44 protein-coding genes are annotated in these 50651 nt (G+C 45.3%); 12 read left to right on the top strand and 32 right to left on the bottom strand.

What is annotated here, in order from left to right; all coding sequences use genetic code 11:
- The 7 genes from IID12_00695 to IID12_00665 form a co-directional block, all read left to right on the top strand.
- Positions 1 to 251: SpoIIE family protein phosphatase (locus IID12_00695; GenBank protein MCH8287609.1), on the top strand; the 251-nt coding region annotated here is incomplete at its 5' end.
- A gap of 107 nt (positions 252 to 358) precedes the next feature.
- Positions 359 to 1738, top strand: coding sequence for a sigma-54-dependent Fis family transcriptional regulator (locus IID12_00690; GenBank protein ID MCH8287608.1), 1380 nt, complete (start codon positions 359 to 361; stop codon positions 1736 to 1738).
- Between the two features lie 303 nt (positions 1739 to 2041).
- On the top strand, positions 2042 to 2644 hold the full coding sequence (locus tag IID12_00685; protein MCH8287607.1) for a hypothetical protein: 603 nt from the start codon (positions 2042 to 2044) through the stop codon (positions 2642 to 2644).
- A 63-nt stretch (positions 2645 to 2707) separates the two neighbouring features.
- Entirely contained in the window at positions 2708 to 3976 is a 1269-nt protein-coding gene (locus IID12_00680) for a tetratricopeptide repeat protein (GenBank protein ID MCH8287606.1), read from the top strand.
- Positions 3977 to 4124: 148 nt separating this feature from the next.
- Positions 4125 to 5609: a response regulator gene (locus IID12_00675; protein ID MCH8287605.1), complete on the top strand. Its 1485-nt coding sequence runs from the start codon at positions 4125 to 4127 to the stop codon at positions 5607 to 5609.
- A gap of 144 nt (positions 5610 to 5753) precedes the next feature.
- Positions 5754 to 6362: a hypothetical protein gene (locus tag IID12_00670; protein MCH8287604.1), complete on the top strand. Its 609-nt coding sequence runs from the start codon at positions 5754 to 5756 to the stop codon at positions 6360 to 6362.
- 93 nt (positions 6363 to 6455) lie between these two features.
- Positions 6456 to 7685, top strand: coding sequence for a metallophosphoesterase (locus IID12_00665; protein ID MCH8287603.1), 1230 nt, complete (start codon positions 6456 to 6458; stop codon positions 7683 to 7685).
- Positions 7686 to 7699: 14 nt separating this feature from the next.
- Here the strand turns inward: IID12_00665 and IID12_00660 are convergent, their stop codons facing one another.
- The 10 genes from IID12_00660 to IID12_00615 all read right to left on the bottom strand — a co-directional run bounded on the left by IID12_00660 (position 7700) and on the right by IID12_00615 (position 21054).
- The gene (locus IID12_00660; protein ID MCH8287602.1) at positions 7700 to 8182 is read right to left on the bottom strand and encodes a response regulator; all 483 of its coding nucleotides are present in this window, start codon (positions 8180 to 8182) and stop codon (positions 7700 to 7702) included.
- Positions 8183 to 8302: 120 nt separating this feature from the next.
- Positions 8303 to 8746, bottom strand: a complete 444-nt coding sequence (locus IID12_00655) for a cyclic nucleotide-binding domain-containing protein (protein ID MCH8287601.1) — start codon at positions 8744 to 8746, stop codon at positions 8303 to 8305.
- A 15-nt stretch (positions 8747 to 8761) separates the two neighbouring features.
- Entirely contained in the window at positions 8762 to 11584 is a 2823-nt protein-coding gene (locus tag IID12_00650) for a hypothetical protein (protein MCH8287600.1), read from the bottom strand.
- A 132-nt stretch (positions 11585 to 11716) separates the two neighbouring features.
- On the bottom strand, positions 11717 to 13039 hold the full coding sequence (locus IID12_00645) for an MFS transporter (GenBank protein ID MCH8287599.1): 1323 nt from the start codon (positions 13037 to 13039) through the stop codon (positions 11717 to 11719).
- Between the two features lie 367 nt (positions 13040 to 13406).
- Complete coding sequence (gene moeB / locus IID12_00640) at positions 13407 to 14834, bottom strand: molybdopterin-synthase adenylyltransferase MoeB (GenBank protein ID MCH8287598.1); 1428 nt, start codon at positions 14832 to 14834, stop codon at positions 13407 to 13409.
- Positions 14835 to 14839: 5 nt separating this feature from the next.
- Complete coding sequence (locus IID12_00635) at positions 14840 to 15271, bottom strand: M67 family metallopeptidase (protein MCH8287597.1); 432 nt, start codon at positions 15269 to 15271, stop codon at positions 14840 to 14842.
- Between the two features lie 30 nt (positions 15272 to 15301).
- Entirely contained in the window at positions 15302 to 16234 is a 933-nt protein-coding gene (locus IID12_00630) for a cysteine synthase family protein (protein ID MCH8287596.1), read from the bottom strand.
- Between the two features lie 63 nt (positions 16235 to 16297).
- Positions 16298 to 18970, bottom strand: coding sequence for a pyruvate dehydrogenase (acetyl-transferring), homodimeric type (gene aceE, locus IID12_00625; protein MCH8287595.1), 2673 nt, complete (start codon positions 18968 to 18970; stop codon positions 16298 to 16300).
- Between the two features lie 155 nt (positions 18971 to 19125).
- Complete coding sequence (locus IID12_00620; GenBank protein MCH8287594.1) at positions 19126 to 19599, bottom strand: superoxide dismutase family protein; 474 nt, start codon at positions 19597 to 19599, stop codon at positions 19126 to 19128.
- A gap of 411 nt (positions 19600 to 20010) precedes the next feature.
- Entirely contained in the window at positions 20011 to 21054 is a 1044-nt protein-coding gene (locus tag IID12_00615) for an LD-carboxypeptidase (protein MCH8287593.1), read from the bottom strand.
- Between the two features lie 168 nt (positions 21055 to 21222).
- Here IID12_00615 and IID12_00610 point away from each other — a divergent pair, with 168 nt between their 5' ends.
- Positions 21223 to 21924 carry an SDR family oxidoreductase gene (locus IID12_00610; protein MCH8287592.1) on the top strand — a complete coding sequence of 234 codons (702 nt, stop codon included), beginning with the start codon at positions 21223 to 21225 and terminating at the stop codon, positions 21922 to 21924.
- A 1-nt stretch (position 21925) separates the two neighbouring features.
- Here the strand turns inward: IID12_00610 and IID12_00605 are convergent, their stop codons facing one another.
- Both IID12_00605 and IID12_00600 read right to left on the bottom strand, forming a co-directional pair.
- On the bottom strand, positions 21926 to 22423 hold the full coding sequence (locus IID12_00605; protein MCH8287591.1) for a hypothetical protein: 498 nt from the start codon (positions 22421 to 22423) through the stop codon (positions 21926 to 21928).
- 120 nt (positions 22424 to 22543) lie between these two features.
- Positions 22544 to 22681, bottom strand: a complete 138-nt coding sequence (locus IID12_00600) for a hypothetical protein (protein ID MCH8287590.1) — start codon at positions 22679 to 22681, stop codon at positions 22544 to 22546.
- Positions 22682 to 22923: 242 nt separating this feature from the next.
- Here IID12_00600 and IID12_00595 point away from each other — a divergent pair, with 242 nt between their 5' ends.
- Complete coding sequence (locus tag IID12_00595; GenBank protein MCH8287589.1) at positions 22924 to 23139, top strand: hypothetical protein; 216 nt, start codon at positions 22924 to 22926, stop codon at positions 23137 to 23139.
- A 31-nt stretch (positions 23140 to 23170) separates the two neighbouring features.
- Here IID12_00595 and IID12_00590 read toward each other — a convergent pair whose 3' ends face one another.
- From IID12_00590 to rho, 20 genes are all read right to left on the bottom strand, one after another.
- Complete coding sequence (locus tag IID12_00590) at positions 23171 to 23893, bottom strand: 1-acyl-sn-glycerol-3-phosphate acyltransferase (protein ID MCH8287588.1); 723 nt, start codon at positions 23891 to 23893, stop codon at positions 23171 to 23173.
- Positions 23894 to 23903: 10 nt separating this feature from the next.
- The gene (locus IID12_00585; GenBank protein MCH8287587.1) at positions 23904 to 25148 is read right to left on the bottom strand and encodes a ribonuclease H-like domain-containing protein; all 1245 of its coding nucleotides are present in this window, start codon (positions 25146 to 25148) and stop codon (positions 23904 to 23906) included.
- Positions 25139 to 25585, bottom strand: a complete 447-nt coding sequence (locus IID12_00580) for a DUF2752 domain-containing protein (protein MCH8287586.1) — start codon at positions 25583 to 25585, stop codon at positions 25139 to 25141. Before IID12_00580 ends, IID12_00585 begins: the two co-directional genes overlap by 10 nt.
- Positions 25582 to 26274, bottom strand: coding sequence for a YIP1 family protein (locus IID12_00575; protein ID MCH8287585.1), 693 nt, complete (start codon positions 26272 to 26274; stop codon positions 25582 to 25584). Before IID12_00575 ends, IID12_00580 begins: the two co-directional genes overlap by 4 nt.
- 30 nt (positions 26275 to 26304) lie before the next feature.
- Entirely contained in the window at positions 26305 to 28677 is a 2373-nt protein-coding gene (locus tag IID12_00570; GenBank protein MCH8287584.1) for a DEAD/DEAH box helicase, read from the bottom strand.
- Positions 28674 to 29576: a glycosyltransferase family 2 protein gene (locus tag IID12_00565; GenBank protein MCH8287583.1), complete on the bottom strand. Its 903-nt coding sequence runs from the start codon at positions 29574 to 29576 to the stop codon at positions 28674 to 28676. Before IID12_00565 ends, IID12_00570 begins: the two co-directional genes overlap by 4 nt.
- Complete coding sequence (locus tag IID12_00560) at positions 29573 to 30568, bottom strand: aminopeptidase P family protein (protein MCH8287582.1); 996 nt, start codon at positions 30566 to 30568, stop codon at positions 29573 to 29575. Before IID12_00560 ends, IID12_00565 begins: the two co-directional genes overlap by 4 nt.
- An 80-nt stretch (positions 30569 to 30648) precedes the next feature.
- The gene (locus IID12_00555) at positions 30649 to 33549 is read right to left on the bottom strand and encodes a tetratricopeptide repeat protein (protein MCH8287581.1); all 2901 of its coding nucleotides are present in this window, start codon (positions 33547 to 33549) and stop codon (positions 30649 to 30651) included.
- A gap of 31 nt (positions 33550 to 33580) precedes the next feature.
- Positions 33581 to 35128, bottom strand: coding sequence for an acyl-CoA carboxylase subunit beta (locus IID12_00550; GenBank protein ID MCH8287580.1), 1548 nt, complete (start codon positions 35126 to 35128; stop codon positions 33581 to 33583).
- A 10-nt stretch (positions 35129 to 35138) separates the two neighbouring features.
- Entirely contained in the window at positions 35139 to 35546 is a 408-nt protein-coding gene (locus IID12_00545) for a cobalamin B12-binding domain-containing protein (protein ID MCH8287579.1), read from the bottom strand.
- 8 nt (positions 35547 to 35554) lie between these two features.
- Positions 35555 to 36010 carry a D-tyrosyl-tRNA(Tyr) deacylase gene (locus tag IID12_00540; GenBank protein MCH8287578.1) on the bottom strand — a complete coding sequence of 152 codons (456 nt, stop codon included), beginning with the start codon at positions 36008 to 36010 and terminating at the stop codon, positions 35555 to 35557.
- A 6-nt stretch (positions 36011 to 36016) separates the two neighbouring features.
- Entirely contained in the window at positions 36017 to 39454 is a 3438-nt protein-coding gene (locus tag IID12_00535) for a DNA polymerase III subunit alpha (protein MCH8287577.1), read from the bottom strand.
- A complete protein-coding gene (locus IID12_00530; GenBank protein MCH8287576.1) occupies positions 39451 to 40311 on the bottom strand; it encodes a geranylgeranylglycerol-phosphate geranylgeranyltransferase in 861 nt (286 codons plus the stop codon). The genes IID12_00535 and IID12_00530 overlap by 4 nt, the downstream gene beginning before the upstream one ends.
- Positions 40307 to 41161 (bottom strand): peptide chain release factor N(5)-glutamine methyltransferase, encoded by an 855-nt coding sequence (gene prmC, locus IID12_00525; GenBank protein MCH8287575.1) that lies wholly within the window; start codon positions 41159 to 41161, stop codon positions 40307 to 40309. The genes IID12_00530 and prmC overlap by 5 nt, the downstream gene beginning before the upstream one ends.
- 26 nt (positions 41162 to 41187) lie before the next feature.
- Positions 41188 to 42267, bottom strand: coding sequence for a peptide chain release factor 1 (gene prfA, locus IID12_00520; GenBank protein MCH8287574.1), 1080 nt, complete (start codon positions 42265 to 42267; stop codon positions 41188 to 41190).
- Positions 42264 to 43220, bottom strand: a complete 957-nt coding sequence (locus IID12_00515) for a DUF1385 domain-containing protein (protein MCH8287573.1) — start codon at positions 43218 to 43220, stop codon at positions 42264 to 42266. Before IID12_00515 ends, prfA begins: the two co-directional genes overlap by 4 nt.
- Before the next feature lie 64 nt (positions 43221 to 43284).
- A complete protein-coding gene (gene rpmE / locus IID12_00510) occupies positions 43285 to 43500 on the bottom strand; it encodes a 50S ribosomal protein L31 (GenBank protein ID MCH8287572.1) in 216 nt (71 codons plus the stop codon).
- A 15-nt stretch (positions 43501 to 43515) separates the two neighbouring features.
- A complete protein-coding gene (locus tag IID12_00505) occupies positions 43516 to 44706 on the bottom strand; it encodes a pyridoxal phosphate-dependent aminotransferase (protein ID MCH8287571.1) in 1191 nt (396 codons plus the stop codon).
- Between the two features lie 72 nt (positions 44707 to 44778).
- Positions 44779 to 45435 (bottom strand): hypothetical protein, encoded by a 657-nt coding sequence (locus tag IID12_00500; GenBank protein MCH8287570.1) that lies wholly within the window; start codon positions 45433 to 45435, stop codon positions 44779 to 44781.
- A gap of 89 nt (positions 45436 to 45524) precedes the next feature.
- Positions 45525 to 46784: a transcription termination factor Rho gene (gene rho / locus IID12_00495; GenBank protein MCH8287569.1), complete on the bottom strand. Its 1260-nt coding sequence runs from the start codon at positions 46782 to 46784 to the stop codon at positions 45525 to 45527.
- Positions 46785 to 47341: 557 nt separating this feature from the next.
- Here rho and IID12_00490 point away from each other — a divergent pair.
- From IID12_00490 to IID12_00480, 3 genes are read left to right on the top strand one after another with little or no spacing between them, the layout of a single operon-like run.
- On the top strand, positions 47342 to 47971 hold the full coding sequence (locus IID12_00490) for a histidine phosphatase family protein (GenBank protein MCH8287568.1): 630 nt from the start codon (positions 47342 to 47344) through the stop codon (positions 47969 to 47971).
- The gene (locus tag IID12_00485; protein ID MCH8287567.1) at positions 47943 to 48839 is read left to right on the top strand and encodes a hypothetical protein; all 897 of its coding nucleotides are present in this window, start codon (positions 47943 to 47945) and stop codon (positions 48837 to 48839) included. The genes IID12_00490 and IID12_00485 overlap by 29 nt, the downstream gene beginning before the upstream one ends.
- Positions 48840 to 48881: 42 nt before the next feature.
- Positions 48882 to 49769 carry a universal stress protein gene (locus IID12_00480; GenBank protein MCH8287566.1) on the top strand — a complete coding sequence of 296 codons (888 nt, stop codon included), beginning with the start codon at positions 48882 to 48884 and terminating at the stop codon, positions 49767 to 49769.
- Positions 49770 to 50651 lie beyond the last annotated feature (882 nt).

Raw genomic sequence — 50651 nt, 5'->3', positions numbered from 1 at the left:
AATATAGTGAAGAAACAGTTGATCTCGATGCGGGTGATCTTCTTGTCTTGTACTCCGACGGAGTAACAGAAACTTTTGACAGTAAGGAGAACGAGTTTGCTGAAAAAAATCTTACCGAGCTTCTCTTGAATAATCTCGAACATGAGAGCAAGGAAATTATTGAGAACATACTCGATTCTTTAAAAGAGTTTTCAGGTGATGAGCATTTCGATGATGACGTTACTCTCCTTATCGTAAAACGCACTACCTGACCTCATACAAAGCAAAACAACCAATAAACCGATATCTTGCTGTTGCATTTGAACCACATAACAATTATACTTATCAACCAAACAGAATAAAAACCGGATAATAAAAAATGGCTTCGATATTTGTAGTCGACGACGATAGCGTCATACGTGCGAATCTTCAGGAATTCCTTCAAATGGAAGGACATGAGGTTGAAACCTTCTCGAGCGGTGAGGATGCTCTTTCCCGGATAAGCAACGAAGTTCCCGACCTAATGCTGATCGATCTCCGGTTGCCCGGTATCGACGGGCTTAATCTACTTGAAAAAGTCAAAAACGAGTCACAATCCATACAGGTAGTGATTATTACAGGTCATGCCGATATTTCCTCAGCCGTCAAAGCTATAAAACTCGGAGCTCGTGACTATATAAAAAAACCGTTTGACATGGAAGAAATTTCTATCATTGTGCATAAGGCGGAATCCGCCGGAAAAATGGATGAACATCTGGCTTATCTGCATAAAGAGGAACAGACAAGACTTGGCTTTGGAGAGATTATCGGTACCAGCGAGGCGATAAAAAACGTTTTCAGATTTGTCCGTCAGGTTGCGGACTCCCCTAAAACGACCGTCCTCATACGGGGAGAAACGGGAACCGGAAAGGAACTTGTAGCGCGGGCTATCCATAACAACAGTGATCGCTCTAAAAATCCCTTTATAGAAGTAAACTGCTCCGCTTTTCAGGAAACACTGTTGGAGGCGGAACTCTTCGGACATGAGGCAGGAGCATATACCGACGCTAAGGAACGGAAAAAGGGGCTTGTAGAATTATCTCACGAGGGATCGTTCTTCCTCGATGAAATCGGAGATATGAATTTAGGCTTACAGTCTAAAGTTCTCAAAGTAATAGAGGAACAGGTATTTCGAAGAGTGGGGGGAACCAAACAAATATCTGTCGACACTCGCATCATAAGCGCAACATCCCGTGACCTTGAAAAGCTGGTCTCTGAAGATAGATTCCGCCAGGATCTGTATTACAGACTTAACGTTGCAATGGTCGAGCTCCCTCCTCTTCGAGATAGAGATGAGGATATTATTCTGCTCGCAGAGCATTTCGTCGGCGTTTACAATGCTGAGTTCAAAAGAAATATCCGGGGGTTGCTGCCTGAAGTGAAAAGTCTGATGATGAGATATTCCTGGCCCGGGAACGTCAGAGAGCTAAAGAACGTTATCGAAAGAGCAGTTTTATTTGAAAAAGGAGAGTATATCTCGACTGAAAGCATTAGAATAATATATGCAGCGGTAAATCCCGAAGCAGCCAAAACTGTTACACAGCTTACGGCTCAGCAAACCGAGATATCCGAAGAAGGAATATCGCTTGACGAGATTGAAAAATCCTTTATACAAAAAGCTCTCGAATCTGCAAAAGGAAATCAGACTCGAGCAGCGCAAATGCTGGGTATTTCACGGGAAAAAATAAAATACCGGATGAAAAAACATAACCTGAAGTAAGCATCCGGGCTATATCAACCGGTTGAAATAAACCTAATATAATTCATTTAAACCTAATTTTGCGTACGACATCTGCGCTTATCTCTCTGATTTAATTTAAATAAAATCTTATTTTTTTAGTGCTTTTGGCTTAAAATAAAGCTATATTACGTGTGGGGACCCATCTTTAGATAGTTATTACTTTAGAAAATGTGATATCTGGCACATGTTGTGCCTTTGATGTTCATAACTTGTTTGCGCCGTATTTCTAATTTAAGGTTTTAGAAGGATGTTGGACTAACACTAAACAAATAGGGTGATACCATGAAAAGGAAGAAACTGATTCCTATAATCAGTCTTATGGTTATAGGAGCGTTATTCCTCCTGGGTTGCAGTGGCGAAATGCTCACAGCACCCGGAGAGGAACACAGTAACCAGATTGCAGTTGCTGAACAACAGGGCGTACCATTTGACCAGTTAAATCTGGTCTCCTGGAAACCTGAATTAGTAAGTCAACTTCAGGTGCTGAACAAAAAAGCTCAAAGACCTTACGAGCGAAAAAAGATTCGAGCAAACCGTGGCGGCACTGTAGGAGGTGGCAAAACGTATGGGAATAAAGTTGACATACCGCGTAGAGCTTTAAGCGAGGATACTTGGATATCGGTCGAAGTTCTGTGCGTTGACTCTAAGGGAGAGTGCATCCCGGTAGTAGAATTCTTACCGAATATGAACTTTCTGCTTAACGTCACGTTGACACTCTCTTACGACGTACTTGAATTCTCCGGCGATCCGAATTTACTCAAAGTATATTGGTATGACAGTTCAACCGGACTTTGGGTGGAGGCACAGGATCCGGTCCTAAACGAAGCAGACATGACCGTATCAGTTCAAGTTGACCATTTCACGCAGTATGGATGGTCCTTATGATATTGCAGGGATTATTCAAAATGAATTGGTTAATCAATAAAAACATTAATTTGAGGGACTGACATGGAAACTAAAATTGGAAAAACCCTTCAGGCATTCCTCGAGAAAATCTCTGGATTGGCAAATAATCGTTGTGGAAGATCTTTTGCCAACAAGATGAGATCGCTCAGGACTGAAAGGGAAAGACTGCTGAAGAACAACTGGCGAAAGCTGCCGCCTGAAGCCTTGATTTCCGCGGAGAAACAAGAGATCTTCAGAGTGATAGATTTCGATACGATTGTTCTGAACGCTGTTGAATACTTGACGGAAGAAGAATATGTCGAGTTCTTATTCGAAGTGGCGGAGATTTCCATCGGTTTTAGCGAAATGGAGAAGGCACAACGGCTTCTGCATATGGTTGTAACTAAACTGAAGAAATTTGCGACAGAGCTTCTTCTGGCTAAGTCACATCAGCGACTTGGAGACATCTCTTTTTATAGGAACAACTGGGTAACTACGCTCAGGCATTATAAAAAGGGTCTCGACCTATTCACCGAATCGGGTGATAAAAACGGAATGGCAAATGTAAAGAGCTCTATGGGTTCAACCCTGGTTAGACAAGGTGAAATAGTCAAGGGTGAGAAGCTTTTGCGCGAGGCAAAGAGTATAGCCAGTAGAACCAAAGCAGACGATTTGTCGACTGCTATCAAAGCTAAAATCAACTATAATCTCGGGAATGTTTACAGCATGCAAGGGATCTGGGATAAGGCAATGAATTGTTATAAAGAGTCCTTATCGTTGATAGGTAGAAAACGAGACGATGCTGAAAGAGCTTACCTGTACCTTAATATAGCGATCATATATAAGGCACGCGGTGAGTATGAGAAGGCTCTGGAACAGTTCCAGAAAAGCATTAAGTTCTCCATTAGTGCGGAAGACCCTTATAAGAAAGGGTTGTCTTATCTTGGAGAGGCTGAGCTTTACTGCAAAACAGGCGATTGGGCTGCCAGTACTGCATTGGCGACAACCGCTTTCAGAATATTCTCAGAGCTGGGAGACCGTCTCAGCGTTGCCGAAGTTTATAAGGTATTCGGCATAATAAATCGCGAGAATAGGAGATATGACACCGCACTTTCGTATCTCAAGAATAGCAAACGGATAAACGAAGAATACGATAATCCGCTGAACCTCGGTGAAACGATGGTTGAAATTGCCAAGCTTTACGGAGTGAAAGGCGGAGAAACCGATAAGGCAAGGGAAAGCGCAGAATCCGCTATCGCATGTTTCAAAAAGATCAACGCGGATGTGAAAGTGACTGAAGCAAAGGAGATGTTAGCAGCCTATACTGCTTAACGTGGTTGTAAAGGGGCTTCATTTACTTATTTGTAGCGCTTAAAAATATCTTTCGGGCTGAAGAACCGGAATAATCTTCAGCCCGAAAGTTTATCTAACAGAAAATATTGAGCTGAATTTATCGCTCGTTGGAGTTACTTTAGGAGACATGGGAGTGGAGGAATACCTAAAGACTATTTTCGACAATATCACAGAGTTTATTGCTTTGTGTGATAAGGATTTTAATATCATATATTCGAATAAACCTGCGGATATTGTTCTGGGACAGGGTAAAAGTTTAGTCGGCTCACACTGCTACAGCAGTTTTCGCGGCAAGGACGAAAAGTGTGCTGACTGCCCGCTCTTGCCTTCGCTCGAAAGCGATACGATAATCCCTATCGAAACTTTTGATGACCGGTTCGAAGAATACTTTGAGGAGAGAGCGTATCCCATCGTAAATGAAAACGGCGATCTCGATGGATTTGTCCTTATGAGCAAGAATTTGACGAAATCGAGAGAAATAGAAGAGAAGTACGCTCAGGCAAAAAAATTGGCAGCGTTGGGACAAATTAGTTCAGGAGTAGCACATGACTTTAACAACGTCCTTACGGGAGTGCTGGGCAGGGTTCAATTGATTAAAAGGCAGACAGAGGATGCCGGAATTCTTAAAAACCTCGATATGATCGAAACCGCCGCACACGACGGCGCCGCCACCGTCAAAAGGATGCAGGACTTTGCCCGTTTACGGACTGATGAGCAGTTCGTTTCCATAGACATAAAAGAGATAATCGAAGAAGTCTTGGCTCTGACGAGACCGAAATGGAGAGAGAACGCAGAAATGCAGGGTGTCATCATCGAACCTGTAGTCGAAATGGATTATGGATTGCACGCACTCGGAGACCCTTCGGACCTTAAAGGTGCCTTTACGAATTTGATCTTCAATGCCGTGGACGCAATGCCTGAAGGAGGCGTACTCACCATCAGCGCTCACGAGGATGGGGATAAAATCGTAATTACTTTTAAGGACACCGGTATCGGTATGACGGATGATACCATAGAAAGAATTTATGACCCGTTCTTTTCAACCAAAGGGGTCAAGGGAACCGGTCTCGGCATGAGTGAAGTGTACGGCGTTATCAAACGGCACAAAGGAAACCTGGAAACAACGAGTAAAATAGGTAAAGGCTCAACCATTGCAATCACATTACGCGCTGCGGCGGCAACAGAGAAAGGAGACGAAATAGATAAATACGAGCATGAAGAGAAAAGCAGAATACTTATCATAGATGATGAAGAATATATTCTTGATATGCTGAAGGAGCTGCTTGAGGATCAAGGTCATGTTGTAACAACCAGCTCTTCAACGGTAAACGGGCTTGAACTCTTTAATAAATCAAACTTTGACGTTGTCATAACAGACCTCGGTATGCCCGAGATGAGCGGTTGGGAGGTAGCCGAACGAATAAAAAAAATGAACAGCGCAGTCTCCGTAGTTCTCCTGACAGGGTGGGCATTGAACTTAGATGCGGAAAAAATTCGGGAAAACGGAGTTGACTTCACACTCCAAAAACCGTTTTCCGAAGATGATCTGTACAAATTGATCACGGACGCCAAGAAGCTGAAAATTGAAAGGTCCTCAGAAACCTCTCTCTGAAACATCTCACGTCTGAATTCAAGCGACTGATTTCCATTTTAAAACCAGCGGATTGTTTCTGATTTTTCGTAAATCCTCTTGCGTTCACAGTAGACAATATCTTTCTTTTTAATCTGTCATAGGTTAATTTAACAGTATCTGATTATGAGCCTGTTTATAAATCCATACGACAAAGACCTGCCCCAGAAAGTTCTTCAACTTAAACCGATGAGAGGCTATTGCTTCATCATAGACATCGCGGGCTCAACCGAGCTAAAGGATATCGATCTGTCCAAATGGATTGTTTTTATCTACAACACATTCGCGAACATTATGGGAAATCTCTTCATGAAATTCAATCCTATCAAGAGTCTGGGCGATGCGCTTATGTTCTTTATCCCGGAAGGAAAAATGGAAGATGAAACTCCCATTACGCTGTTCCATGCTCTTTGGAATATAATATCGAGCGACGAGCCCAACCTCAAAGAGGTTAAGATAGGCGCCACGTTTTGCTCGGAAGCATATGACATAACTTTCGTACCCGATTCCATAGATATATACGGCAAAGACATTGACCTTACAGCCCGCCTCGCTTCCTTAGCGGAGAGTCAGGAAATTATGATGAATTTTGCGTTTGTCGAAAAGGTCAAAGAAGAGTATGAGAAGTCGGGGAAATCTTTATCCTACGCCGAGGTAGAGCAAATTAAAGGACCCTGGCCTACTAAAATTAGCGGATTTAAAGAATACCAGAATATTTATAAAGTTACGAAATAAGCCATAGAATAGTCTTAGCAAGTAACTGCTCCTTTAATTAAATTATCCCGCAAATATTCATGCTGTACAGTTTATGTCCCGAGAGAGTTAAATATGAAACGTGCTCAATTAAAATTCAGCTTCGCTTTAACTCTAACGGCTGCGATTATTTTGCTGAGCTCCTGTTCCCATGAGGGTTTGGTCACTGAAAAGATTGACCCGTCCTTATATGAATTAAGAAAATTTTCATCCGATTCCACTCTCGGGAGTAACACCAAATTTATAGTTTACGGAGATAATCGCCCCGGTTGGCGCTTATACGAAAAAGTCATAGAAGAAAGCAACTGGAAGACCTGGAGCCTTCCCGTTCATCTGCCCGCGTTATTAGTCAACGGATTTTGGGGTACGATAAATTATATCCGTTACATACCTGATTACGGCAATCCCGAGCGTAGATTAGTATTAAGAGAAATTTACAATGAGGCAATAACACAGAATATTGATTTTGTGGCACATACCGGGGACATCGTCCAGAACGGAAAACATCCGCTCCATTGGGACAGATTCCTCCGTGAGACAAAAATCGAAATTCCGTTATTAAATACACTTCCCTTCTATCCGGTTCCCGGAAATCACGACCAGGCTAACAATAAAACTTACGGCGCTCATAATTATGATGCGGTATTCCCCGGCGCTCGTTTTTACGTAAAACAGTTACCTAATGCTGTGCTTATCTTTCTCGATACGAGTATTTTACACGACAAGGACAATAATTTGGGTTCCCATGCTGTGAGGGACTCGCTTTTCAGAGAGTATTATGTATCATCGGAGAAGAATTCAAAAAAATCCTGGCTCGAGAGACAACTGACCGATGCAGCCGGAAAGTTCAAGATAATAGTAATGCATCATCCACCCTTCAGCTTCGGTCACCACTCGGATGCCTGGGATATGGACGGAACGGACTCTGAAACATACAGATGGCGGGAAGAACTCTTAACCTTGCTCAAAAATGAAGAAGTTGAATTGATTTTTGCGGGGCATGAACATTATTATGAACACAGCTTACTGAGTTATGTCCACAACGGTAACGATAAACAAATGAATATCGTCATAACCGGGGGTGGAGGCACGCCTCTCAGAGAACTGACAAGTCTGGAAGAGGTAGAAAATATCGCATCCAGATTTCGGTCACAGGGTCACTCCGTCGAGGTGATATCGCGATTCGAATCGTATAATTACTGTATCGTTGAATTGAGAGACGATAAAATTTTTATTCAGGTAAAAAAGGTACATACTGACGAAAAGCGGGGAGCTGAAATAATAGACGAAATCGTTATTAAGTAGTGTGCGGCGCTACCTTAAATAAAAGCCTTCACGATTTCATTTTGTAAGCCGTCCAACTCAGAGTTCGCTTGCTCCACTTCACTGATCTTTTTGCGCAGCTCCTTTATCAGGCGCTGTTTTTCGAGTCCGTTTCTCAAGACTATGAGCATATTATCATTGTCCCAAGGTTTTTCCAAGTACTGGAATAATCCTACTTCATTTATGGCTTTGATAGCGTTTTCCTTATCGGCATATCCTGTGAGAATTATCCGGGGGATCTCAGGTTTTAATTTTCTTACTTCCGAAAGGAAGGAAATTCCGTCCATCTCCGGCATAAGGAAGTCCGACATCACCAAATCAACGTCGCTATTTTCCAAATGCTTCAAGGCTTCCTCGGCAGAGGTGAACGTGGTAACTTCATACTCGGTTTCCAGAGATAAAAACGAACTTAGGCTTGTAAGAACTAATTCCTCATCGTCCACAATAACTATCTTTGGAGTCCACTCCGAATTATTCAATCGCTCTTTTCCTTATCAATATATTCCTGTGATTCACATTTGATGACCGAGCAAACGATAAGATATAGATAACGCAGGTCAACCACAACCAATTATCTGAAAGGTTCCGAATTAACCTATTTAGTTAGAATTTTCCGGTTTTCCGCTGACTTTGCTTACGATACTCTGAAGTTGTTTCGCCATTGCTTTTAATATGCCTTCAGTAATGCGGACGTTATCGGCGAGTATGTCGATCATATCTTCTTTCTGAATTTTCAGAAGATCGCTCTTCTCGAGCGCCGTCGCCGACACCAGCCTCGGTTCGTCGTTAAATAGCGACCATGCGCCGAAAGCGTCATTTAAAGATGCGATGAGGACAATAGATTCTCCACGGTGAAGCTTGACTTTTCCGCCAATCAGAAGATACATGGAGTCTGAAAAATCGCCTTCTTTATAAATCACCCCGTCCGCTTCGACTCCAACTTCTTCTGTAATATTTGCTATCTGGCTTAAACCCTCTGTGGAGACATGCTCGAAAATTTCTACGTCTTGCAGGAATATTACTTTTTCTATTATTGACAGCATCTCTCTAATTCCTCTTTAATTCATCAGAGCATGTTCCGCGGTCTCACGCACGATCGCATCGGGATCATTGACGAAACTCTCAAATTTCTCGGTATACTTGCCGCCGTTCAACGCATTAGCAAGATAGATCGAACATGCCTTAAGCCAATTACTATCATCCTCCATCAATTCATAAATGCATTGTTCTTCGTTTTCGAACGATATTTCGAATAAGATCATGGCTTTTTCTGCGAGAGAATCAGGAGTGTCAGTCTCAATTATGGGGATAATGGTGGATTTCAATTTACGGCTAAGTGAATTATCAAGAAATTCTATGGCGTCTGCTTTTATATTTTTATTTCTGCTCGCGATTCCGAGGTAGGCGTTATACATATCCGACGACAGGTACAAAAGCCCGAGCAGTCTGAATATCCTTTCTAATATATTATTAAATTTATCTTCTATGGAGATTATAAGAAGCCGCCTCGCTTTCATGAGAGCCTCTTCATCTCGGTTTTCAGTCATCGAGTTCAAAGCCTTTTTTTCTACCGAGAGTATTGATGATAACTTGTAGTAATAGTTGACTTCAAGAGCAATCGTTTTTTGGATGATCGAGTTATCGATCCTCATTGCGGGAAATTTCGTTTTGAGCTTGTTAAGAGATTTTATCATCTCGAATCTCAACCCGAGTTCACTCGTCGGTAATTGTTCCAACAAGGCGTTGGTTTGGGAATCCGAATATATTCGCGCTAAAACGTCGGGGATTGCCTTCCTGATCAAATAATCTACTTTTTCATCCTTCAATTTTTCCGACAACAACCCGATAGCATCCTCACCTATTCGCGTTATCGCGTCCCGAACGTGAACTTTTAGATCGCTGTTGTTAAGATTTTCTATTAAGAATTCCAAAAAATCTATCGATGCGGTCTTTCCCATGTTGATCACCGCCGATTTTTTTACGTCGATGGAATCATCTTCAAAGAGATCGATCAGCTTATTATATAATTTTGCAGATAATGACGTTCCAATAAAGTTTGCTGCGTTGATCTTCAGCAATGTTACCTTATCCGGCTCTAACAGTTTCATAGACTCTTTCGCAAACACCGATTTATAGATTTCTTCGATATCCATACTTTTACGCAATTCAGAATTAGTGCAGCAATCCTCAGCAACACACATCATCGTGGCAATTTTAATTTTCAGGTCTTCTTTTTGTAGATATTCACTGATAAAATCGTTGGGATTTTCGGATTTGTCGTAAAGGTAAATTATCGCATTTGTTTTTACTTCCATATCCGGATCCTCTACCAACGGTAGAACCAATTCGTAAAATTCTTTTCTGTCAAATTCGCTAATCAATTTCAGCGCCTTGCTTTTAACCTCAGCGGACTTGTGCTGTAGCAACTTCTTTAGACGTGGAATTAATCCATCCGATTTAACATTTTCAATAAGACTAAGCACGTACAAAATCTGCCTTTCATTGTCCCCTTCGAGAGCTTTATAGAGACTATTGAGAATTGAAGCGTCGTTCAGATTATACGGCTCCTCCTCAAAATTTATGAATCGCTTCTCGATTGCCATTCTGAAGGAATTTACATATTCGCTCTTGATTTTATATATCATATAGAGCCAGATGAGAATAAAAAATATTATTATCCAACTAATCTGTTGAACAGAAATAACAAAGACAAGTGTTGCGATAAGTAATAAAATGCCGCTGACTCCTGTAGCAAAATTATCAACGAATACGTCTATGAAGGCTTTTACTCTGTTTTTTACTTCGGCTGCTATCGGCAAGGACAACAGCTCTCTCGCTGCTTTGTTTATCGATTGTTTTAATGCTCCGTCGTTCACTTTGATCAATAGGGCGGAGTAAATTCCCGGATTAATTATTATCGCTCCCGCGCCTATTAAAATTCCAATAGGCAGGAGAAGTAATGATATGCCGACACCGAAATAATTAATCATTCTCCCGGTAATGAATAGCTGAATCAGGAGAGATAAAATACTTAAATTCGAGAGCCAGAATCCGAAGAAAGCGGTCAGTTTGTCTTCATCTTGAATCGTTTCAGACGCAATTAAGTTAAATTGGTAATCGGCAAGATTTGCGACCAAAACGCTTACTCCGACTATACCCATCAGTAAAGTCAAATACTTGGATTTGAATATGACGGATATGGTTCTTTCAGGTATAGACTGCGTCTTGGTCCTGGTCTTTACGAGGTGGCGTTCAGCATAGTTCTTTTTCCCGTAATTCACCCAGGCATATCTTCCGATAAAAATACATAAAAAAAGAAATACTGCGCTGAGCAGTATCAGGTTCTCGGTACCTAACCTCGGAGCGATAAAGTTTGTGAGATACCCGCCGAATATGCCTCCGGAAATCCCGCCGGCTCCTACCAATCCAAACAGGCGTTTAGCCTCCCGTGATGTGAAGATGTAATTGGACAAGAGCCAGAATTGCATCGTCGTGATTACCCCGAATATAGAGACCCAGATATAAAATATATATATGATCCAGACGCTCTCTACCCCGAAATAAAAGAGCGCCCAGAATGCGAGCAGGCTCAGGATTGACAGGTCTAATACCGCTCTTAACAATTTTCCTACATGAAACTTTGTCGAATATTTTGAAAAGAGCGTTACCACTATCGCCGAAAAAACTGCCACAAGAATAAAAGCATAAGGCAGTTTCGAAATCCCTACGTTTACCAGGAAGAGTGAGTTACGTACCGGCTTGACTATTAGCAGCGACGTCACGAGTAAAAAGATAAATGAGAACATCAGCGCGGTTCTCGCACCTTCACCTTCCTTCAGGCTGAATATCCTTCTTATTTGTTTTATAATTCTGAGCTTCAATCCCGTTCCTTCAGTCCATCATCTTAATGTACAACTACGCATAATCGTCAGAGCAGTGTTCTGTAGTATGGATATATCAAGTAGGAAAATTAATTTTCATTAATTTCAAAATGCAAGACGTCTTTGCTAACCCTAATCAGAACCGGCAAGCTCGTTGAATCTCCTGCCTACATATTTAATGATAAATATCCAGATGATTACCGCAATAAGCGTTGCTAACGAGAGCCATCTGACACTTGAATAGTCCTTAAACAGTAGCGTTATCCCAAGACTCAGAACGACCGCAACGGCTTTTGCAAACCTTTGGATAAACATGTCGATAAAAGCTTTTGCCTTATATTTCTCATCCCTCGTGGTTGGGACGTACAGAGTTTCTTTTGCCGATTGATTTATAGAGTAGCTAAACCCGTTATCGGCGGTGTTGAGGAAGCTGCCGACCCAGAGAACGGGAATTGCGATAAAAGCCGATGAGCCGATGAGTATTGCAGCTGGTAAGAACAACAGTGCGGCAGTCAATCCGAATCGGGTCATAATGAAACTTGTGAGAAACAATTGAACGAACATGGAGACAATATTAGTAATGTTGAACATCATGGTAAACTGTCTTCTTATGTCCGGTCCATCCAGATAATGTTCAATAGTGGAGGTAAACTGGAAGTCCATCAGGGTAGATACGATTTCATAAAGCCCGACTATTCCCGCAATTGCCAATAGATATTTTGACCTGAAAACCAATTTAGCGCCCTCAATCGCCGGATTTTCGGCTTTATCCTTCTTTTCAGTCGGTTCCTCTTTCGCCTCAATAACCGGACGCGGATTTCTGTCGACGTATCTACCCGCGAATCCGGCAAGGACGATGATCATCAATGCGATTACAACACAGATCCACAACCAGTTCGTGATACTGATATAATCAACCCATACCCTTACGAACGTACTGCCGAACACACCGCCGAGAACACCACCGAAACCCACAAACCCGTATAATCTTTTTGCAGAGTCGGGTGACACACTATCGTTCATAAATGCAAAAAACGTCGCAACCATGAGCGTACTGAAGAGATCTCCAAAAAGGTAAAAAGACCAGATTATGATATCGCCGGCATTCTCTATTATCATCCCGTACATGATATACGAGACAATAAAAAACGCTGAAAAAATATATGTCAATTTCTGTCTGCGATATCTGGTTGCAAGCCATGTAAAAACAACCACAGCAAGAAACGCAACTACCATGTTCAGTGTCTTCGCAATCAACTCGGCTTGCGAACCTCTGAGGTGCCATTGTAAGATATCCACACCCGTCTGGTCGTAAAATGTGATGAATAGAGACTTTTTTAACGGTTTTAATATCCAGAAAGTCGAAATGACGAGGAAAAAGTAACTGAACATTATTAAAGAGAGCGGTAACTCTTCTTTCTTTATGTCCATAACCATTTTAAACGGATTTATCATAGTGCGCCGCTCTCTTATCAGCTATCCCCGCTGATAGTTTTTTAAAAAGTGAAAAGAGTCAGTCGATTAACAAAAAATTCAACTCGAACACAATTCATCTTTGCCCCTTCGTTTTCTATTGAGTCCCAATTAACCGAGCCTGGAACCGGAAGGTATCTGATTCATACGACAATTGTTCCGATTATGTTTTTATTAAAATGGCAAGTGAGATGACTTGTTCGCTTTAATCTCACTTTAGTTAAATTATTTGATATAACTTACGCTATTCGGTATACAATTCATAGTAGTATAACTTTCCCCACTCAAGAACGGCGAAATTATAGATCGATTCCGGTAATTCTGAGACAACACCGAATTTCGCGTTTAACTAATACTTGGGCATAGACGGGTCAACGGTTTCCGACCATGCAAGAGTTCCGCCGTAAAGGTTGGCTACTCTGCTGAATCCGGATTTCTTAAGGAAACTCGCAACAGCGAAAGAGCGCTCGCCGGATTTGCAATATATCACAAGGTCCCTGTGCATATCCAATTCAGAGAGTCTGGAAGGTATCTCCTGCATCGGGATATGAACGCTGCCCTCAATCTGACATATCCTTGTTTCTACCTCCTCGCGGATGTCGAGTAGGAGAAGATCATCACCGCTGTCCAACTTTTCCTTTAATTCAACAGGAGTTATCTGGCGAATTTCTCCTGCTTCCGCTTCAATTTCAGGTTCCACTCCGCAAAAATCATCATAATCGATCAGTTCGGTCAGTTCCGGATTTTCGCTGCAAACCTTACACTCGGGATTCTTTTTTATGTTAAGTTTTCGGAAATCCATGTTCAGAGCGTCTATCAGCAGAAGCTTTCCGGAGAGGCTCTCCCCAATTCCGACAATCAGTTTGATAGCCTCGGTCGCCTGCATGGTTCCCACTATTCCCGGTAATACCCCTAACACGCCCCCTTCGGCGCATGATGGCACAAGCCCGGGTGGCGGCGGTTCGGAATACAGGCATCTGTAACAGGGTCCGCCCTCGAAATTGAAAACGGAAACTTGACCGTCGAAACGGAATATGCTGCCGTAAACGTTTGGTTTTCCTTCTAAGACACACGCATCGTTTACAAGGTATCTTGTTGGGAAATTATCCGTACCGTCCACGACCACATCATATTTTGAGATCAGACTCCTTGCGTTTTCGGATGAGAACCTCTCTATATAACTATCAACCTCCAATCTCGGATTCAGGTCTTTCAATCTCTTTTCAGCTGCTTCCAACTTTGGCTTTCCAACGTCCGAAGACCCGTATAATACCTGTCTTTGCAGGTTCGATTCATCGACGACGTCATAATCGACTATTCCGATCCTTCCGACTCCGGCGGCAGCCAGATAAAGAGCGGCGGGGCATCCGAGTCCTCCGGCGCCGATGAGCAATACCGACGAAGCCTTCAACTTTTGTTGACCCTCGATATTTACCTCAGGCATAATCAGGTGCCTGCTGTATCTCATAATTTCCCAGTTATCGAGCGTAACGGCGGTTCCGCCTGCAATCGCCGGAATTATCGAAATTTCATCACCTTCATTTAGTTTGCTGTCAAGACCATCTCCGAAACGAACGTCCTCATTGTTCAGGTAGATATTCACAAAACTTCTGAGCGCTCCGTCGTCATCATAGAGATGCCGACCTAAATCTGCGTACTCTTTCACAAGCGCCTTCAGCGCCGCAGAAACAGATAATTCCTCTATGCTTAACGACAGAGTCGATTGATTATTCGTATACCTCCGTAATGGGGAAGGTATTCTGATATTTACGTTCAAAACTATTACTCCTCTCTATTCACTATCTCTACTGCTTTAAATTCACTTCTGTCCTCGGCAAGCTCCCACGCAGTGACGTCGGTCGTATTGCCGTTGTTCACCGAAAAAATTATATAAGTAAAACCGGGCAGTGCGGCTTCTCTATCCGTCTCCGACGGCGTTGCCGGATGATTCGGGTGGGAATGATAGACACCCGTGAGACTGAGTCCTTTATCATCCGCAAATTTTTCCGCTTCCATGAAATCCTCCGGCGAGATCAAATAACGTCTTGCCTTAAAATCCGGATGCCTGTTTTTGACAATGCTTATATCTTCCACAATCGTCTTCTCATCTCCGGCGCTGCCGAACATAAATCCGCAGCACTCCTCCGGAAATGAAGAGGAAGCGTGTTTTTCCATCCGGCTGAAAGTATCGTTTTCTAACTGTATCTTGTTCATCTTATCAAACCCGTCTGAATCTCTCTAAGGTCAACTCCATAGACCAGCGCTAAAATATCTTTCACCGATGTCGGGTAACAGTGTCACAATATTCCCTTCCCCGATCTCTTTTGCGATTTCACCGCAAGCGTACAGATAAGCTCCTGATGATTGTCCCAGGAAAAGACCTCGCTTTGCGAGCTTTGCGCAAGTTCGTTTGGCGTCTTCCGCCGAGACGTCAATTTTTTGATCCACAATTCCCGAATCGTATATCTCCGGGATAATCGAACCCGGATCATCCAACGGTTTTAATCCCTCGATGCCCGGAAACGTTTCGGCATTTACCAGCACAACTTTCACGTTCGGATCGGACTCTTTCAGCCGTCTTCCGATGCCGGTTATAGTGCCGCCGGTACCGACTCCCGCAACAAAATGAGTTATTCTTCCCTCTACCTGATTGAGAATTTCACCCGCTGTTCCGTAATAATGCGCCTTCCAATTGTATTCGTTTGCGTATTGATCGATCAGGATATATTTATCCGGATTTTTTTCGTGCAGCCGGTGTGCTTCGCGCAGCGCTTCGTCATATCCTTCGAGGGGGTCGGTACTGATAATTTTAGCTCCGTGCGCCCTTATCCTCTCTATCCGTTCCCGGCTGGCGTTGCCCGGTACAACTATCTCAACATTTAATCCGAGTACAGCGCCTATCATCGAATAGGATATTCCGGCATTCCCGGACGAACTGTCGAGTATAGTCTGTCCCGGCTTCAACTCTCCGGAAATCAGCGCTTTGGCAAGCATCATCAGTACCGGTCTGTCTTTTACCGATCCCCCGGGATTTAAGAACTCCGCCTTCCCGCTGATCTTTACGCCGGGATATTCTTCCTTGAACAGATCCAATTCTACCATAGGAGTATTGCCGATGAGTTTTAATGCGGGATACTTATCAAAAAAATCTTCGGGCACTGATTCGAAGGTATTCATATTCGTACGGTTATTTCTCTCAGTGAGCGGCATCTTCTGATAGTTCTTCAGATTTCATGATTGTCAAGTACGTGACATATCCGTCTTTGTGGGGTCCGGTTTATCCTTGTCGGAAATCAACTCCTTAGAGGCTTTTCTAAGCGCTTCTTTGTCATAATCACCTGTCAGCGCTAAACGGCTTAATACCGTGTAAGCGATAAATTCGGCGTTTACTTCAAAGTACTCTCGCAGTTTATCCCTCGTGTCGCTTCTTCCCCAGCCGTCTGTCCCGAGTGATGTGATACCGTTTTTTATCCATGGCCCCAACGAATTGGACAGGCTTTTTAAATAATCCGAAGCTGCGATCACGGGTCCCTTCTCATTTTGGAGAAGCTTACTAACATACGGAATTCTCGGTTCTTCAGGGTGCAGTATGTTCCAGCGTTCGGTTTTCACTGCATCCCTGTACACCTCACTATAGCTCGTGACGCTCCATACATTTACGGCTATTCCATATTTTTCAGACAGAATCTCCTGCGCCTTCAGCGCTTCGTTTAATATCGCACCGCTCCCGAAAAGTTGGGCGGCGGCTTCACCGGTTTCAGCCTCGCGCAATTTGTAAATGCCTTTGCAAATTCCGCTTTCCGCTCCATCGGGCATTGAGGGCATAGAGTAATTTTCATTTCCGAGCGTGATATAATAAAAGCTGTCCTCTAAATCGCTGTACATTTCCTTAATTCCACGCAAAACTATCACCGCAATCTCGTAAGCAAAAGCGGGATCGTATGCTTTGACGTTCGGAATCGTCTGCGCGTACGAATGGCTCTGCCCGTCCTGATGCTGAAGCCCCTCTCCCGCGAGTGTTGTTCTGCCTGCCGTTCCCCCAATGAGGAATCCGTTTCCCATCATGTCGCTGAATGCCCATGCCAGGTCCCCGATACGCTGAAACCCGAACATGGAGTAATAGATATAGAACGGTATCATCGGCACACCATGCGAAAATCGAGACGTACCCGCTGCGATGAAAGAGGACATTGAACCCGCTTCGGTTATTCCCTCCTCGAGTATCTGTCCCTCTTTTTCCTCCCGGTAGTACAACAGCATCTCCGAATCGACAGGCTTGTAAACCTGCCCGACGCTCGAATAAATCCCGACTTTTCTGAATAGAGATTCCATCCCGAAAGTGCGGGCTTCATCTGGAACGATTGGAACGATGTTCTTTCCTATTTGCTTGTCTGAAAGCAGCTGCGCGAACATCTTCATAAAAACCATAGTCGTGGAGACCTCACGTTCTGTTCCTGAGAGAAATTCCTTGTAGTCATCCAGCGAAGGAGCAACAAGTTTTACCTTAGAATCAATTCGTCTCGGAACTGCGCCGCCGAGCTTACTTCGCCTATCAATCAGGTACTCATACTCGACGCTCCCCTTTTCCGGTCTGTAAAACGGAGTTTCGAGCAGTTCTTCATTCGTTATCGGGATATCGAACCGATCTCTGAAACTTTTCAATTCCTCCTCGTTCAACTTTTTTTGCTGGTGAGTTACGTTTCTTCCCTCACCGGCTTCGCCTAAGCCGTACCCTTTTATACTTTTCGCCAGCACTACAGTCGGAGATCCTTCATTTTCATACGCGGATTTATACGCAGCATATACTTTTGCGGGATCATGTCCGCCCCTTCTCAGTTTCCAGAGTTCTTCATCGGAGAGATGTTCGACCATTTTGAGGAGTTCAGGGTCAGTGCCGAAAAACTCCTTTCTTATGTAAGAGCCCGGTTCGACGGAGTACTTCTGGTAATCCCCGTCAACAGCAGATTCCATCCGATTTTGCAAAAGCCCGTTTGTGTCTTTTTCGAGCAGCGCGTCCCAATCCCCGCCCCAGATTACCTTTATCACGTTCCAGCCGGCGCCGCGGAAAACGGTTTCGAGCTCCTGAATTATCTTTCCGTTACCGCGCACCGGACCGTCTAATCGCTGAAGGTTGCAATTTATGACGAAAATCAGGTTGTCGAGTTTCTCCCTTGACGCAAGTGTAAGCGCTCCAAGCGATTCGGGCTCATCCGTTTCGCCGTCCCCCAGAAATACCCAGACATTTTGCTCCGATGTGTCCTTGATCTTCCTGTTTTGAAGATATTTATTGAACCTTGCCTGATATATACCCGTTATTGCGGAAAGACCCATCGAAACGGTGGGGAATTCCCAGAAGTCCGGCATCAGACGGGGATGAGGATATGAAGGCAGCCCTCCCCCTTCCCGCAGCTCACCTCTAAAATTATGAAGATCGTGTTTTTCTAATCTATATTCGAGATACGCTCTCGCGTAAATCCCGGGCGAAGCGTGTCCCTGAAAGTAAATTTGGTCTCCCCCTCCCTTATGATCTTTGCCACGGAAAAAGTGATTGAAGCCTATCTGATACAAAGTTGCGGCAGAGGCATACGTAGAAATATGCCCGCCTATTCCCGGAAATCTCTTGTTCGCCCTGACTACCATAGCCATTGCGTTCCAGCGTACGAGGCTCTTGATACGCCTCTCGATTTTTCGATCTCCCGGATATTCCGGTTCTTCTTCCTTCGGTATCGTATTAACATAAGGAGTATTTAACGAAAACGGGAATCTGACGCCCCGGATTTTACTTCTCTGATGGAGCTCGTGAAGAAGAAAAGCCCCTCTCTCCCTCCCGTGCTTATCTAATATATCATCAAACGCTTCTAACCATTCTTCAGTTTCCTGACTGTCGATATCGGTTAAAACCTTATCCTTCATTATTTTTCCTTTTAACTACCACAGTTTATTGATCATTCGCAGGTTGAAAAAATATCACTCTTTCAGCTTTACTTAAAGGTCAATCATCTTTGATTCGAGTTATTAGAGGTGGGCTGAACCTAACTCAACCCGGGATCATCGAAACGAATATTGCTCTAATCGTTAGCTATGCCTATCACTCCGCATGCTAACCGGGAACCTGCCGCTCCCGTAGGCTGTGAAGTCAAATCGTCAGCCACTTCATGGAGAATCACGCCCCTGCCGAGAATATTTGCTTCCCCTGATAATGATATTCTTGTATCTACAAAGTCGAAGTGGGCAACTCCGTCCGAGTTGGCACTGATGTTCCCCAAGTCGCCGACATGGCGGATTTCATCCGAAGGAGCGCCGTGAGCAGTGTTCGTCGGGTTGAAATGTCCACCCGCCGATTTTCCGTCTCCGGAAGTGCAATCGCCGAACTGATGTATGTGAAAGCCGTGCATACCCGGCGGTACTCCCTCCAAATGCCCTTCGACCCTTATTCCGTTTTCGACCTTGCTGAACCGGATGGAGCCATGAACAGCATTCCCTTCCGTAGCCTGCAGCAGAGCCACACCCTTGTTTACAGGCTCTCCGCCTGTGTAAGTCATATCAGATTTTGCGCATCCTGTAATAAAGACGATCCCGATAATTAAAAATAATCTATATCTCTCAATCAAATAACTTATCATCTGTAAAATTCCCCTTTCCGGTAACTCAAACGATTACCTCTATTCGATAGTATAAAGATATGCATCCGGTACGTCAGATTCAAGATTGCGGCGACACTGCCTTACAGATAAATGTAGGGGAGGGTTTGTGTCGAAGACACTCTCCAAGGGAGTCCTCCGTGACCTTCGGAGAAACCCTCCCGTATATGCGAGTGAGTAAATCCTGACTCGCACTCGCTGTCATTCTGAGTCCCGAAGCTTCGGGACTCCTCAGAATGACAGATTTCGAGGTGGCGCAGTTCCAGCCGCTGGCGGGGACTGCGTTATTCTGCTGAGTATAGAGCGCAGGCTTCAAGTAACCGAACGCTCAAGAAGCTCTATTGTCCCTTTGTCCGCGTTCATCCTTGCTTTAACTCCGATAGGGAGAATGAAAATACGGTCAATGTGACCTATCATCGCTCCCGAATATACCGGTATCCCGAGCGGTTTCAGGTGATCGTCAAAAATCTCTTCAAGAGTCATTGAGAGAGTAGTCTTGGAAATCTTGCAATTTACACACTTGCCGATAATGATACCCGATACCCTGTCAAGAACTCCGGACAGTTTAAGCTGGGTTAGCATCCGGTCTATCCGGTAGATTTTTTCGTCTACCTCCTCAAAGAAAAGCAGCTTTCCCCTCCAATCAGGGAGGTACCCGGTTCCGAGCATAGAGCTGATAACGGAGAGGTTACCGCCCACGAGCCTGCCCTCAGCCGTTCCGGACGTTATGGTCTTGATCCGGTGAACGTCACTCGGCCTGCCGTCAAGTTTTGTCATAGGGTTACTCATCGTCGGTTGTTCTCCCTCGAAGAGAATTTTCTTCACCCATCCGGTCGTAAACCTGCCCCATTTCGATGTGCCGACGGGACCGTAGAAGGTTATCATACCGGTTTTTACGTAGATTGCAAGAAGAAGAGAGGTTATGTCACTGAAACCCATTACAATTTTCGGATGCCGGCGAATTGCTTCATAATCTATCAGCGGCAGTATCCTGTTACTTCCCCATCCTCCCCGTGTAGCAATGACGGCTTTAACCGACTGATCGTTCAACATATCGTTAAAGTCGGATGCTCTTTCTTCGTCGGTTCCAGCGAGGTAACCGTATTGGCTGAGCACATGCTTGCCGAATACGACGTTGAGACCCAGCCTCGAGAGCCTCTTTTCCACTTCCTTCAAATCATTTTTGTGGAATGTAGGACCGGCGGGATTTACCACTCCCACGCTGTCGCCTTTCCGGAGCCGTGGCGGTTTGATCAGAGCATTGACTGATGTCTGCGGTCGCAGATTGACGGGTAAATAAAACGCCGCCGAACCGAATCCGATCAGCCTTATAAAATTCCGACGATCTACTCCCATCAGTCCCACATAATATTGATACATACGAAGTTCATATTCACTTCTAAGTTACGCCTGTATTCAAATTGGGGTCAAGTCATTTAACTTACTTCGATTGGGATATCTGCTCAATAGTATTTATATTCGGCGGAACTTCATGAACTATGACCATAAATAAACGAGAATCGGATGGATAAAAAAATAGCGGCGGTAACAGGGGGGAATAGAGGGATCGGGTTTCAAATTTGCAGAGACCTTGCGAAAAAAGGATTCAAGGTACTTTTGACCGCGCGTGACCCGGAGAAGGGAAACAGATCGGCTCGGAATTTACAGGATGAAGGGTTGGACGTAGAATTTTACCTATTGGACGTCATTTCAACGGAAAGCATAGATAAATTCAGCGAAAAAGTATTTGCTGAATTCGGACAACTGCACGTTCTCGTCAATAACGCCGCAATTCTGCCCGACGAGATAAGCCCCGCACTTTCCGTCGGTTTGGAAGAAGTGCGAGAAACTATCGAAACGAACGTTTACGGTGTTCTTAGATTATCCCAAAAACTGATTCCTACGATGATCGAAAACAATTACGGAAGGATAATAAACCTCTCGAGCGGAATGGGACAGCTCTCGGATATGGGGAGTGGATATCTCGCATACAGAGTTTCAAAGACAGCTTTAAATGCTGTTACAAGAGTTCTCGCGCAGGAGACTTCCGGTTATGATATCCAGATAAATGCGGTGGATCCGGGCTGGGTAAAAACCGATATGGGCGGTTCTAACGCCCCGTCTACCCCTGAAGAGGGTGCGGACACCGTCGTCTGGCTATCCACACGACCCGCAGGTAAGCCGTCAGGGATGTTCTACAAAAATCGAAAGATAATAGATTGGTAAATTAAACCAGGCTCGCCCTGAGAATTGCGATCCAGAAGCAGATGTTGGATATTCCGAAGTAGAACACGCTTTTTTGTATGTTCCCGTATTTTACGACAGTGATTTTCGACAACGTATGTATCTGTTCTGCGAAGTCCCTCGCCAGTTCTTCGGCGGATTGATTACTGATGAAATCAACGTATTCACTCTTTTCCATACTCGCTATTTCAGAGAAATAAATGCTCGATTTCTTGACCGAGTGATGCTTAAACCTCGGAATTATGACCTTCAATACGTAGATGGTTGAGATCATGAATGTTATCATGAATATGGAAAATAAACTTGTTACGATAAAATCCCCCGCTTTGTAGGCATCATTGATGCCTCCAACCTGAGTTCGTAGAAACGCTAACATGACAAGCTTAAAAGTGATTATTGCCGTAGCCTTGGTGTCGCCGAATCTGACCTGGTCCTGCAGCTCGACATGAGTGTTCATCAGTAAACTTATTTTATCGTCCATCCCTCACCACCTGGTCTATATCTCAATTTCACCTACTTCAAGAGCGTAATAATTTTCAGAATTATCCCCGGAGCCTGGTAAATTGTTTAGGTTCATCTTCAGGTTAAATTCTGAAGATATTCAACTTCCGTCATTACCTTTCGATGTGAGATGCTCAACTATTTTCCGGACGTTCTGGCTGATCTTCAGCGTGTGCCAGTAAATCCCGAGTGAAGTTATTATTATCGCCCATATCAGGTATATTACATAGCTGTCCATTATGACCTCCTAAAATTATAGCATAGAAACTCGGTAAAGGTATTAAACTACAGGGGATAAGTCAAGAACTGCCTGCGCCTTTCCGTGCCAGTGAATATCAGTGCTTACACGTCTTGCGCTTCTATAAGTCGACCGAATTACTGATTTTTCAATTCAGCATTGATATTCTTTCAGCTAACAGTTAGTATCATGATGCGTCGGAGATTAAACGAAAAGGTAAGAGCATAAATGAGAGTTGCAGAATGTCGTCAGTAGCAGACGCCATCCACAACAGGGCTTATCTGGTTGTATGCCCGCATCCTGAGAACTGTGAGTTCGGCTGTGCCCCTATAGACGGTAAGCAGCTGATCTCTCAGGAACAATGGGAGCTGATAAAGACCGATGATGTTATGAGAGAGACGTTCAAGAAGCTCTCGGCTGAGAAATTCGGGAAAATAATTACGCTAAGCATAGACTAATCCGTGCATTTTCCGAGTGTGTTAAGCCCTGTCAATCGCGCACAGTCTCATTATTTTCATCGAGCAGTTCTTCTACCCTTTTTTTACACATATCGCGTAATTCACCGGTACTTAAGTCTCTAAATGAATGTTCCCGTATCGGTTCACCGATACGGAGCGTCATTTTACCCGGTGATATCAACCACGAACCGCGATGGGTTATTTCCCAGCCGCCTGATATCGCCACAGGAATAATATCCCTGCCGCCCTCCTTCGCCAGTATGAATGAACCTCTTTTAAAGCTGCTCAATTTGCCGTCACGAGTTCTTTGACCCTCCGGCAGTATGATTATAGAGATACCCTTTTGAAGCAGTTCCGCGGCTCTGCGCAAGCTCTTCATCGCGCTGCTTGCGTTCTGACTGTCGATAGGGATATGACCCATCCTCCGAAGTGTCCAGCCGTAGATAGGCCAGCTGAAATGATCGGTAAGTTCGATGGCGCGAACGAAATTAGGAAGATGTCCGTACAGCAGAAGAGGATCGAGCATATTAACGTGATTCGACATATAGAGATAAGTGCCCTTGCTGTCGAACTCTCCCGAGTACTTCACGTTGATCTTTATACCCATGAGCTTAAGCACGTTTCGCGCCATCCATTTGGAAATTGGGTCGTAACTCTTTCCGGGAATGAACATAAGTAAATTGATTATGATCAGCATTAACAATAGGAGAGTTAATCCCCAAACCCACATAATTATGGAGACGATAGATTTCAATTATATTCCGTCAATATCCCAGTCTTCTCTCTAATCTTGCTATACGGTGTTTCACATGCTCGATCTCCGTTACTCTCCTTTTCGAAAGATTATTTAATGCATCTTTTGCGAAGTCGAGAGCCGTTTCAAGCTTCTTTTCTCTATGTTCATAATACTTCGCCAGTTCAACATACGGCAGAAGATGAAATCTGTTATTTTCATGTACAAGGTCTTTCCAGATCCCTACCGCTTCTTCCCACCTCTCTTCTTTTTTGTGGATCATCGACAACCGTATGAGCGAATCCCTCCTGTAGCTTTCGTTCAGACCGGGCGACGCTTTCTGAATGCATGCGAGAGCCGTCGTCCAATCTCTCATTTGCTCGAAATATTTACCCATGTTATATAAATCGAGCGGTTTAGCGGATTTTTCGTTCAGAGGGTTTGAAAGGTAGCTGAATTCCTTATGAAGAATACCTATCATCGACAGAACGTCTTTCTCGTTATGATAAAATACTTTATAAAGGGGATCGACGTTGCCGAAGCGGATATAATCAAAGTATAATCCGGGGATCAGCGAACCGGGAATGTCGTCTTCTGTTCTTTCAAAGCCGAGTATCTCCTCCTCGAGAGTTCCGAGCCGGCAGTCGCTCAGACTCAATCCCCATATTCTCCGCGCCGGATGGAGAAGATCAATATCCCTCAGACAGCTCAGGGCGGGTTCGATCCTGTTCAATATCATGCGGGTCTCTAATAGAGGGAGATCAAAACTTCTGCCGTTAAACGTTACAATCTGATCAAATTCTCTCGCTTTTTCGGCAAGCAGATTGAGCATCGGGGCTTCCTCGTCGTAATCCCTCATGAATAACTGCTCCACGATGAATTTATTTTCGAGAAAGTATCCTAATCCTATGAGGAAAGCAGCAGTCCCCGAGCCTCCCGCAAGCCCTGTAGTCTCCGTATCAAGGAACAAAACTTTGCGGTGGTCGAAACCGATTTCACTGCCTGTCGGAGAAAGAATCTTCAGATTCTTACCTTTTAATTCCTCTATGCTTCCGACTACATAATCTCCGTGAAGATGATCGATATCATATGTGTGTCTGGCCAAAAAAATCTCTCCGCTGCTCGTCGGCACGTAAGAACCCGTCACATACTTCGAGATGTCATTTTCTCTTGGCTGGTTTTCTTTTTCGGCGTTCCTCCGAGCGTTTCTGTTTGAATCGCCCGCCCTGCTCTGCCGTTCTTTATAGCTGAATTCTAATCTGTCCCTTATGTCCATGAGCCCGATCTCATTATCAGATAAATCCAGTTCGACACCAACAAAGACAGGATGATTAACCGGGATTTTTCTCTCGATAATCCGGGTCTCTCAAATTTTCCATCGATATTCAAGAGAGTCATCAGCAGTGAAAACAGACCCCAGAGAACTCCGGCAATGACCAATAACGTAAATAACGGGTTCATTTTCAAAGCCTCGAACAATTCAAATTCTCCGATCAAGACCGCACTCCGTGTCGCTCCGCATGAGAGACATGGGATTCCGGTATAGCTCCGTAGAGGGCACAAATTCATTCCTTCGAGCAACGGGAAAATCGTTTTCGTGACGGCAAGAATCATCAGCGCCGATGCGGAGAAAAAATACCCGAGTCTCTTCGCGCTTGATTTTGAGAACTCCCTTAAATCCTGATTCGTCAGAAGGTTTGTATGGATAATCAACCTCCCGGCGCGGACGATAATACGATCGCAAAGAAGAGCACGCCGCAAAGGAACAGGAACGGAATCATTATCGCTGCAAACGCTTTACCTGTGCTGATTTGATATATTTCCCTTAGACCCATCGTCTCCAGAGCTATGGACAGAAAACCCCCCGCCAGACTCCCGATGATAGGTATTATCCCCAATACGGTAGCGCCGCTGCTGTAACACACAACTCTGAAGGTGGCTTCAAAATTATTTCGCAGCACGCCTAACAGATTGAGCGCTATATGAATTGCTCCGGTTCCCAATAATAACCCCACCGGAATGATCACAGGAGAAAGGATTGCCAACAGAAGGCTGAACCCGAGTGTCGAGTCGGGAGATTGTGGGTCCGGCTCCATTATTCCCATGGATACGAATAATATCTGCCATAAGAAATTAAACCAGGTTCCGATTAATCCGCATATAAGGGCGTATATCAAAGGATTAGCGAACCCCCCGGAGACCGGCATTCTTTTGAAGAATTGATTGGGTTTTGATAACGAGAGCAGGAGCGTAGCCGTATAAGCGCCGACTATGCCGAGTTTATCCCGATCTTCCCATGGAATCGGGTCCATAGGAATTTCGAATTCACTGCCGCATTTCGGACACTTACCCGAGTCGACGTCCGTTATATCCGCACCGCAATTCCCGCATTTATATTCCATGACTCTGCTACACCTTATCTTTTAAAACTTTTAAACGGCTAAAAGCGCATCAAGTATTGATTTGGACGCCTCTTTCCCCCGATTACCTATTTCGGTCATCGGACCCACGCAGGAAGGACACCCATCTACGCACTCACATTTCTCAATATGACGAACAGCTTTCGTCAAAAGCGAAGAATGTTCCCGGAACAAAACCGGGCTGAACCCCACACCCCCTGAATGGCTGTCATAGATATAGATTACGGGCTCAAAGAGTTTTAAAGAGTCAGGATCGATAGCTTCTCCCGATTTACCTCTCTTCCTGATCATCAAATCACCCGCTGCTCTCTTGACAAACCATTCGGTTGAACGATCCCCAACGCTAACGCCGAGATCGGACACGTCACACATCAGAATGAAGGAAGCAACATGAAGAAGCACGTTAGTAATTCCGGTGATTCCGTAAATAATCTCAGCCCTCGTGAAATCAAGAGATTCGGTCAACTCTTCTTTTATTACGAACCAATAAGCTGTGGTTTTAATAGTTCTTGCCGGCAGGTCCAGCTCCTCTTCACCGAGGTTCTCACCCGTATAAAACCGCACCTTTTTAAAACCGGTTGTTTCCGTGATAACCTCTATTTCTCCGTGCTCGACGGAAGAGGGACCATACATAGCGACATCGTAGCTTGCTGTTACGCTGACTTCAGAATGCGTCTGCGCTACCGTAAAATAATCCGATTCGGTCTTATTTACGAAAGCTTTGCCCTCATTCAGATCGAGTCTTTCCACTATATATCTCCTTCCCTCGACCATGTATACTGCGTTTTCATGGACAGTCCTGAAGGCGGCGTCAAAATCTACTTCCGAAAGCACTCTATCTCCATCCGAGCGATCTACTATAAGTATGTTCTTAGAGCCGATGTTTCTCAATCTTGTACTGTCAGCCGGATATTTTTCCTCTGTGTAATGGTATAGATCACCTGACCGGTGCAACACTCCCTTTTCTTCTAAATAGCTGAATATATCATCGAGATTTGTGCTTCCGAATTTTTCATTAACGTTCATAGGAAGCTCGAATGCGGCACATTTAATGTGATCCATAAGTATATGCGGGTTATCGGGATTAACACGACCGTGTTCCGGCGACCTTCCGAAAAAATAATCGGGAAAATTCGTGATGAACTGATCCAACGGATTACTTCTGGCTACAAGCACCGCAATAGAATTTCCGCTCCTTCTTCCCACCCTTCCAGCTTGCTGCCACATGCTTGCTATTGAACCCGGATAACCCGCTATCACGCATGCGTCGAGCCCTCCGATATCGACCCCCAGCTCGAGCGCGTTTGTCGCAACAACCCCTGTAACCGTTCCTTCCCGGAGCCCCTTCTCGATTTCCCTTCGGACAGAAGGTAGATATCCCCCCCTGTACCCCTTGATGAACTCATCAGTGTCACGGATGCCGGCGAAATCGTCACGAAGATATTTGAGAATTATCTCTACGTTCATCCTGCTCGTTGCAAATACAAGAGTCTGGATCATATTCTTCAGAAAAAAGCGGGCAACAGTTTTTGCGACCCGGAGATAATTCGCTCTGATACCCAACTCATGATTTATCATCGGCGGATTAAAGAAGAGAACTTCCTTACCCGATGCGGGCGCCCCGCTTTTATCCACGAGACTGACCTCATCCTCGATAAGATTTTCTGCAAGTTCCTCCGGATTCGCAATTGTGGCCGAGGAACAGATAAACTGCGGGGAAGCGGAATAAAAATCGCAAATTCTCTTTAATCTCCTTATCAAATTCGCGAAGTGACTCCCGAAAACCCCCCGGTATACGTGCATTTCGTCGATTACAACGTACTTGAGATTTGAGAAAAAAGCCGCCCACCGCGTGTGATGCGGCAAAATACCTAAATGCAACATGTCCGGGTTCGTGATGAGAATCCTGGCTGATTTCCTTATTTGTGACCTCTTGCCGGAAGAAGTATCTCCGTCGTAAGTGAAAGCGCCTAAGTTCGTTCCGAGAGTTTCCTGCCACCGGTTCAATTCGGTTAGTTGGTCCTGAGCAAGCGCCTTTGTCGGGAAAAGATACAGAGAGCTCCCTCCTTCATTGAAAAATTCATTAAGGACGGGAAGGTTATAGCACAACGTTTTACCGGATGCGGTCGGAGTAACAACCACGACATTCTTACCGGATAAGGTGAGATTTATGGATTCCGTCTGATGAGAGTACAGATCTTCGATTCCACGTTCGCTTAACGCTTTTCGGATATTATCGTCTAAACCCGCAGGCATCTCCCCGAATTCGGCTCTCTTTTCCGGAATTTTTTTTCTGTACGTAATATTTGAACTATTCTCAGGGTCATCTAACCATAGATTTATCAGTTCATCTATCCCGACGGCTTTCGTAATATCAGTGATCATCTGCTCCGAACCTTTATCGAAGAAATGACACTATTAAGTATAACTCTCGGGAGAGCGGAGATAAACAGGATCAATCCCATAATCTGGTTCATACCCCGCTGCCAGGGAGTTCTGAAATGTTTTTCAAAATATCGGTAAAATCCAATATGCGATTGCAGTATCATACTCGAACGGACTTGCCTGACACTTCCGCCCAGCACGTGTTCAACTACGGCTTCCGGATTAAATACGATCTTCCATCCCGCGTCCTTTATTCTTTTACACCAGTCAACGTCATTGAAAAACATGAGAAATTGCTCGTCCATACCCCCGATTTTCTCGATAGTTTTCCTTTTCACCATTACGCACGCGCCCATAGGCTGGTCAACTTCCCTCAATGAATTATGATCGAAATCTCCCATTTTCCAGCTGTTGAAAAACCGATTTTTGCTGAAGAGTATCGTTAGACCGAGCGATTCGTTGATCACGCTCCAATAGTTCGGAAATCTCCTGCACGATGCTTGAATTTTTCCGCCGGGAAATTGAATTTGAGGCGCGACCATACCTACATCCGATTCGCTGTCAAGATATTCGATCATCGTTTTAATGCTATTTTCGCGAATAAAGACATCGGGGTGAAGAAGCAGGATTTTTTCTCCGGACGAGAGATTTACTCCTTTATTGTTAGCGGGTGCATAGCCGGTATTTGAATCATTAGTTACCAAGCGAATATCAACATTTTGCGCTGATTCCGATTTTATGAAATTCCGTATAATTTCAAGAGTTCCATCGGTCGAATTGTTGTCGACAATGATAATCTCCGCATTCAGGTTACTCAGTTCTTTGAATAGAGCCTGCAGGCACTCATCGATATATTGAGATGAATTGTATGTGGTAATTACAACAGAGAGGTCTATCATCCGACAGAGATGAATTCCTTGGGAGAGCCCGTGAGGTTTTCACACCCGTCTTTTTTGATCACAATATCATCCTCAATTCGTACTCCCCCGAGACCGGGCAAATATACACCCGGCTCAATAGTCACTACCATATTCGTTAAGAGTGGTTCTTTATTTACTTCAGACACCCGGGGCCAGGAGTGCACGTCGAGACCTAATCCATGTCCAAGAGAATGACCGAACTGTTCTCCGTAATGCCGTTCGTTGATGTAGCCACGGGCGACAGCGTCCAACTCAGCACCCGAAATACCTTCCTTTGCAGCATCAACGGCGGCTTTCTGAGCGCCTAAGACTACTTCATATATCTGAACCATTTTCTCATCCGGATCCCCTACCGCAACTGTTCTGGTCATATCGCCGGCATATCCGCCTACCGTTGCGCCAAAATCAATGACGAGCATCTCGCCTTTTTTTATCTTCTTCGTAGAAGAGATGCCGTGGGGAAGAGCCGATCTCCAACCGCTTGCTATTATAGGCTCAAAGGGATCGACTTCGGATCCCATCATCTTCGTGCGATAGGAAACCTCAGCCGCCAATTCGTTTTCCGTAACACCCTCTTTGATAATGTCCAATATTTCCTCAAAAACCGCATCAATAATTTTACAGGCAGCTCTAAAACATTCTATCTCATTCTCATCTTTCACGGCCGCCACACGTTCGACTATCAAATTAGTCTCAACCCATTCGACTTTGGGAAATTTTTCCTTCAATAAGTTCAATTCGGAAATCGACATATAATCCGCTTCAAAACCGACTTTCATGCCAGCCTGCATAAGACTTACTTCATTCAGGCATTCGAGCATATTCTGCCTGATTATATGATCGTACTCGGTGACTTCAGATTTTATCTGCTCTGCGTACCGAAAATCTGTTAAAAAAAAAGAACCGTTTTCTGTGAGAACAGCACTGCCTGCCGACCCGCTGAATCCGGTTGAATAACGGACATTACTCAACTTCGTGAGATATATTGAATCAATGTCAAGTTCTGATATTGCTTCTAATATCTTTTTTTTTCTGATTCCTATAGCGCTTTTTATTTATTCCTCGCTTCCATTTTTCCCCTGATCTCTTCCCTGATAGATGCCACTCTTTCCTTGTCTTCTCCTTTTTTATCCAGGAGATCGAGGACCGATAGAGCTTCAGTCAGCTGCCCTTGATTCATATAGATCTGCGCTAAAGTAAAAGTAGCCAGATCGCTGCTGAGTTTCAAACCGCCGGCCGCAGACGGAGGATCGACATTTGCGCTTTCATCCTCTTCATTTTCCCCGTTTTCATCGGTAGATACAACGTCATCAAATAGATTTTGGAGCTCCGTGTCTATTTCAGAAACAACCGATTCACCCCTGTTTTCATCTTTCCCGCTCTCACTGCTCTCCTCTCCGCTTTTATTGACTGCAGTTTCAACAAACTTATCCCATTTCTCTGAATCATCGTTGGATTCGGATTTTGAGTCTCCCGAAACATCTTCGGCAAACGGCACGGGTTTCGGTTCGGTTAACACTGCCGGTTCCTCTTCCTTATCCTTATCTTCCTCAGCCTCTTCCGGTTCTTGGTTATTCTGAAGGGATTTTCTTTCGAGAAACCATGCCTGAAGCGGAGAGACTTCATCTTCGTCGTCCTCTATCTCGGTGAGACTATAGATATTATCGACTTTTTCCGTAGTTATTTCTTCGCCCCCCTCATCAACGGATTCTTCTTCCGGCGATTCCGTACTTTCAACGTCATCCGAAACGTCCGTCTCTGACAGCAGTCCTTCAAACGTTTCTTTATCCTCCTTCGGAGGTTCACTTCCGGAGGTCATAGATTCCGGCGTTGCGTCTTTATCCACCCAGGATTCGTAATCAGCAGGAGGATCCAATCCGGCATCTTTCCGGGGCGACGCGGATTCTATCGGGACATTGAACTTTTCCGCACCCTCTCCCGACTCATCTTCGTCTATGACTTTATCAGCTGAACCCTCCTCCCCGGATTCTTCCGGAGCCTCTTCATCCGTCTGACTATCCAGAGGGACGTTATGTGATTCGGCGCCTTCTTCTGTCATATCTTCAGCAATTTCTTCTTTATCGACACTCTCGCTCAATTCGATATCGGTTTCCTTTTGAACATCAGCAATCGTTTCCTTCGAAAAAGGCGGCATCTCAAAGGAACGCGCTTCTTTATCAACCACTAAACTGCTCAGGTCTGATTCATCCGGCGTTGATGAATCGGTCTCCTCCGATCCTTCCTCCGGTTCATCCTGAGTAACCGTCTCTTCTGATACCTCATCTGAATCAGAGGCTGCAATTTCCTCAGGCTCACTCTCAATTTCGGCGTCGGCAGTCTCGGTAGTCTCTTCTGATTTCTCCGTGTCCACGGTTTCAGCATCCTCTTCAGCCTCAACCTCTTGCGGTTCGCTCACCGGCTCCGATTCATCGCTTTCCGATGTTTCCTTTTCTTCTTCCGGTGCTTCGGCTGAGGTTTCTATCTCCTCTGCATCTTGATCTGTGGCTTCCGGTTCTCCGTCTGACTCTTCTTCATCCTGAGGTTCTACTTCGGAGGGCTCTTCAACTTCTTCATCTCCCTGACTCGAATCCTCCGTGTCATCTTCAGTTGTCTCTTCTGACGATTCGTCTTTTTCTACGGTCTCGCTGTCTGAAGTATCTTCCTCCTGAGTATCAGCCGGGGATTCTACTTCAGCTTCTGCATCCTGATCCTCCACTTCCGTTTCCCCCGACGGCTCTTCATCTTCTTCCCGGGTAGTTGCTTCAAAAGGATCCTCACCGGAACCAGTCTCCTCGCTTAATTCCTCAGCCTCTTCCTCTATTGTTTCTTCATCTTTCGTCTCAGTTTCTGTTTCTACATCTGCTGCTTCATCTTTTGTGGCACCGGTACCGGAATCGTCACTATCGGTCGTCTCGGTCTCAGCGGGAATCTCTTCTGAGTCAGCCGGCAACGGCTCCTCTGATTTGGTCTCATCTTCATCAGATATATCGGATACTCCGAAATCGTCTTCCTCTTTGACAACCGGCTCCGATTCCTCTGCAGCTGCGGCTTCCGTATCCTCCGATGAACTCATATCCTCATCATCCGATTCTGAAGTTTCGTCCAACAGGTCTTCCTGATCATCGGTCGAGTCTCCTGAACTCAAACCGAAAGGATCGCTCTCATCGGCCGGTGTTGATTCTTGCTCTTCGCCCGTGTCCGGAGAGTCGGGTTCTTTCTCATCCTCTACTGCGGAATCTATATCCGACTCAGCGGAATCTTCGATAGTCTCTTCAGTCTCCGTTTCAGTCGATTCAGGAACTTCTATGCTCTCTTTCGCGGCTAAATCGTCTTCACCGTCGGTTGATATTTCTTCTTCCGTTTCCGGTTCAGTTTCAGAAGTTTCCTCCGCTGCGTCTTTTTCATCTTCCGAATCGGGTTCTGTCGCCTCCGTTTCCGGTTCAGCTTCCTCGGTCGTTTCATCTGATACAGGAGCTTCTTCCGCGCTTTCACTTAAAGCAAAATCGAGTCTGTTCAGAACCCGTTCCGAAAATTCCGATTTTGTAACTTCAGCGGCTTCAACGTCGTCAGTTGATCCGGTTCCCCTGTCATCCAATGGATTCAGCAGTTTCAAAAGATTTTGGATGTCAGCGGCTCCGGAATTATCTCCCTCGTCAGAGCTTATCATTATCAGTCGATGATATGCCGTTGTAAATGTTGGGTCGATTTTAATCGTCTCTTCATACTGACTTTTTGCCTTATCGTTGTTTCCTTCTTTAAATGCGATCTCTCCGAGTAAAAACAGGGCGGTAGCGTTATTGGGATGTGACTCAAGCAACTCTGAGAGCGTCTGATGGGCGCCTTCCAGGTTATCCAGACTTATATATCTTTCGGCAAGTCTCAGCCCGAGTACCGTGTTCAGATTTTCGTCAAGATATTTTTCCAAAATTTCCTGATCATCTTGAAAACTCATAATAGCTCCATAAATTTATTCTTCCAAAAAATTAAAGCGGAATGTTTCCATGTTTTTTCTTGGGATTATAATCCACCTTATTTTCCAATAGCTCAAAAGCGTCAATTATTTTGCTTCTCGTCTTATGAGGCATTATAACCTCATCTACGAAGCCTCGCTCCGCCGCTAAATAGGGATTCGCGAATTTTTCCCTGAACTCTTCTTCGAAGCGGCTGCTATCAGCCTCCGGGTCTTTTGACGCTGCAATTTCTTTTTTGTATATTATTTCTATCGCCCCTTTCGGACCCATCACCGCTATCTCAGCTGTGGGCCAGGCAAAATTGAAATCGCTTCTGATGTGTTTGGAGTTCATCACATCGTAAGCGCCGCCGTATGCTTTACGGGTGATGACGGTTATCTTCGGGACCGTAGCCTCGCTAAATGCGTATAACAGTTTTGCTCCATGCTTAATGATACCGCGCCATTCCTGATCTGTTCCCGGAAGAAAGCCGGGTACATCCTCAAATACTGCCAGCGGAATATTAAATGCATCGCAAAACCTCACGAATCTCGCTCCTTTGATCGAAGAATCGCTGTCCAATGCCCCCGCTAAATATTCCGGCTGGTTTGCCACTATCCCTACAGACCTGCCGTCAAACCTTGCAAAACCGATGACAATATTTTTCGCAAAGTCTCTTTGAATTTCGAAAAATTCTCCTTCGTCCACTACCGAGGTGATTACTTCTTTCATGTCATATGGTTTTTCGCGTTTTTCGGGAATAATCGAATCCAGTTTCGGATCTTCGCGGTTCTTCGGGTCTTTACATTCAATTCGCGGAGGATCTTCCAAGTTGTTCTGCGGAATATAACTCAAAAGTTTCCTGAGGGTTTCAAGACATTCCACCTCATTCTCACATGTAAAGTGGCTTACCCCGCTCTTAGTGCCGTGCGTATCAGCTCCGCCCAGCTCCTCTGCCGTGATATCCTCTTGAGTCACTGCCTTAACAACGTTTGGTCCGGTGACGAACATATACGAAGTGTTTCTAACCATCAGGATGAAATCGGTTATAGCGGGCGAATAAACCGCCCCTCCGGCACACGGTCCCATTACAGCCGAAATCTGCGGGATCACTCCCGAGAAGATTGTGTTTCTCAGGAAAATATCCGCATAACCACCGAGGCTCACTACCCCCTCCTGTATCCGGGCTCCCCCGGAGTCATTCAATCCTATCATCGGCGCGCCGACTTTTGCGGCCATGTCCATGATTTTGCAAATTTTTTCTGCATGCCCTTCCGCAAGAGAGCCTCCGAATACCGTAAAATCCTGGCTAAACACAAACACGAGCCTGCCGTTGATCTTCCCCGAACCCGTAACGACTCCATCGCCTAAATATCTCTCTTTTTCCAGACCGAAATCATGTGAACGGTGTCTGACGAACATATCCATCTCGTTGAAACTGCCTTCGTCCAGCAAGATGTCCAGCCGTTCCCGGGCGGTTAACTTACCCTTGTCGTGTTGGGTAGCGATCCTCTCTTCTCCGCCGCCGGCCCGAGCCTCGGAAACCATCTCTTCAAATTTTTTGATCTTAGCGTCAACCATCAGCGAATAATTACGAATTCCTGTTTTTCGAAACCCAATCCCTTATGTATTCCACTCCTTCCGACAGCGGCGTACCCGGTCCAAACAGCTTCCCCACACCGATTTCTCCCAATGCCTTCATGTCTTTCTCAGGAATGATCCCACCCCCTGTCAATAATACGTCCTCAATCTTTTCTTTCTTCATCAGTTTAAGCACCTCGGGAAATATAGTCATATGAGCTCCCGATAATATGCTGAGGGAAATTACGTCAACGTCTTCTTCAAGGGCGGCATTTACTATCATTTCAGGTGTCTGTCTGAGTCCTAAGTATATGACTTCCATCCCGGCGTCTCTGAGCGCACTCGCTATTACCTTGGCGCCCCGGTCATGTCCGTCAAGCCCCGGTTTGGCTATCAACACTCTTATTATTTTTTCCAACACTCTTCCTAAGCCTTTCGGAGCACTTCTGTGTCCAGAGTAATCGTAACCGGTCCGCTATTAATCAGTTCTACCTCCATCATTGCCCCGAACTCACCCGTCTTGACGTTTACTCCCGACTCATTGATTCTGTCAACGTATCTCATATAAAGATTCTCGGCTTTTTCGGGTTTTGCCGCTCTAAGAAAATTAGGTCTTCTCCCTTTTCTGTAATCCGCGCAAAGCGTAAACTGAGATATAACCAATGCTTCTCCGCCAACCTCAATCAAAGAACGGTTCATTTTCCCCGCAGCATCGTTAAATATTCTCAAGTTAACTGTTTTGTCCGCCAACAGTTCAGCCTCCCTTTCTTCGTCTCCTTCGAATACTCCAAGAAGAACGACCAGACCCATTCCTATCTCATTAACTGTTTTATTCCCAACGGCGACGTTACCCCGTGATACTCTTTGCAGAACCGCCACCATACAATCTCAAATAGCGCTCTTCAGGACGATAGAATCGGTCCCTAAGATTTCATCGACTGCCTCGAATAATAACTTATCCGGGTTGACCGAGATTTTGCTCGACAGTATCTCGTTGACTTTTTTACCCTTTGAGGAAACCAAAAACCCGAATCTGCAATTGCCTTTAAACTTCACCGCAGCTTCGCTGACACGCTCTATATCCTCCGGAGAATGAGTCGAAAGATCTATCTTTACCATTACTGATCTGGTCTGAGTTTCAAGTGCATCCTGAAGCGGAATAAACTCGGTAGCTACAAGTTTCGTGTCGGAATTGTCTCTCGTAGACAGTTTGCCGGACACCAGCACCATACTTTCGTCCATTATCAGGTCTTTATAACGTTCATAGACCTCTGTGAACACCAACAATTCGATCGTGTTGTCGTCTATCCCTTCAAGTTGGCAGAAAGCCATCTGTTTGTTATTTCTGTCAAAATGAACTTTAACGTCAATCAGAATTCCACCGGTTTTTATCACCTTATTAGTGCCGTTTAAAGGTTTTCCGGGTACATGGTTCGTAAATGAGTTAAGCTCTATGGCGTATTTTTCAAGCTGATGCTCGATCAAATGAAAACCGAAGGCGCTTAATTCGTTTTTTATCCGTTCGCTGTCACTCCATTCTTCAACGTTGTGAAGATTCGGTTGATCACCACCTATGGTCGCACCTGACTGTTTCCCTCCGAACAGACTCGTCTGTCCGCGGCTCAGTTCGGACTGATATCTCTGGGCGAATTCCAATGCTCTTCCGACGCTCTCGAACTTCGCCGAGCGTTTACCTTCTAATGAATCAAGAGCCCCGGAACATGCGAGAGATTCGAGCACTTTTTTGTTAACAAGTCTCAGATCGACATGTTTTACCAAATCGAATATAGTTCTAATAGGACTGTTTTCCTCAACCGCTTTTATTACCGAGTTGGCTGCCTTTACTCCGACGTTTTTAATTGCCGCTAAAGCGTACTGAATTTTATTGCCGTCTGTTGCAAAATCAGCTTTGCTGCTGTTGATATCCGGAGGGACTATCTCCAGCCCCATTTTTTTACATTCTTTTATCAGAACTTTAAGCCTGTCGGTATCGGTCATTTCGCTCGTCACTGTCGCAGCCATAAACTCCGCCGGATGTTTCACCTTCAGGTATCCTGTTCTGTAGGCTATCAGCGCATAGGCAGTCGAATGGCTTTTATTGAATCCGTACTGAGCAAATTTTTCCAACAGCGTCCAAAGGTCTTTGGATAATTTTTTATCGAGCTTATTCTTGGCGGCGCTTTCGAGGAAATATTTTTTCTGTTCCTCCATCAATTTTCTTTTCTTCTTCCCCATAGCCGACCGCATTATGTCTGCTTTTGAGAGACTCAAACCTGCAAGTTCATTAGCGATTCTCATCACCTGTTCCTGATAAACGATAATTCCGTAAGTCTCTTTCAAAATCGGCTCAAGAGCAGGGTGAAGGTACTCGATCTTCTTTTCTCCATGTTTCCGCTTGATAAACTCCGATATGTTGTCCATGGGACCGGGTCTGAAAAGAGCATTTACGGCGATAAGATCTTCTAATTTTGTCGGCTTGAGCCTTTTAAGCGTATCTTTCATTCCGGGTGATTCAAATTGAAAGATTCCGATTGTCTCGCCCTTACCGAACAGCTCATATATTTCATCGATTTCGAGAGAGATATTCCCAAGATCTACGTCAATTCCCTTTTCTTTCAGCATATCGAGAGTTTTCTGGAGAACGGTCAGGGTGCGCAGACCCAAAAAGTCCATTTTTAACAGCCCGATTGTATCAAGCATCTTCATGTCGTACTGAGTAGTCACATCGTCGGTTACCGACTTATACAGCGGCACATAGTCTGACAGCGCCCCCGGCGTTATAACAACTCCCGCTGCATGAGTGGATGCGTGCCTGCTCATTCCTTCCAGGAGAAGGGAATATTCGATCAACTTACGGTGGGTTTCGTCTTTCTTCTCTATATCAACAAGTTCGGGTACCTTTTCCAGCGCCTCTTCGAGCGAGACGTTAGGAGCGGGAGGTATAAGTTTTGCTATTCTGTCCACGTCCGCGTACGGCATATTCAATACTCTTCCTACGTCTCTGATCGCGGCTCTCGCCCTCATGGTTCCGAACGTGATGATCTGTGTAACTGAATCTTTTCCAAAGCGTTCTTTGATATAATTGATCACTTCGCCTCTGCGCTCATAACAGAAATCTATGTCTATGTCTGGCATACTGATCCTGTCAGGATTTAAAAACCGTTCGAAAATCAAGCCGTATTTTAACGGATCGATTTCGGTTATGCCCAGAGCGTATGAAACCACGCTTCCCGTAGCTGATCCCCTTCCCGGTCCGACCGGTATCCCATTTTCCTTTGCGTACCTGATGAAGTCATTTACTATCAGAAAATATCCGGGGAAACCCATACTGTTTATAGTATCGATTTCGTGCTGAACTCTTTTCTTTATAGCCTCGTCAACGACTTCATATTTTTCGGAAACCCCCTTCCAGACCAGCTTTTCGAGAAATTCTTCCGGTGTGTTCTCACCCTCGGGCAGCGGGAAATTAGGCATGTGAAACGTGCCCGTTTCGAGATCAACGTCGCAGCGTTCCGCCAACTCAATAGTGTTTTTGACCGCTTCAGGCGATTCTACGAACAGCGCTTTCATCTCGTCAGGATCCTTGAAGTAGAAATTGTCAGAACTGTACTTCATCCGGTCGGTATCTTTTAAAGTCTTACCCGTCTGAAGACAAAGCAGCACGTCATGTGCTTCCGCGTGCTCTTTCTTCAGATAGTGACAATCGTTGGTCCCTATCAATTGAATATCGAGTTTTTCGGCAATCCGTGGAACCTCTTTTAAGATTATCTCATCCTCGGGCGTTCCATGATTTTGAATTTCAAGATAATAATTTCCGTTAAAGATACTTTTATATTCCTCTGCGACCGCAAGCGCTCCGTCGGTATCACCCATGGTAAGGCAATGCGCTAACTCACCATTCAGGCAGCCTGAAGTACAAATAAGTCCTTCGCTGTATTTGCGCAGTATTTCCTTGTCGATTCTGGGCTTATAGTAAAAGCCCTCTAAGTAGGCAAGACTCGATAGTTTCATTAGGTTGCCGTAACCGGTTTTATTTTCAGCGATAAGCAGAATATGGTAAGATGTCTTTTCTCTTTTACCCGGTGTGGAACTCTTCTCGAAACGGGTTCGGGGAGCGATATAAGCTTCCATACCTATCAGAGGCTTGACACCCCGAGATTTTGCGTACTTGTAAAATTCAATGGCACCAAACATGTTCCCATGGTCGGTAAGCGCCACCGCAGGCATATCGTATTCCAAGGCAGCATCTACGAGTGAATGAATCCTGCAGGCGCCGTCAAGTAAACTGTAATCCGAGTGGTTGTGCAGATGGACGAAATTACTCATAAAGTACCGAGATAAATAGACATTAACCCGATGAGCATGCCTACTTTTAATAATGTATTTAATCTTTTCAGGTTTGCACTTCCTGAATTTCTCCGCGCAGAAATCATGGTGTAAACTAAAACGAGGTCAACACCCACCAATACCACAGCGAGATAAACTATGTTGTACATCTTATAAAGGAAAGGTAAAAATGTGAGAACTATTAAAAGTCCGAAAGAAATTCCCGCAAGCTTCAGGGAAGCTTCGGTTCCATAGCGTATCGGGAACGTTTTCAATCCGGCTTTGCTGTCTCCCTCCATGTCCTCCACGTCCTTGATAACCTCTCTGCCGAAATGGTAAAAAAAGGAAAAAATCGCCGGTATCATCGATTCCTTAACCCTGCCGACAGCAACTCCGCCGTATATGAACGCTATTGAAGTCAGAAGGGCTACCGTGAGATTACCCCAGAGACTCACTCCTTTTAGACGCGCTGAATATACGTAAGTGAGTATGACTGCGGAAACGGCGATAACCAGCGCGGCTCTGTTCACCATGGCGCCTGATATAATCCCGCCTGTGTATAACATAACAGAAATCCATATCGCAGCGTTTTTGGAGACCTTTCCCGAAGCTATCGGACGATATGGTTTGTTTATGCGGTCGGACTCGACGTCATATATATCATTGACGCTGTTGGCTGCCGCTGTGATCAATACGCCGCTGGTGCACGCAAATATGATCGCGTATGCAGGTTCTATCTTTCCGGCAAGGAAAGCGCCTATAAAAATCGAAATACCGCCTATTGCGGCGTTATGAGGTCGTAAGAGTTGAAGGTAGGCTTTTATGCTGCTTTCAGCCAGATCTTGATCCTCCTCAATTCATGGCGGAAACGAATCGGGCGTGAGAGTTGTAATCCTCTCCGACGTTCAGTTCTGAGTATCCCGCTTTCTTCATAAGCTCCGTCACCTGTTCTTTCTGATGATCGCCGCCGATTTCCATCAGAAGCGTACCGCCGGTTTTAAGAGAATCGGAGGATAGCGATATTATTTTTTTGATGAAATCAAAACCATCCGAATAATCTGTCACCGCGGCTTCGGGTTCCCATTCTCTAACCTCAGGTGGGAGTGATTTAAAAGAATCGAGCGAAACATAAGGCGGATTGGAAATTATCATGTCGTACTTGCCGTCGGGAAACCCGGTAGAAATAAAGTCATGAACCAAAAACCTTATCTTGCCGCCGACTCCATTTCTCTCAGCGTTTGCAACAGCCAGTTCTATTGCTTCCTCGCTGACATCCAAAGCTGTGATAGATGCCGACCCCAAACGACTTGCAAGTGCAATCGCTATGTTTCCACTTCCGGTTCCAACGTCAAGGATATTCAACTCAATTTTATGTTTGTCCTCAAGGATTTCTAAAGCAATCTCCACCATCTGCTCAGTCTCCGGTCGGGGGATCAGGACGGTTTGGTCAACACGCAAAGTCAGACCCATAAATTCTGTCTCCCCCAAAATATACTGTACCGGTTTTCTCCTTCCCCTTTCCTTCAAGAGAGATTTATACTGGATCGTTTCTGACGTTGAGATCACTCTGTCGTATTCGAGATAAAGATCGATTCTCCGCTTTCCGAGCGTGTGAGACAGAAGTAATTCAGCGTTCAGGAGCGGCGAATCGACTCCCTTGCCCTCTAAGTATTCAGAAGACTTATCGAGAATATTCTTTATGCTCAAGAGTTGATCCGGGTTCGGCACAGGAATCAGTTCTCCTTTTCCAGTTCCTGGAGAAGTTTAGCTCTTAGCTCTCTCTTATTCGCTTCAATCAGCTCGTCCAAGTCGCCGTTGACTATCTCATCAAGGCTGTAGAGCGTAAGGTTAATTCTGTGATCCGTAACTCTATTTTGAGGGTAATTGTATGTCCGCACTTTTGCGCTTCTATCCCCTGTGCCGACCATCAGACGTCTCTCGGCGGCTATCTCGCTTTGTTGTTCTTCCTTCATCTGTTCCAAGAGCCTTGTCCTTAATACTTTTAATGCTTTCGCTTTGTTCTTGTGCTGCGATTTCTCATCCTGACATGAGACAACCAGGCCGGTGGGAAGATGGGTTATCCTGACCGCCGAGTCGGTCGTATTGACGCTCTGACCGCCCGGTCCCGTCGATCTGTACACGTCGATCTTTAAATCGTTCATATTGATTTCAACGTCAACTTCGTCCGCCTCCGGCAATACAGCCACAGACGCCGCTGAAGTATGTATTCGTCCGCTCGTCTCAGTCACAGGTACCCGCTGTACCCTATGCACCCCACTCTCGAATTTGAGATCACCGTAAGAGTTATCAGCGGCTACTGACAGTATCACCTCTTTGAAACCGCCTATGTTGGTCGGGCTGCTTGACAATACCTCGTATTTCAAGCCTTTTCTCTCAAAGTATTTCGTGTACATCCTGAAGAGATCAGCGGCGAACATCGCTGCTTCGTCACCTCCGGTGCCGGCGCGGATTTCCAGCACAGCTCTCTTGCTGTCGTCAGGGTCCTTTGGAAGGAGCAGCTCCCTGATTTCCTCCTCCAGAGGTCTCAGGGATTCGTTCAATTCACGAATCTCTTCCTCCGCTAAAGTCTTGAGCTCCTCGTCCTCACCCTTGAGGATTTCCTCATCCTCATCAATTTTTTTCCGGAGATTGTCAACTTCAGCCGCCTTGTCAACTATAGGCACGAGTTCACTCTGTTCCTTGGCAAGCTGGCGAAATCTTTTATTATCAGCCATCACGGAGGGATCGCTCAAAAGCGAGGAGAGCTCATCGTATCTTTCGAGAATTTTATCTATGCTCTGATTGGCTTTCATTTCACCGTGTCCGCTACGAATTGTTCTCCTACGTATTCCTCATAATCATCGCCGAGCGCTGATTTTAATGCTGCAGCAGCTACTTCCAATTGAGCGTCATCGGGTTCATTCGTTGTCAACCTCTGAAGCCAGAGACCGGGCGATACAAGTATTTTCCCGATTCCCGATGCGCCGTATTTGCCGGACAGTTTAATCGCCTCATAACCCAAACCCGCCACGAATGGAATGAGCGGAAGATGCCACGCAAAACGCATCAAGAGGTTTATCGAACCGATAATGTCTATTATGATCGTATCGATTAATCCGAACACGAGGATCGATACTAACATGACTATGAGCAGGAAACTCGTTCCGCATCTCGGGTGGAACCTCGTGAAGGTCTGCGCCTCGGAAGGAAGTAGCCGGCATCCGGCTTCGAAAGCAAATATCATTTTGTGCTCCGCACCGTGATACATGAACAACCGTTTGATGTCGTTCATTAGTGAAATTGCCATAATATACAATAAAAAGAGGGTGATTCTGATTAAACCCGACACAATATTGAACGGCATCGCCTCTCTTTCGATCTCAAACAACTTCGTTGTAAGGACGAGCGGGAGCACGAAAAATATCCCTAATCCGAGGGAAAGTGCAATCAGCAGTGTACCTGCTTTCGCTAACTTCCCCGGTTTGCTGCTTTCATTCTCCGGTTCGAGATCTTCCATACTAATTTCAGCCGACCATTGAAGCGAATCCAACCCGATTTTCAACATTTCAAATAGGGAGACTATTCCCCGCAGTACAGGAACGTTCAAATATTTACGCCTCTCTAAGACAGAGATGAACTCATGCCGGTCGATTTCAATCTCGCCGTTTGATCTTCTCACCGCAGTGGCATATGATCCGGGAGCGCGCATCATAACACCTTCGATAACCGCCTGACCCCCGACAAGTATTTTTTTCTTCTTTTCCATGTTTAATTCAAAAAGAAGCGTCTGAACCTGATGTTCAGACGCCCTGTTTTATTGTAATACGTATTTAAGCTTCTGCTTCTTCGCTGATTCCATATTTCCTGCGGAATTTTTCTACCCTTCCGGCCGAATCCACCAGCTTCTGTTTACCGGTGAAAAACGGATGACATGCGGAACAGATTTCCACGCGCAGATCGCTTGCGGTCGAACGCGTTTCAAACGTATTTCCGCATGCGCAGGTAACTCTGCTTAATTTATATTCGGGATGAATTCCTTCTTTCAATTTCTCCTCCAACTTTTAATTCAATAAGTTTAAAGCGTCTCCAATACGCTGAACGCCTTTATCCAATTCTTCTATCGATGTCGCAAACGATATTCTGATGTTATTATCCGAACCGAATGCCTCTCCCGGTATGACAACGACTTTTGCATACTCGACCAAAAATTTGGAAAACTCGGTGGAATCGTTTATTACGTTTCCGTTTACCGACTTCCCATAGTATGAGCTCACGTCGGGAAATATGAAAAATGAACCCTCCGGTTTGTTGGCTTCAATTCCGGGTAACCGGTTCAAACCGTCGTATATCGCGTCCCTTCTTTCCATGTACTCTTTTCTCATACCCTCTACGTCTTGCTGATCTCCCATCAATGCTCCGACCGACGCCTTCTGAGCTATCGAATTCGCGTTCGACGTGCTTTGCGACTGAATCTTGCTCATTGCCTTAATCAATTCCTTCTCTCCTGCGCCGAACCCGATACGCCACCCGGTCATCGAGTAGCTTTTTGACATTGAGTTCACAGTAAGCGTCAGATCGTATGCCTCCTCATATGCAGCTACACTTTTATACTTCTTCTCATATGTTATACGCTCGTAGGTTTCATCTGATATTATAAGAAGGTTGTTTTCTTTTGCGGATTTGATCACGTCGTGTATGAATTCATCATCCAACATCGAACCCGCCGGGTTCGATGGGGAGTTCAGTATCACTGCGGTCGTCCTCTCGGTAACATAACTGTCGAACCGGTTTTCCGTGTGTCGAAATTCAGATTCAGGATCGAGCTGGGCAAACACCGGTACACCATCAGCCATCTTGACTATCTCGGGGAACGAGACCCAGTAGGGAACCAGTATGATCACTTCGTCACCTTTGTTTACCGTCGCCATTATAGCGTTATATATCGCCTGCTTCGCCCCGCTGGTAACAACAATCTGGTCGTGAGTGAATTTTAAATCGTTATCCCGTTCGAGTTTGAACGCTATCGCTTCCTTAAGCTCGGGTATTCCATCGACCTTCGTATATTTCGTATAACCCTCAGCCATAGCTTTCGTCGCTAAGGCTTTGATATATTCAGGTGTAGGGAAATCAGGTTCGCCTGCTCCTAAATCGACGAGGTCCACACCCTCTGATTTCATATCCGATGCCAGCGCCATTACAACCATGGTGGTGGATGGCTTGATATTTTTTAATCTGTCCGCTAATCTGACCATTTCAACTTATTCCTTCACAGCCAGAAAATATAAGGCTCTACCCGCCTCTCCGCAAGAAGAATAAAGCAGGATTTATTTTGGGATTATGCTTCCGAAGCCTCTGTCTGAGAGGTTGCCTATTCCAAGGTGTTCGGGGATTTTGAAGTTCGTTTCAAAACCTCCGACGAAACCCGAGATTGAGGTGCCGAGTTTGAATGGAGGGATCTCTTTCAGTTCGTGGCGCGCCTTGATCCGCATGTCCACCTCGCACTTAAAAGTTCTTGCAAGACCGAGTATATTCCTGATGAGCATTTTCGAGAGAGCGGCATCGCGTTCCTGCTGGTACAAATACTTAAATTTTCCGTAGTCCTCCTCACCGAGCGCTAACCATGGAGTTTCGAACGTGTACTTCTTACGTTTGGTCGTAACTCCTATCTCGGAGTCAGTTTCGTTTTTCTCTATTTCGATGATCCCGTACTTGTTATGCCCGAGATAGAGTTCAGAGAGCTGCGGCAGCACTTCCTTTAGAGCATCAACACCGTCCTCGACTGCGATGATAAATGGATCGGAATCGAGTATCTTATACTGGATCAGAGGGGTGGACCTAATCTTGTCTGTGGCTCCACCGGAATATTCAACGAGCTTGCTGTCCGGAAATTTCTTGAGCATATACGCCCGGAAATGGTGACTTGAAACCTTACCGTCAGGATTGATTTTTATTCGAACTCTGTATACACGAATAGAACGCATTGAAGGCTCCGGCAAAAGCCCTGGTTATATAAATAAGAATCTTGAAAAACTAATTAAAGTACGCCCTTCTAAGAGTATCCTGCACTATACTACTTCCAATCGCTCATAGATGCAAGGAATTCTTTATTACTCTTGGTTCTTCTCATTCTCTCTAAAAGAAATTCCATACCCTCTACCGGATTCAGATCGCTGAGGAATTTGCGCAGAATCCATAGTCTGTTAAGTTGATCTTTCGAAAGCAGCAGCTCTTCCTTTCTTGTGCCGGAGCGGTTCAACTCAATCGAAGGGAATATCCTTCTGTCACTCAATCTCCTGTCGAGAACAAGTTCCATATTACCCGTCCCTTTGAATTCTTCGAAGATAACGTCATCCATCCTGCTTCCTGTGTCAATCAGCGCGGTAGCAAGTATCGTCAGGCTTCCCCCTCCTTCGACGTTCCTCGCAGCGCCGAAGAAACGCTTAGGTCTGTGCAGTGCATTAGAATCAACGCCGCCTGAGAGTATTTTACCACTGTGGGGTACAACTGTATTATGCGCCCGTGCCAGGCGTGTCAGGCTGTCTAACAGGATGACTACGTCCATCTCGTACTCGACCAGCCTGCGTGCTTTTTCGAGTACCATGTCCGCCACCTGGACATGCCTTTCCGGCGGCTCATCGAACGTGGACGAGATAACTTCCGCATCAACCGACCGTTCCATGTCCGTGACCTCTTCGGGTCTCTCGTCTATCAACAAGACCATAAGTTTTATCTCCGGATGGTTCCTCGTAATGCTGTTAGCCAGTTTTTGAAGAAGCATCGTCTTTCCCGTTTTCGGTTGTGCAACTATAAGCCCGCGCTGTCCCTTACCGATGGGCGTCAATAAATTCATTATCCTCATTGAATAACCGTTCGGTTCCGCCTCGAGATCTATAATCTCTTCGGGATAGAGTGGAGTAAGATTGTCGAAGCGGACTACTTCCTTTGCCTTTTCAGGGTCTTGATCGTTCACCTTTTCGACCTTCAATAAGGCAAAAAACCGTTCATTGTCTTTAGGCGGTCTTATCTGACCCGCCACCGTATCCCCTGTCCTCAGGCTGAACCTCTTAATTTGTGACGGCGAAATATATACGTCATCCGGTCCCGGCAGATAGTTATAGTCCACCGAACGAAGAAATCCGTACCCGTCCGGCAGTATCTCCAATACACCCTCGGAATGTATTTGCCCCTCTTTATCCGCCCTTGCCTCAAGGATGCCGAAAATCAATTCCTGTTTTTTCATATTCGATGCATCCGGCAGCTCGAGCTCGACAGCAAGATTTGAAAGCTCGGCTATTTTCATCGATTGAAGTTCTTTGATATCAGTTTCCATTAAATTCTTTCCTTTTGAAATATTTTATTGCTTGTTGAATTGTGCCGCTGAAAGGCAATATCTAATTTATTTAATCAGACTTCTAACCTTAAATCGTGAAATTCGGTAAACCTTTCGGCAGATAACCCCTAAAATATCTTTCTAATTTCCTGTTTTCGCTTTCGTTTTGCCATGATTTATATATTTGTGAAGAAGTTTGTTCTGCATTTTTCGGGGACAAAACGTTGTAGCTGTGTTAATTTATACTAATAAATCGTCATGTCAAGAAAAAAATATGTTTCGACTAAATTACTCACACTTCGGAATCACTATCTTACAAGCACCATCTTTTTCGTCTTGACAAATTCCCCCGTTTCAAACCTGTAAAGATAGATTCCGCTCGAAACGGCTATTCCGGAAGACGTATCTGTGTATCCCCGGAAATCCTTCCTCTTATTAGACGAAATTGATTCGATATAAGTTTCATAATTCGGTATAAGGATAATAATCTTTCGACTCCAAGCAGCTTGGAATATTCGGCGTATCTTTCCTACATTAACACTCTTTAAGGAGAATTGATGCTGTTATACATCGTCAGGCATGGGGAAACTGAGGAGAATGTGCGGGGAGTCCTGCAGGGAAGAACCCCGGGAAATCTGAACTCCACAGGTATCGAACAGGCGCGAATGACCGGAGAAGCGCTCAGGAACAAAGGGATAACTGCAATACACACTTCCAACCTCGACCGCGCTCTCGACAGCGCTTTGATTATCAGCGATATCATAGGCGCGGTTCTCGTGCCCGAGAAAAACCTGCAGGAACGGAATCTCGGAAACTTGGAAGGCGAAAGCTGGGAGGGTTATTTTAAAGCTCAAGCTGACAGCGGAATGTCGCACACCGAGTTCAAACCGGAGGGAGGGGAGTCTATTATCGAAGTGCAGGAGCGACTAAAACCGGTTCTTGAAGAGCTCACGGGTCAACAGCAGAGAGGCGATCTGCTCATCGTCGGGCACGGCGGTTTGAACACAATAATCCTCGACATGCTTTTGCCGATGCCCCTCAGCGAAATTTGGGAGAAAGGTCAAAATAACGGATGCATCAATATCCTGAACGTTCTCGGACAGATGGAAGCCGAACTCCTGACAATCAACGATTCTGCTCACCTTGCGGCGCTCAAAGATGAAATCGAACATCCCGAAAACAGCTAATCCTTACATCCTGACGTTCCTCATTTTTGTTGCCACCGAGGCGGGGGCGCAGAACAGCTTCCTGCCTCCCGACCCCACCCTCTGGATCGACAAAGAGATCATCTTCCTCCCTATAGACACTTCGAGATTCCTCGAACCGTATAATTCGTGGTCAGTTTCACGGATTAAGTCTATCACCCCTGAACCGGCACAGGTCTATGGTCGACGGGGCGTAATTATAGATGTAGATAAGAAGGATCATTTTGATCCATACTTCGTCACCGTTAACCTCCTCGATTCCGACACACTGTTATACGGGCTCAGTTTCGACGGTCATCTTCGGGATATTGCTTTTATCGATGAAATGAAAAGGGCTCAAAAATTTGTGGGCGCCATACTCTGGAACAACCGCTCAACTTTTTATACTCACGATTCAGTCCTCAACGTCCGGAAGCCGCAGGTAATTACCAACCTCGAACCGCTTTACTTGTGGAAGACAGCATGGAGCGACAGATCGGAAAAACCGATACGTCTCATTCTTTTTGAACCGGGAGGAGTCAAGATATTCATAGACTTGAATTTTTCGGAATTGAACTTGTCCCCTCTTACGGAGCCCGCCTATTTAGAAAAGATATTTCATAAGGTAAACCCGAGAATCGCCAACCCCGGCTGGGACAAAAAACTCTGGCAAAAGATAGAAAATGAAGCTATATCAAAAAAGATGTCCAGAGAGGCTGTATTGCTTTCATGGGGAAATCCCGTGAGGGCGAAAAGCAGGAGAGAGGATGGCGATCTATTTGAAATATGGAGCTATGACAGAGAACCGTTCGTAATCATAACTTTTCGGAACGGCGTTTTAGAATCATGGGAAACCCGGAACGTTGAATAAACCTCATTCTAAATTTAAATGAGCGCCTTCAGGAATATTCTTTTGCCGACGGATTTTTCTCCCTGCGCCGATGCAGCTCTGCATCAGGCGGTAACTATCGCCGAGCGTTCTCAGGGTACGGTAACGATGCTCCACGTTGTTACGGTTCATGAGGGCGATCCGGCAAAGATAAATTCACTGTTTGCAAAGAGCTCTCTCACTTATGACACTGTTATGACATCGGCGGAGGAGATGCTGCACACAAAAGAGGGGATGATTGAAACTCCCGTCCTCATCGAAAAAATCCTGTTAAGAGGAATTTCCCCGACAAGCGAGATCATCAGATACGCAGCTGAAAACAGTTCCGATCTGATCGTCATGGGCACTCACGGGAGAACGGGTATCCGCCGCCTCGTTATGGGCAGCGTCGCCGAAAAGATAATAAGGCTTTCGAATTGTCCGGTTATGACTGTCCGGTGCGGGCCGGACGGTAAACCTCAGGGATATCCGAACTATCGCTCGATACTGCTGCCTGTTGATTTCAGCGACGCTTCCACAACCGCTCTTTGGACTACGTCGGAACTTGCAAGGAGTTACGGAGCCAAACTGACTATTCTGCATGTTACCGAGCCGGTCGAACTTCCGGGATATGTAGATCAGGAAAGCATAGACGAAGATTATATCACAAACAGCCAGGTCGAAGCGGCGGAAACGGCACTCTCTGATTTCTTATCAAAGGCTCCCCTTGAAGGGATCGAAGTCTACACGAGAGTGGCGCACGGAAGACCGGGTCAAAAAATAGTCGACTTCGCTCATGAAGAAGAGATAGATCTCATCGTTATCCCCTCGCAAGGGAAAAGCGGCTTCGAGAGACTCCTGATGGGAAGCAACGTAAACAAAGTCGTACACAGGGCGAATTGTCCGGTTTTGGTACTGAAAAGGGAGAGATAGACCCGTCGAATCAGTTGCTATTTATTTTAAGTCGCTGTCATTCTGAGTCCGCCGGCTGGCGGACGAAGAATCCCGAACAGATACGTGTAAATTAATGGTAATAGACAGTAAACTTATAGTCATTCTCACTCCGGCTGAGATTCTTCACCCGTCAGCCCGTCAGGAGCAGGGCCTTTGACCGGCTGACGGATTCAGAATGACAGTGTGTAAATATATTTTTGTGGCGCAGTCACGCAGGTGCCTGCGTTGTTTTGCTGTGGGGAATACGCAGTCACCCTTCGACTCCCCGCCTTTCATTAGTCGGACAGGAGAAAGGAGGGGATATTATAACTCTCCCCTTGAGGGGAGTATCCGTCCCGAAGGTTCGGGACGGACGAGGGGTGTTATCGTTCGATTATCTCGGAAATTGGAAGAATTATCTAATCACACCCTCCGGCTTCAGACTTCGTCTGAAGCCACCTCCCTCGAGGGAGGAGTCTTATCCCATCTTCGATGGGATAAGTGGGGACAACTCAAGAGTTGTCCCGGGGCAATTCCCCGTCTGACCGATTGCCGGGCAGGCCCGCTTTCTTCGGGGTAAACGTGAATTGCCCCTACAATTTTGCTTACAACGAGATTCTCCAGAGGATTTCAATAAAACGAAGAAGATGCTCCTGCTCAAATAATTTTCGTGAAACTCTGTAGGGGACGCAGATCTGCGTCCCCTACATCCCAAAGAACGAAAAGGGTCAGCCCGTCAGGAGCCGGGCCTTTCACCAGCTGACGGATGACCCGCACTCGCTGTCATTCTGAGGAATCCGCCAGCTGGCGGATGACGAAGAATCTCGTATTTCAACAATAGTGCAGGCGGCGGGTGGTTAATATCTGCCTGAGCTTGCCGCA

This window comes from Candidatus Neomarinimicrobiota bacterium (assembly GCA_022567655.1).
Taxonomy (GTDB): Bacteria; Fidelibacterota; SORT01; order SORT01; family SORT01; genus JADFGO01.
Note: the sequence above shows the minus strand (reverse complement) of the source record. Positions and strands in the feature narration are given on the sequence as shown.

Excerpts from the sequence above, each read along its gene's own strand:
- IID12_00555 (MCH8287581.1), bottom strand. The coding sequence starts at position 33,549 with ATGAGTTTTCAAGATGATCAGGAAATTTTGGAAAAATATCTTGACGAA.
- IID12_00665 (MCH8287603.1), top strand. The coding sequence starts at position 6,456 with ATGAAACGTGCTCAATTAAAATTCAGCTTCGCTTTAACTCTAACGGCT.
- IID12_00620 (MCH8287594.1), bottom strand. The coding sequence starts at position 19,599 with ATGACTTACACAGGCGGAGAGCCTGTAAACAAGGGTGTGGCTCTGCTG.
- IID12_00610 (MCH8287592.1), top strand. The coding sequence starts at position 21,223 with ATGGATAAAAAAATAGCGGCGGTAACAGGGGGGAATAGAGGGATCGGG.
- IID12_00585 (MCH8287587.1), bottom strand. The coding sequence starts at position 25,148 with ATGGACATAAGGGACAGATTAGAATTCAGCTATAAAGAACGGCAGAGC.
- IID12_00680 (MCH8287606.1), top strand. The coding sequence starts at position 2,708 with ATGGAAACTAAAATTGGAAAAACCCTTCAGGCATTCCTCGAGAAAATC.
- IID12_00670 (MCH8287604.1), top strand. The coding sequence starts at position 5,754 with ATGAGCCTGTTTATAAATCCATACGACAAAGACCTGCCCCAGAAAGTT.
- aceE (MCH8287595.1), bottom strand. The coding sequence starts at position 18,970 with ATGAAGGATAAGGTTTTAACCGATATCGACAGTCAGGAAACTGAAGAA.
- IID12_00595 (MCH8287589.1), top strand. The coding sequence starts at position 22,924 with ATGTCGTCAGTAGCAGACGCCATCCACAACAGGGCTTATCTGGTTGTA.
- IID12_00605 (MCH8287591.1), bottom strand. The coding sequence starts at position 22,423 with ATGGACGATAAAATAAGTTTACTGATGAACACTCATGTCGAGCTGCAG.
- IID12_00570 (MCH8287584.1), bottom strand. The coding sequence starts at position 28,677 with ATGATCACTGATATTACGAAAGCCGTCGGGATAGATGAACTGATAAAT.
- IID12_00550 (MCH8287580.1), bottom strand. The coding sequence starts at position 35,128 with ATGGTTGACGCTAAGATCAAAAAATTTGAAGAGATGGTTTCCGAGGCT.
- IID12_00655 (MCH8287601.1), bottom strand. The coding sequence starts at position 8,746 with ATGCTGTCAATAATAGAAAAAGTAATATTCCTGCAAGACGTAGAAATT.
- IID12_00535 (MCH8287577.1), bottom strand. The coding sequence starts at position 39,454 with ATGAGTAATTTCGTCCATCTGCACAACCACTCGGATTACAGTTTACTT.
- IID12_00600 (MCH8287590.1), bottom strand. The coding sequence starts at position 22,681 with ATGGACAGCTATGTAATATACCTGATATGGGCGATAATAATAACTTCA.
- IID12_00500 (MCH8287570.1), bottom strand. The coding sequence starts at position 45,435 with ATGCGTTCTATTCGTGTATACAGAGTTCGAATAAAAATCAATCCTGAC.
- IID12_00575 (MCH8287585.1), bottom strand. The coding sequence starts at position 26,274 with ATGGAATATAAATGCGGGAATTGCGGTGCGGATATAACGGACGTCGAC.
- IID12_00540 (MCH8287578.1), bottom strand. The coding sequence starts at position 36,010 with ATGGTGGCGGTTCTGCAAAGAGTATCACGGGGTAACGTCGCCGTTGGG.
- IID12_00645 (MCH8287599.1), bottom strand. The coding sequence starts at position 13,039 with ATGATAAATCCGTTTAAAATGGTTATGGACATAAAGAAAGAAGAGTTA.
- rho (MCH8287569.1), bottom strand. The coding sequence starts at position 46,784 with ATGGAAACTGATATCAAAGAACTTCAATCGATGAAAATAGCCGAGCTT.
- IID12_00565 (MCH8287583.1), bottom strand. The coding sequence starts at position 29,576 with ATGATAGACCTCTCTGTTGTAATTACCACATACAATTCATCTCAATAT.
- IID12_00690 (MCH8287608.1), top strand. The coding sequence starts at position 359 with ATGGCTTCGATATTTGTAGTCGACGACGATAGCGTCATACGTGCGAAT.
- IID12_00685 (MCH8287607.1), top strand. The coding sequence starts at position 2,042 with ATGAAAAGGAAGAAACTGATTCCTATAATCAGTCTTATGGTTATAGGA.
- IID12_00615 (MCH8287593.1), bottom strand. The coding sequence starts at position 21,054 with ATGGGAGTAGATCGTCGGAATTTTATAAGGCTGATCGGATTCGGTTCG.
- IID12_00630 (MCH8287596.1), bottom strand. The coding sequence starts at position 16,234 with ATGAATACCTTCGAATCAGTGCCCGAAGATTTTTTTGATAAGTATCCC.
- IID12_00635 (MCH8287597.1), bottom strand. The coding sequence starts at position 15,271 with ATGAACAAGATACAGTTAGAAAACGATACTTTCAGCCGGATGGAAAAA.
- prfA (MCH8287574.1), bottom strand. The coding sequence starts at position 42,267 with ATGAAAGCCAATCAGAGCATAGATAAAATTCTCGAAAGATACGATGAG.
- IID12_00505 (MCH8287571.1), bottom strand. The coding sequence starts at position 44,706 with ATGGTCAGATTAGCGGACAGATTAAAAAATATCAAGCCATCCACCACC.
- IID12_00485 (MCH8287567.1), top strand. The coding sequence starts at position 47,943 with ATGAAATCGAACATCCCGAAAACAGCTAATCCTTACATCCTGACGTTC.
- IID12_00675 (MCH8287605.1), top strand. The coding sequence starts at position 4,125 with ATGGGAGTGGAGGAATACCTAAAGACTATTTTCGACAATATCACAGAG.
- IID12_00490 (MCH8287568.1), top strand. The coding sequence starts at position 47,342 with ATGCTGTTATACATCGTCAGGCATGGGGAAACTGAGGAGAATGTGCGG.
- IID12_00515 (MCH8287573.1), bottom strand. The coding sequence starts at position 43,220 with ATGGAAAAGAAGAAAAAAATACTTGTCGGGGGTCAGGCGGTTATCGAA.